Origin of the sequence: Streptomyces sp. YPW6, from assembly GCF_018866325.1 — a bacterium.
Classification (GTDB): Bacteria; Actinomycetota; Actinomycetes; order Streptomycetales; family Streptomycetaceae; genus Streptomyces.
This window is the reverse complement of sequence record NZ_CP076457.1, coordinates 5307751-5365421: the sequence shown is the minus strand read 5'-3', so window position 1 is coordinate 5365421 and position 57671 is coordinate 5307751. Positions and strand designations below refer to the sequence as shown.

The 57671-nt window shown below is 72.4% G+C and carries 44 protein-coding genes and 3 pseudogenes (2 of these 47 only partly in view); 30 read left to right on the top strand and 17 right to left on the bottom strand.

Translation table 11 applies throughout. The features are described from left to right. Both KME66_RS23645 and KME66_RS23640 read left to right on the top strand, forming a co-directional pair. A protein-coding gene (locus KME66_RS23645; protein ID WP_216325672.1) for a DUF2071 domain-containing protein crosses the window boundary here: on the top strand, nt 1-370 show its 3' portion. The gene continues 374 nt to the left of window position 1, outside the view; 370 of the gene's 744 nt are visible here — the last part of the coding sequence; the start codon falls outside the window, past its left edge; the stop codon is at nt 368-370. Between the two features lie 74 nt (nt 371-444). Next, nucleotides 445-1101, top strand: a complete 657-nt coding sequence (locus tag KME66_RS23640; protein ID WP_216325670.1) for a CatB-related O-acetyltransferase — start codon at nt 445-447, stop codon at nt 1099-1101. 70 nt (nt 1102-1171) lie between these two features. Here the strand turns inward: KME66_RS23640 and KME66_RS23635 are convergent, their stop codons facing one another. The 4 genes from KME66_RS23635 to KME66_RS23620 are packed head-to-tail and all read right to left on the bottom strand — an operon-like array spanning nt 1172 to nt 4718. Beyond that, nucleotides 1172-2125 carry an SUKH-3 domain-containing protein gene (locus KME66_RS23635; RefSeq protein ID WP_216325668.1) on the bottom strand — a complete coding sequence of 318 codons (954 nt, stop codon included), beginning with the start codon at nt 2123-2125 and terminating at the stop codon, nt 1172-1174. Then, on the bottom strand, nt 2122-2511 hold the full coding sequence (locus tag KME66_RS23630; protein WP_216325666.1) for a YwqJ-related putative deaminase: 390 nt from the start codon (nt 2509-2511) through the stop codon (nt 2122-2124). Before KME66_RS23630 ends, KME66_RS23635 begins: the two co-directional genes overlap by 4 nt. Next, complete coding sequence (locus KME66_RS23625) at nt 2504-2950, bottom strand: SUKH-3 domain-containing protein (RefSeq protein WP_253208458.1); 447 nt, start codon at nt 2948-2950, stop codon at nt 2504-2506. The genes KME66_RS23630 and KME66_RS23625 overlap by 8 nt, the downstream gene beginning before the upstream one ends. Nucleotides 2951-2990: 40 nt before the next feature. Beyond that, complete coding sequence (locus KME66_RS23620) at nt 2991-4718, bottom strand: YwqJ-related putative deaminase (RefSeq protein ID WP_216325660.1); 1728 nt, start codon at nt 4716-4718, stop codon at nt 2991-2993. Nucleotides 4719-4844: 126 nt separating this feature from the next. Between KME66_RS23620 and KME66_RS34125 the strand changes: the two are divergent. Beyond that, nucleotides 4845-5018: pseudogene (locus KME66_RS34125) on the top strand (antibiotic acetyltransferase); the annotation flags it as partial. Here the strand turns inward: KME66_RS34125 and KME66_RS23615 are convergent. Together KME66_RS23615 and KME66_RS23610 are read right to left on the bottom strand one after the other, a co-directional pair. After that, nucleotides 4948-5493 (bottom strand): GNAT family N-acetyltransferase, encoded by a 546-nt coding sequence (locus tag KME66_RS23615; RefSeq protein ID WP_216325657.1) that lies wholly within the window; start codon nt 5491-5493, stop codon nt 4948-4950. The pseudogene KME66_RS34125 and the gene KME66_RS23615 sit on opposite strands and share 71 nt — an antisense overlap. A 127-nt stretch (nt 5494-5620) precedes the next feature. Further along, nucleotides 5621-6241: a helix-turn-helix transcriptional regulator gene (locus KME66_RS23610; protein WP_216329581.1), complete on the bottom strand. Its 621-nt coding sequence runs from the start codon at nt 6239-6241 to the stop codon at nt 5621-5623. Nucleotides 6242-6579: 338 nt separating this feature from the next. On the opposite strand from KME66_RS23610, the gene KME66_RS23605 reads away from it, so the two are divergent. Further along, the gene (locus tag KME66_RS23605) at nt 6580-8031 is read left to right on the top strand and encodes an NCS2 family permease (protein WP_073216655.1); all 1452 of its coding nucleotides are present in this window, start codon (nt 6580-6582) and stop codon (nt 8029-8031) included. A 79-nt stretch (nt 8032-8110) separates the two neighbouring features. Here the strand turns inward: KME66_RS23605 and KME66_RS23600 are convergent, their stop codons facing one another. Both KME66_RS23600 and KME66_RS23595 read right to left on the bottom strand, forming a co-directional pair. Then, on the bottom strand, nt 8111-8458 hold the full coding sequence (locus KME66_RS23600; RefSeq protein WP_073216652.1) for a VOC family protein: 348 nt from the start codon (nt 8456-8458) through the stop codon (nt 8111-8113). 158 nt (nt 8459-8616) lie between these two features. Beyond that, on the bottom strand, nt 8617-9267 hold the full coding sequence (locus tag KME66_RS23595) for a DsbA family protein (RefSeq protein WP_073216649.1): 651 nt from the start codon (nt 9265-9267) through the stop codon (nt 8617-8619). 177 nt (nt 9268-9444) lie between these two features. Between KME66_RS23595 and pepN (KME66_RS23590) the strand changes: the two genes are divergently transcribed. From pepN (KME66_RS23590) to KME66_RS23580, 4 genes and pseudogenes are all read left to right on the top strand, one after another. After that, nucleotides 9445-12039: an aminopeptidase N gene (gene pepN / locus KME66_RS23590; RefSeq protein ID WP_216325654.1), complete on the top strand. Its 2595-nt coding sequence runs from the start codon at nt 9445-9447 to the stop codon at nt 12037-12039. Between the two features lie 456 nt (nt 12040-12495). After that, nucleotides 12496-12582 (top strand): annotated as a pseudogene (locus KME66_RS34585) (phage DNA packaging protein J); the annotation flags it as partial. Between the two features lie 76 nt (nt 12583-12658). Continuing rightward, nucleotides 12659-13726 carry a hypothetical protein gene (locus KME66_RS23585; protein WP_216325651.1) on the top strand — a complete coding sequence of 356 codons (1068 nt, stop codon included), beginning with the start codon at nt 12659-12661 and terminating at the stop codon, nt 13724-13726. 371 nt (nt 13727-14097) lie between these two features. Beyond that, nucleotides 14098-17406, top strand: a complete 3309-nt coding sequence (locus KME66_RS23580; RefSeq protein WP_216325648.1) for a S8 family serine peptidase — start codon at nt 14098-14100, stop codon at nt 17404-17406. On the opposite strand, the gene KME66_RS34580 is transcribed toward KME66_RS23580, so the two are convergent. Beyond that, complete coding sequence (locus KME66_RS34580) at nt 17396-17569, bottom strand: hypothetical protein (RefSeq protein WP_367303645.1); 174 nt, start codon at nt 17567-17569, stop codon at nt 17396-17398. The genes KME66_RS23580 and KME66_RS34580 overlap by 11 nt on opposite strands. An 89-nt stretch (nt 17570-17658) precedes the next feature. On the opposite strand from KME66_RS34580, the gene KME66_RS23570 reads away from it, so the two are divergent. Further along, on the top strand, nt 17659-18687 hold the full coding sequence (locus tag KME66_RS23570; RefSeq protein ID WP_073216639.1) for an aspartate-semialdehyde dehydrogenase: 1029 nt from the start codon (nt 17659-17661) through the stop codon (nt 18685-18687). A 71-nt stretch (nt 18688-18758) separates the two neighbouring features. On the opposite strand, the gene KME66_RS23565 is transcribed toward KME66_RS23570, so the two are convergent. Then, the gene (locus tag KME66_RS23565) at nt 18759-19259 is read right to left on the bottom strand and encodes a DUF1203 domain-containing protein (RefSeq protein ID WP_216325645.1); all 501 of its coding nucleotides are present in this window, start codon (nt 19257-19259) and stop codon (nt 18759-18761) included. A 125-nt stretch (nt 19260-19384) separates the two neighbouring features. Between KME66_RS23565 and pepN (KME66_RS23560) the strand changes: the two genes are divergently transcribed. Together pepN (KME66_RS23560) and KME66_RS23555 are read left to right on the top strand one after the other, a co-directional pair. After that, nucleotides 19385-21961, top strand: a complete 2577-nt coding sequence (gene pepN, locus KME66_RS23560) for an aminopeptidase N (protein WP_073216633.1) — start codon at nt 19385-19387, stop codon at nt 21959-21961. A gap of 283 nt (nt 21962-22244) precedes the next feature. After that, nucleotides 22245-22784 (top strand): hypothetical protein, encoded by a 540-nt coding sequence (locus KME66_RS23555; RefSeq protein ID WP_073216630.1) that lies wholly within the window; start codon nt 22245-22247, stop codon nt 22782-22784. Nucleotides 22785-22883: 99 nt separating this feature from the next. On the opposite strand, the gene alc is transcribed toward KME66_RS23555, so the two are convergent. The 4 genes from alc to malQ all read right to left on the bottom strand — a co-directional run bounded on the left by alc (nt 22884) and on the right by malQ (nt 27209). Next, nucleotides 22884-24038, bottom strand: coding sequence for an allantoicase (gene alc, locus KME66_RS23550; protein ID WP_216325642.1), 1155 nt, complete (start codon nt 24036-24038; stop codon nt 22884-22886). A 65-nt stretch (nt 24039-24103) separates the two neighbouring features. After that, nucleotides 24104-25012: a LysR family transcriptional regulator gene (locus KME66_RS23545; RefSeq protein ID WP_073216623.1), complete on the bottom strand. Its 909-nt coding sequence runs from the start codon at nt 25010-25012 to the stop codon at nt 24104-24106. A 152-nt stretch (nt 25013-25164) separates the two neighbouring features. Continuing rightward, nucleotides 25165-25377 carry a hypothetical protein gene (locus tag KME66_RS23540; protein WP_010070706.1) on the bottom strand — a complete coding sequence of 71 codons (213 nt, stop codon included), beginning with the start codon at nt 25375-25377 and terminating at the stop codon, nt 25165-25167. Between the two features lie 38 nt (nt 25378-25415). Beyond that, nucleotides 25416-27209 (bottom strand): 4-alpha-glucanotransferase, encoded by a 1794-nt coding sequence (gene malQ / locus KME66_RS23535; RefSeq protein ID WP_253208457.1) that lies wholly within the window; start codon nt 27207-27209, stop codon nt 25416-25418. Between the two features lie 249 nt (nt 27210-27458). Between malQ and KME66_RS34120 the strand changes: the two genes are divergently transcribed. Then, a complete protein-coding gene (locus KME66_RS34120; RefSeq protein WP_253208456.1) occupies nt 27459-27848 on the top strand; it encodes a hypothetical protein in 390 nt (129 codons plus the stop codon). 44 nt (nt 27849-27892) lie between these two features. Here the strand turns inward: KME66_RS34120 and KME66_RS23530 are convergent, their stop codons facing one another. Further along, a complete protein-coding gene (locus KME66_RS23530; RefSeq protein WP_073216617.1) occupies nt 27893-28204 on the bottom strand; it encodes a hypothetical protein in 312 nt (103 codons plus the stop codon). A gap of 309 nt (nt 28205-28513) precedes the next feature. Between KME66_RS23530 and KME66_RS23525 the strand changes: the two genes are divergently transcribed. Continuing rightward, nucleotides 28514-31504: a beta-N-acetylglucosaminidase domain-containing protein gene (locus tag KME66_RS23525; protein WP_216325639.1), complete on the top strand. Its 2991-nt coding sequence runs from the start codon at nt 28514-28516 to the stop codon at nt 31502-31504. A gap of 213 nt (nt 31505-31717) precedes the next feature. Here the strand turns inward: KME66_RS23525 and KME66_RS23520 are convergent, their stop codons facing one another. After that, nucleotides 31718-32254, bottom strand: a complete 537-nt coding sequence (locus KME66_RS23520; protein WP_006124472.1) for an HNH endonuclease — start codon at nt 32252-32254, stop codon at nt 31718-31720. 313 nt (nt 32255-32567) lie between these two features. On the opposite strand from KME66_RS23520, the gene KME66_RS23515 reads away from it, so the two are divergent. The 14 genes and pseudogenes from KME66_RS23515 to KME66_RS23450 all read left to right on the top strand — a co-directional run bounded on the left by KME66_RS23515 (nt 32568) and on the right by KME66_RS23450 (nt 52244). Next, on the top strand, nt 32568-33632 hold the full coding sequence (locus KME66_RS23515; RefSeq protein WP_216325636.1) for a mechanosensitive ion channel family protein: 1065 nt from the start codon (nt 32568-32570) through the stop codon (nt 33630-33632). Between the two features lie 234 nt (nt 33633-33866). Beyond that, a complete protein-coding gene (locus KME66_RS23510; protein ID WP_073216607.1) occupies nt 33867-35099 on the top strand; it encodes an ROK family transcriptional regulator in 1233 nt (410 codons plus the stop codon). Between the two features lie 64 nt (nt 35100-35163). Further along, a complete protein-coding gene (locus tag KME66_RS23505) occupies nt 35164-36495 on the top strand; it encodes an ABC transporter substrate-binding protein (protein WP_216325633.1) in 1332 nt (443 codons plus the stop codon). A gap of 6 nt (nt 36496-36501) precedes the next feature. Further along, nucleotides 36502-37443 carry a carbohydrate ABC transporter permease gene (locus KME66_RS23500; RefSeq protein ID WP_073216601.1) on the top strand — a complete coding sequence of 314 codons (942 nt, stop codon included), beginning with the start codon at nt 36502-36504 and terminating at the stop codon, nt 37441-37443. A 3-nt stretch (nt 37444-37446) separates the two neighbouring features. Continuing rightward, nucleotides 37447-38358 carry a carbohydrate ABC transporter permease gene (locus tag KME66_RS23495; RefSeq protein WP_216325630.1) on the top strand — a complete coding sequence of 304 codons (912 nt, stop codon included), beginning with the start codon at nt 37447-37449 and terminating at the stop codon, nt 38356-38358. Between the two features lies 1 nt (nt 38359). Beyond that, the gene (locus KME66_RS23490; protein ID WP_073216596.1) at nt 38360-39625 is read left to right on the top strand and encodes a 6-phospho-beta-glucosidase; all 1266 of its coding nucleotides are present in this window, start codon (nt 38360-38362) and stop codon (nt 39623-39625) included. Next, nucleotides 39616-40590 carry an N-acetylglucosamine kinase gene (locus KME66_RS23485; protein ID WP_216325627.1) on the top strand — a complete coding sequence of 325 codons (975 nt, stop codon included), beginning with the start codon at nt 39616-39618 and terminating at the stop codon, nt 40588-40590. Before KME66_RS23490 ends, KME66_RS23485 begins: the two co-directional genes overlap by 10 nt. Before the next feature lie 289 nt (nt 40591-40879). Continuing rightward, complete coding sequence (locus KME66_RS23480; RefSeq protein ID WP_216325624.1) at nt 40880-42265, top strand: hypothetical protein; 1386 nt, start codon at nt 40880-40882, stop codon at nt 42263-42265. A gap of 11 nt (nt 42266-42276) precedes the next feature. Continuing rightward, a complete protein-coding gene (locus KME66_RS23475; RefSeq protein ID WP_073216587.1) occupies nt 42277-43311 on the top strand; it encodes a glutamate ABC transporter substrate-binding protein in 1035 nt (344 codons plus the stop codon). A 123-nt stretch (nt 43312-43434) separates the two neighbouring features. Beyond that, nucleotides 43435-44787, top strand: a complete 1353-nt coding sequence (locus KME66_RS23470) for a hypothetical protein (RefSeq protein ID WP_216325621.1) — start codon at nt 43435-43437, stop codon at nt 44785-44787. Further along, nucleotides 44784-47694: pseudogene (locus tag KME66_RS23465) on the top strand (tetratricopeptide repeat protein). Before KME66_RS23470 ends, KME66_RS23465 begins: the two are co-directional and overlap by 4 nt. 2 nt (nt 47695-47696) lie before the next feature. Then, nucleotides 47697-49253, top strand: a complete 1557-nt coding sequence (locus KME66_RS23460; RefSeq protein WP_216325618.1) for a PP2C family serine/threonine-protein phosphatase — start codon at nt 47697-47699, stop codon at nt 49251-49253. Nucleotides 49254-49272: 19 nt separating this feature from the next. Next, nucleotides 49273-50634 (top strand): VWA domain-containing protein, encoded by a 1362-nt coding sequence (locus KME66_RS23455; protein ID WP_073216577.1) that lies wholly within the window; start codon nt 49273-49275, stop codon nt 50632-50634. Nucleotides 50635-50720: 86 nt separating this feature from the next. Then, a complete protein-coding gene (locus tag KME66_RS23450) occupies nt 50721-52244 on the top strand; it encodes an FHA domain-containing protein (RefSeq protein WP_216325614.1) in 1524 nt (507 codons plus the stop codon). A 49-nt stretch (nt 52245-52293) separates the two neighbouring features. Here the strand turns inward: KME66_RS23450 and KME66_RS23445 are convergent, their stop codons facing one another. Further along, on the bottom strand, nt 52294-53298 hold the full coding sequence (locus KME66_RS23445; RefSeq protein WP_216325610.1) for a methyltransferase domain-containing protein: 1005 nt from the start codon (nt 53296-53298) through the stop codon (nt 52294-52296). 133 nt (nt 53299-53431) lie between these two features. On the opposite strand from KME66_RS23445, the gene KME66_RS23440 reads away from it, so the two are divergent. The 3 genes from KME66_RS23440 to KME66_RS23430 form a co-directional block, all read left to right on the top strand. Further along, a complete protein-coding gene (locus KME66_RS23440; protein WP_003969111.1) occupies nt 53432-53836 on the top strand; it encodes a globin in 405 nt (134 codons plus the stop codon). A gap of 154 nt (nt 53837-53990) precedes the next feature. Next, a complete protein-coding gene (locus KME66_RS23435) occupies nt 53991-57446 on the top strand; it encodes an FtsX-like permease family protein (protein WP_216325608.1) in 3456 nt (1151 codons plus the stop codon). A gap of 1 nt (nt 57447) precedes the next feature. Next, nucleotides 57448-57671: the start of an ABC transporter permease gene (locus tag KME66_RS23430; RefSeq protein WP_216325605.1), read on the top strand. The gene runs 2644 nt beyond the window's last position; 224 of the gene's 2868 nt are visible here — the first part of the coding sequence; its start codon is at nt 57448-57450; the stop codon falls past the right edge of the window.

Here is a 57671-nt window from a genome sequence, read left to right as displayed (position 1 = left end):
CGTACGGGTGGCCTTCGCGGCCCGGGACGGCGAGGTGGAGGTGGACGCCACGGTGGAACCGGCCGAGGACCTGCGCGGCAGCGGCCTGTTCGCGGACCTGGCGGAGGCGTCGGAGTTCTTCCGCCGGGGCAGCCGGGGCCTCTCCCCCAACGCGGGCGGCACGCACCTGGACGTCCTCGAACTGTCCACGGACGCCTGGAAGGTGACGGCGGGACGCCCGCGCCACGTCCGCTCCTCCTTCTTCGAGGACCTGGACCGCTTCCCGCCGGGCAGCGCGGTGCTGGACAGCGCGCTGGTGATGCGGGGCGTGGCGGCCGACTGGTCGCGAGGGGAGCCGTTCCGGGTGGGGGGCCGGGGCGGGGTGGCGTAGCGCGGTGACGTCGCGAGGGGCGGTCGGGCCGAAATTATCGGCGGATCAGCGGGCCCGGATGCCACGATGAGGTCATGAGTTCTGCCCCCGCGCCCGTCCCGGCGGACCCCACCGTCCTGCACCCGATGCCCGGCCAGCCGCGCGTGGTCCAGCTGAAACCGCTGGTCACCTCGGAGCTGATCGAGGTCGGTGACCACTCGTACTACGACGACCCCGAGCATGCCACGGAGTTCGAGACCCGCAACGTGCTGTACCACTACGGTCCGGAGCGCCTGGTGATCGGCAAGTTCTGCGCGCTGGCGACGGGGGTGCGGTTCATCATGAACGGCTCCAACCACCGGATGGACGGCCCGTCCACGTTCCCCTTCCCCACGCTCGGCGGCTCCTGGACCGACCACTTCGACCTGCTGACGGGCCTCCCCGACCGGGGTGACACGGTGATCGGCAACGACGTCTGGATCGGCTACGAGGCGGTGATCATGCCGGGCGTCCGCATCGGTCACGGCGCGATCGTCAGCGCCCGGTCCGTGGTCGTCTCGGACGTCCCGGACTACGGCATCGTCGGCGGCAACCCGGCCCGCCTGATCCGTACCCGCTACGAGGAGGCGGACATCGCACGCCTGCTGGCGGTGGCCTGGTGGGACTGGCCGGCGGAACACCTCACGCGCCACATCCGGACGGTGATGTCGGGCACGGTGGCGGAGCTGGAGGCGGCGGCGCCGGGGCAGTAGTGGAGGAGAGCGGATGGGCGAGATTCCCCACCCCTTGGCAATCGGTCAGCGCGTACAAGTGCTCGGCTCACTACCGATCGGTGTCCGCCTGCCGGGTGTATCGCCCCAGATCCTCGGCACAGAGGCGAACGGCTGCGCCGGCTCGGCCCACCGAGGCTCCCATACCTGCAGACAACGAGAGCTCCATCTCCGTTGGCGTCGCGGCGTAGTGCCCCGTACGCACAGAGCAGGCGACAGACGACAGCGGGGCGGTGGTGAGCGGCGGCCCGCCAACGCTCACCTTCAGTTCACTGCCCAGTTCGGTGGCCCCTTCGGACTCGATCAGCGCCGCTGCCGCAGCCACCAGAGGTTCTGCAGCGTCCTCCAGCGACCCCCCGGGCAACGGGATGGCTCGGTCCAGGGTCTCCGTGCCGATGCCCCGCAGCGCAGTGACCGTGAGGCGCAGTTCGCGGGCGCTGTAGACCTGCCGGTGGTGCAAGACATACACGGCCACCAGCGCGGTCCGGACAGCATCGAGCAGCGGAGTTCCTCCGGACGTCGACGGTGCCGTCCATACCCACCGGCGAGCAGTGATCCGGTGAGGTGCGTCACCTCCCGACAGCGCTGTGAGCCCCTCACGCACGGTGTCTCCGAGCAGCCAGCGACCGCCGTGGTCGATCGAGAAGAGACGCCCCTGCTCATCGACCGCAAGCAGCGCGTCCGTGTCCGTGCGGCCGAGCGGAAACAGCCGGGAGCCCAGGGACTCGCCGAGCAACGAGAACGATCTCAAGGCGCTTCGCGCCTCGGTGGGGTCGACAACGCATCCGGTGGCCGCCACGGCACGCCCCGGCCCCGTCGGGGATATACGCAGTCCGTAGAACGCGCGCAAGGCCTGTTCCGCTGCCGGAAACAGTACCCAGGCAGCTCCATCAGCCACCGGCTCGACGAGCGCGATCGTCTTGAGAGCGGCTGACATCGCGTCGTCCCTGACGTCACGGCCGTCGTGCCATCCGGCGGCCGTCAGTGCGTCGCGGTTCGCTGTCATGTATCCATCGTGGTGACGCGGAGACGGTCGAGCAGCGCCGAGCACGAGCGGCACACCTGCGCCGGTGCACCGTGCTCGGGGTCTCCGTGGCCTCGGATCTTCTGTGCGACAAGGACGGCGCTCTCGAGGTGAACCGCGCCGTCGTCGAGGGTGCTCGTTCCACCATCGACGCGTTGGCGATCCAGGCTCCACAGTTGGTCCGAGATCAACGCGGACTCGGCGCAGTAGCCCATGAAGGATTCGCGTTGCGCTACGGGAAGCGCGTCGAAGAATTCTCGCACAGCCGGGTGCAGATCGGGCTGCTCGTCACCACCGAGGCTGGTGTGACTGAAGATCTCCCCGTGAGCAAGCAGCGACGCGGCAACGCCTGGAATCAAGTCAGACAAAGTAATCCTCCGCATCATCCATTTTGCTGGACATAAGACTTATCAAGGCTTCGTACTTTTCACTGCCCAGATAGTAGGAACCAGTGTGATGAGAGAAGAAGAATCGACCGGATTCATCCATGAGAATGGTGGATCCGTCATAGGTGTCATACCCGACTGGGAACAGCTTGACGCCCAGGTCTCCGGCCAGCTCGGCAATCTCCTCGGCATCCCCCTTGAACACAAGGTGCGGGGTGAAGATCGCGAAGTTCTCCGGGGCGGTGTCGATGACCGCTCGGAGGGAGATGTGCTCACGGATAAAGGCGAGCGCTGCCGCGGAGGGTTCGATGTCCACTCCGTAGGCGCGGTAACGATCGGTCACATTCGCGACAGCCTCCGCCGCCTCTCGCACAGCATCCCGCCCTGGGTACCACCCGGCCTCCGTCAGCCACGCGTCCACTTCTTCATTCGTTGAAAGTATTGGCATCTTCGTTCTCGTCCTAGGTGTGCGCAGTGACGCCGATCAGCGGAAGAATCCTGGAGCAGGATCGACAAGGCTCTTTGTAGTCACCGTGGTCCTTGAATCCCGTGGGAGAGTCCTGCTCTCCGATCTGAAGAGAGTAGACACGCGCGCCTTTCATGACCCTTCGAATGTCCTCTTCCGTGCTTATCGCAGCCCTGTCTCTTTCTTCTATGCCATGGAGCCGATCTGACACAAGCGCGATCTCGGCACACTTTCCATGCCCCGCTCCCGGGTTCTCATTGTCCGCTCGGATCTCCCTCTCCACTCGGTCGACCACACTTTGGAGCGCGGGATGGGTTTCCAAGAGCGTCTGTCCGTGCCGCTTCGTGGAGCTGGAGTGACTCGTCAGGGTTCCTTCATGCAGCAGCCCTCCCGCGCAGGATTTCACCAGCCGGTCCTTGCCGGGCGGGTTGTGCCCCGCCTCCTGGTCACGGGCATTGTCCGCCAGGCGACGCGTCTCACGCACCAGGGCGGCCCGTTGCTGCTCCTCACTGAGGTGACTGACATCGAGCGCGTCGCGCCGATGGTGTTTCATCTTGCCGGCGCTTCTGCCGTGCCAGGCGGGCTGCGGACTGATCGGCCTCCCATGGGATTCGCCGCCGGGTGTGCCGCCCCCTCCACCGTTGCGACCACCGCCCCCGGCTCCCCCGCGGCCGGCACCGTCGTCCCTGCCGGAACCGGACTGGATCTTCTTGATCCCGTCGCGAACGTCCTGGTCGGTTTCTTTGTGAATCTTCGAGCTCTTGGAGATCGAGTTGGGCAACGTATTCCCGACATGGTCTCCAAGGTCTTTCAGCGCCTTGCCGAGTCTGTCGGTCACGCCGTCGATGGTGGTGTCGAGGACCGCGGTCAGCGAGTCCTTTCCCTTGGCCCGGCCGTGGTGCCCCTTGGCCTTCGTGAGCTTTCCGCCGGTCTTCTCACGCATGGATATCTGGACACCGGCCAGACTCATGCCCGTACGGGCGTGCGCGTCGTAGTCGATGACCGGACCGGCTCCGGGCCCAGGGCCAGGGCCGGTTGCTCCCGCTGCGGAGTTGAGCCGGAGCCCCCCAACGCCCGCACGTACCGCCTGGTCGACATCAACCCCGTCCTGTGCCCCGGCCACATTCAGCGCGGCCTGGATGGCCAGGTCCGCAACGACATCCTCGATCGCGGCGACCGCGGGCTCCGTGAGAGTGGCCACGATCTCCGCGACGGCAGCTTCTGCCATCTCCTTGAGGATCCTCTTGAACGCGATACGAGTGGCCGCGATCTTCGCCCCCGCCAGAAGGGTTGACAGGCCGGCTGTCACAGGAGCGAAGGCGAGTGTGATACCCACGGTGGCGCAGAGGTCGGCTAACTCCCCGACAGCCGCGATCTTCCGGGCCACAATCAGGTCCGCGACCCGATCAAGCGCACCCGCAATGAGCCGGGCGGCCTTCGCGAGGTCCTTGTGCTTGCTCTGCACTTTCGACCAGTGCGTATCAAGAGCGGCCAGTGATTCGCTCTGTCCGCTGAGGAGTAGCTGTTGGATATGCCGGTGCGCGGCGACTCCGTCGTCCTCCGCATCCTCCGCGAATTCCCTCAGAGCATCCGCCATGTCGCGGTACGCGTCTTCGTCGACATTGGGCCAGCCGACACCGACTACGTCGAGCATGGTGTCAACGCCGTCCGGAATGGTGTAACCCACGATCAGCAACCCCCGTTGGCCGTGCGCCTCATTCATGCAGCGCAAGAATCATTCTGACACGGGGTCAACCTGCGGTTCGAGCCGCGACCTGCACATTCGGCCAGTCGCGCGTGGTGCGGCAGAAGACCTCGGCAGCCCCGGGCTTCGGGAGGCCGGTGACCGGTCGTCGGCGGCAACCCGGCCCGCCTGATCCGTACCCGCTACGAGGAGGCGGACATCGCACGCCTGCTGGCGGTGGCCTGGTGGGACTGGCCGGCGGAACACCTCACGCGCCACATCCGGACGGTGATGTCGGGCACGGTGGCGGAACTGGAGGCGGCGAGCCCTGGAACGTGAGCTTGAACCCGTCGTGGCTGCGGGTGAAGCCGAGTCCGGCGTAGAAGCGGTGCGCCTGGTCGCGCTGCTTGCCGCTCGTCAACTGGACCAGCCCGCAGCCCCGCGCACGGGCCCGCGCGATCGCCCGCTCCATCAGGATCCGGCCCAGCCCGCCGCCCCGCCGGTCGCCACGAATCCGGACGGCCTCGATCAGGGCCCGCTCGGCACCTCCTTGACCGAGCCCGGGAATGTACGTCGCCTGCAGACACCCGACAACCATCCCGCCGACCTGCTCGTCGGCATCCTCGACCAGGACCAGCACCTCGTTGCGCGGGTCCGCGTCGATCGCCGCGAAGGCCTGCTCGTATGCCTCCGTGACCGTGACGTCCGCCGGGTCCACCACCCGCTCCTCATCGGCGAGCAGAGCCAGTACTGCGGGCAGGTCTGCGCGGGTCGCGGGACGCAGGGCGCGTACGGGGGCGGGCTCGGCAGGCATGCCGCCGACCCTAACCGGTGAAGCCGGGCGGGAAGATGCCTGCCACCCGTGCACGAAGGATCTACCGGATCACGCCGCGAGACGCGGGTGCCCCCACGGACAGATCACGACCGGATACGGCCCGCGCCTACGACGACCCCGGCACCCGGCTCCAGAAGTGGTCGACGATGTTCTCGAGGTAGCGGCGGCCGTCCTCGCCGGATGCGGTGGTGCCGCCCGCCCGGCTCAGGGTGGCCGTCATCAGGGCCTGGTAGTCCTGTTCCATGGCCTGCAGCGGGGCCTTCAGGTCGCGGCGGTCCATGGAGACCAGCTTGGCGATGGCACGGATGTGGGCCTGCCAGCGGGTGGAGACCGCCTCGGTGAGGAGGCGGGCCAGCTCCTCCTCCAGCCTGGTGATCGCGATGAAGTCGCGCGGGGGCAGGCGGAGGACCTCGCCGAGCTTGGCGGACTGCCGTTTGTCGCCGGTCCACCGGCCGGCCTCCTCCATGCGCAGGTACGCGTCGAGGGTCAGGCCCGTGGCGCGTGCGACGTCCTCCGCCGAGACGCCCCGCGCGATGCGGTGTTCGAGCAAGGTGCCCGGGTGGCCCATCAGTTCACTGGGCCGGCACCACAACGCGCCTGCCAGGGCCGTCAGTTCACCCGCGTCCGGGACGTGGGTCCCGCGTTCCCAGGCGATCACGTGCTCGGGGGTGATGTGCGAGGTGCCGAAGGACGCGCGCATGCCGTAGGCGACATGACCGGGGGCCATCCCGAGCTTCTCGCGCAGGGCGCGCGCTGCCCGCGCGTTGAAGGGGAGTGGTGGGTGCACACACGGAGAGTAGGGGAGCTGTCACCGCCACTTCCATACCCTCTGTCGGCTGCCTGCCGGTTTGAGGGAAAAGGTCACCGTCGATTCCGTAGGAACGCACAGGAGCGAAAAGGTACCAACTACACGCTCTACGCGGGTAGTTGCGCTCCCCCGGGCGCCGCGTATGATCCGCTCGCAAGGTGCCGCATGTGCGTTCGCACAGTGCCTGCCACGCGCTTCGGGCAGCGCCGGCGCCCACCCGTCCCCCTGATTCGTCCGCCTGCCCAGGAGACTTTGTCATGCACGCCAGTCCGACCAGCCCACCACCGGCCGACGCGAAGCCCGCAGCATCGGGGAGCGCCGTCGACCGGTTCTTCCGCATCAGTGAACGCGGCTCGACCTACCTGCGGGAGATACGTGGTGGATTCGCCACGTTCTTCACGATGGCATACATCCTCGTGCTCAACCCGATCATCCTCGGCAGCGCCGAGGACAAGTTCGGTGAGCAGCTGGACAGCGTGCAGTTGGTGACCGCCACCGCTCTGGTCGCCGCGGTGATGACGCTGATCATGGGCGTGGGCGGCAACCTGCCCCTCGCCCTGGCGGCGGGCCTGGGGATCAACGCCGTCGTGGCCTTCCAGATCGCGCCCCTGATGAGCTGGGCGGACGCGATGGGGCTCATCGTGCTGGAGGGGGTCTTGATCTGCGTCCTGGTGATGACCGGGTTGCGTGAGGCGATCATGCACGCCATCCCGCAACCCCTGAAGCAGGCGATCAGCGTCGGCATCGGTCTGTTCATCGCCTTCATCGGCTTCGTGGACGCCGGGTTCGTCACCCGCATCCCCGACGCCGCGAACTCCACCGTGCCCGTGCAGCTCGGCACCGGCACGCTCACCGGCTGGCCCATGCTCGTCTTCTGCCTCGGCGTGCTCCTGACGATCGTCCTGGTCGCCCGGAAGGTGAAGGGCGCGATCCTCCTCAGCATCGTCCTGATGACCGCCCTCGCCATCGTGATCAACGAGATCGCCGACATCAGGGCCTGGGGCCTGACGTCGCCCTCGATCCCCGGCAACCCCGTCGCCGCGCCCGACTTCGGGCTGCTGTTCCAGTTCGATCTGCTCGGATCGTTCGGTCAGGTCAGTGTGCTGACGGTCGTCCTGCTCGTCTTCACCCTGATCCTGTCCGACTTCTTCGACACGATGGGCACCGTCGTGGGTGTGACGGCGGAGGCCGGCCTTCTCGACGAGCGGGGCCAGGTGCCCGGTCTCGGGCGCGTCCTGCTCATCGACGGTGCTGCCGCCGTCGTCGGTGGCGCCACGTCCTCGTCGTCGGCCACCACCTACATCGAGTCGGCGGCGGGTGTCGGCGAAGGGGCCCGCACCGGCTTCGCGAACCTGGTCACCGGTGGGCTGTTCGCGCTCGCCCTCTTCCTGACGCCCGTGCTGACCATCGTGCCGATGCAGGCGGCCGCGCCCGCCCTCGTCGTGGTCGGGTTCCTCATGATGACCCAGGTCAAGCACATCGACTGGGACCGCTACGACGTCGCCATCCCGGCCTTCCTCACCATCGTCGTCATGCCGTTCACCTACTCGATCACCAACGGCATCGGCGCCGGTTTCGTCGCCTACGTGGTCATCAAGGCGTGCCTGGGCAAGGCGCGCGAGGTCCACTGGCTGCTGTGGGGCACCGCGGCGCTCTTCCTCGTCTACTTCCTCATCGATCCGCTGGAGCAGGTGCTCGGGATGAAGTGACGAAGCAGCGGGACCCCGGGGCGGGCGGGTGGTTCCCCGGGGGCGGTCGCCCCCGGGGATTCCCGGACTCCGGGGCCGGTCAGTGACTGCCCGCGTCCGCCAGACAGAACTCGTTGCCCTCCGGGTCCTTCAGGACCGTCCAGGTCATCCCCTGCATCGACTGCTCGCCGAGGACCGTCGCACCCAGCTTCGCCAGGCGCTCCACATCGGCCGGGCGGTCGGGTGAGGAGAAGTCGATGTGCACCCGGTTCTTGCCGGGCTTGGGCTCGGGCACCCGCTGGAAGCCGAGGACCAGCGGGGTGGCAGCGAGGACGACGAACCCGTCGTAGTCCTGGGTGTCCTCGAGGCCGAGCGCCTCGGCCCACCAGGCGGCCAGGGCCTGGGGGTCGGCGCAGTCGATCGTGATCATCTCCGGTGCGATTCGCATGCCTCACACCGTACGAGGCACCACTGACAGCCAATAGGAGCATCAACAGCCCGTCCCGCGACCGCGCGCCCCCGCGGGGGCCACTGGCCCCGGACGGGCACGCGCGGTCGCGGGACACCCGCGGGGGCGGGACACCCGCGGTCGCCGGCCGGCCCGCGTCAGTCGAAGATCGGGCCCTGCGTCCGGGTCCGCTTGATCTCGTAGAAGCCGGGAATGGACGCGACCAGCAGCGTGCCGTCCCAGAGCTTCGCCGCCTCCTCGCCCTTGGGGGCCGGGGTGACCACCGGGCCGAAGAAGGCGATCTGCTCGCCGTCCGCGCCGGGGACCGCGATGACCGGGGTGCCGACCTCCTGGCCCACCTTCTCGATGCCTTCCTTGTGGGAGGCGCGCAGCTCGGTGTCGTACGTGTCCCGGTCGGCGTACTCGGCAAGGTCCCCGGGCAGGCCGACGTCCTTCAGCGCGGCAGCCACGGCCTCGCGGGTGGGGCCTTCGCCGTTGTTGTGGAAGCGGGTGCCGAGCGCGGTGTAGAGGGGGCCGACCACATCGTCGCCGTGGAGCTGCTGGGCGGCGATGACGACCCGGACCGGGCCCCAGGCCTGGTTCTCCAGCATGTCCCGGTACTCCTCCGGCAGCTCGTCCAGCTTGTCCTCGTTGAGGACGGCCAGGCTCATCACGTGCCAGCGGACCTCGACGTCGCGGACCTTCTCCACCTCCAGCATCCAGCGCGAGGTCATCCACGCCCAGGGGCAGAGCGGGTCGAACCAGAAATCGACCGGGGTCTTGCCGTTCGCCGGGGTGTTCTCTGACATGTCTCTCCTCCGAGGGGGGTGTTGCACGGCAGGGCGTGTCACACGGACGTCGTGTTCACCATCGAACGGGAACGCCTCCCGGGGGCGACCCATTCCCTGCCTGCCGCCGCGCGAGGACGCATGCAAGGATCAATGGGTTCGAACACGACACAACACGCGCGTCACGAAGGAGTGCCCGTGCCCGGTGAAAACCTGTCCCGCGACGAGGCCCAGAAGAGGGCCGAGCTGCTGACCGTCGACGGATACGAGGTCGCTCTCGACCTGCGGTCCGCCGTCGGGGAGCCCGAGGGGGCCGGCGGGGACGGCGGTCCGCTGACGTTCCGGTCGCTCACCACGATCCGGTTCCGCTCCGCCCTGGCCGGCGCCTCGACCTTCGCCGACCTGGTCGCGCCGGGTGTGGACGCCGTGACGCTGAACGGGAAGGCCCTGGACCCGGCTGCCGTGTTCGACGGGACGCGGGTGGCTCTGGACGGGCTCCTGGAGGGCGAGAACGTCGTCGTGGTCGACGCCCGCTGCGCGTACAGCCGGACCGGCGAGGGCATGCACCGCTTCGTCGACCCGGAGGACGGCGAGGTGTACCTCTACACCCAGTACGAGCCGGCCGACGCCCGCCGTGTCTTCGCCACCTTCGAACAGCCCGACCTGAAGGCTCCCTTCCGCTTCCAGGTCACCGCTCCCGAGGACTGGCGGGTCTGGTCCAACGGGGCCGAGGAGTCGCGGGAGGGCGGGGTGTGGCGGTTCGCGGAGACCCAGCCCATCTCCACCTACATCACCGCCGTCGTCGCCGGCCCGTACCACTACGTGAGCGACCACTACAGCCGTACGCTCGCCGACGGCAGCACGCTGGACATCCCGCTCGGCGCGATGTGCCGCAAGGGGCTCGCCAAGCACTTCGACGCGGACGACGTCTTCCTGATCACCAAGCAGGGCCTGGACTTCTTCCACGACCACTTCGACTTCCCCTACCCCTTCGGCAAGTACGACCAGGCGTTCGTGCCGGAGTACAACCTCGGGGCCATGGAGAACCCGGGCATGGTCACCTTCCGCGAGGAGTACATCTACCGCGGCAAGGTCACCTCGGCGGCCTACGAGCGGCGGGCCAACGTCATCCTGCACGAGATGGCGCACATGTGGTTCGGCGACCTGGTCACCATGGAGTGGTGGGACGACCTGTGGCTGAAGGAGTCCTTCGCGGACTTCATGGGCTCCTTCTCGATGGTCGAGTCGACCCGTTTCACCGACGGCTGGATCACCTTCGCCAACAACCGCAAGGCCTGGGCCTACCGCGCCGACCAGCTGCCCTCCACCCACCCCGTCACGGCCGACATCCGTGACCTGGAGGACGCGAAGCTGAACTTCGACGGGATCACGTACGCCAAGGGCGCCTCCGTGCTCAAGCAGCTCGTGGCCTACGTGGGGCGGGACGCGTTCCTGGAGGGCGCGCGGCGCTACTTCAAGCAGCACGCGTACGGCAACACCCGGCTCGGGGACCTGCTGTCGGTGCTCGCCGAGACGTCGGGCCGGGACATGACGGCCTGGTCGCGCTCCTGGCTCCAGACCGCGGGCGTCAACACGCTCACCCCGGTGCCGACGTACGACGCGGCGGACGTCCTCACCGAGCTGACCGTCGTCCAGGAGGCCGCCGCCTCCCATCCCGAGCTGCGTCCGCACCGCATCGCGGTCGGCCTGTACCGGCGTACCCCCGAGGGCGAGCTGACGCGGTACGCGCGCACCGAGGTGGACGTGGCCGGGGAGCGGACCGTGGTGGAAGGACTGGCCGGCTCCGAGCGGCCCGATCTGATCCTGGTCAACGACGACGACCTCACGTACTGCAAGGTCCGCTTCGACGAGGGGTCGCTGGCCACGCTCCGCGATCACCTGGGCGAGATCACGGACCCGCTGGCCCGCGCCCTGTGCTGGTCGGCCCTGTGGGGGCTGACCCGGGACGCCCTGTTGCCGGCCCGTGACTTCGTCGCGCTGGTGCTGGCGTTCGCCGGCCGCGAGAGCGACATCGGCGTGCTCCAGATGCTGCACGCCTGGTCGCGGTCGGCTCTGGTCAACTACGCCGCGCCCGACTGGCGTGAGGAAGGCGGCCGGGCGCTGGCCGAGGGCGCGCTGCGCGAGCTGCGGGCCGCCGAGCCGGGCAGCCAGCACCAGCTGGCCTGGGCCCGCTTCTTCGCAGCGGTCGCCTCGTCCGAGGAGGACTTCCGGCTGCTGGGCGGGCTGCTGGACGGCACGGCCCGGATCGACGGTCTCGACGTCGAGCAGGAGCTGCGCTGGGCCTTCCTCGCCCCGCTGGCCTCGCACGGGGTGGCGAACGAGGCGGCGATCGACGCCGAACTGGCCCGTGACGACACGGCGTCCGGCAAGCGTCACCACGTACGGTGCCTGGCCTCACGGCCCTCGGAGGCGGTGAAGGCGCAGGCGTGGGCGGCGGTGGTGGAGTCGGACAAGCTGTCCAACGCCTTGGTCGAGGCGACCATCGCGGGCTTCGGGCAGCCTTCGCAGCGGGAGTTGCTGGCTCCGTACGCCAAGCGCTACTTCGAGGTGATCGAGCGGATCTGGGCGGAGCGGTCCATCCAGATCGGCATGCACGTGGTGCTGGGGATGTTCCCCGGTCTCCAGGACAGCCCCGCGACCCTCGCCGCGACCGACGCCTGGCTCACCGAGCACGAGGACGCGGCCCCGGCGCTGCGGCGGCTGGTGCTGGAGGCCCGGGACGATCTCGCGCGGGCCCTGCGCGGGCAGGAGTGCGACCGCGCCGCTTCCTGAGTACGGGAACGCGCGGGCGGGCCACGGCCTGAGCGCGGAACGCGCGGCCGGAGTGCGGCCTGCGTGCGGAAGTTCCGGCCGGGCGGCCTGAGCGCGGGAACGCGCGGCCGGAGTGCAACCCGGGCCGCGTGAGCACGAGGGCGTGACCGAAGGGCACTCCGGCCCGGTGGACGTGCCTGTACGGGCGGGACCGAGGAGCGCTCGGGACGGGCGTGCGTCGCCCGGGAGGGCGGGACCGAGGGAGCGCTCGGGCCGGGCGAGCGTCGCCCCGGAGGGCGGGACCGAGGGAGCGCTCGGGCCGGGCGAGCGTCGCCCCGGGGGGCGGGACCGAGGGAGCGCTCGGGCCGGGCGAGCGTGGCGGTACGGGGTCTCACGGGGAGGTACCCGGGCCGGGCAGGGTGGCGACTGCGGGGGCGTGATCGAGGGGCGCCCGGGTACGGCGTGCGTGCGGCGTGAAAGCGGCGCTCGTACATCCGCCCGGGACGCCCCTCCCCCATTCCCGGCGCGAAGGCCCATTTCGGTCGTCGAACGTCCGTACTTTAGGACGGCGTTGTCCGGGAATGTCGACGGGCGTGTAACAGGGGTTAGGGCCGCCCGCACGGGCGGGAAACCCCGGGACATGACCCAGAACACCCCGCTCTCCGCCCGTCTCCCGCGCCTCCCCCTGCACCCCGGCGACGTGACGCAGCTTGTGCTGTCCGCCGCCCAGTTGAGGGCGCGGGGCGTCTCCGCCGCGCAGACGTCGGCGCAGTGCATGCCGGGCGGCGCCTGGCAGCACCTGCTGCCGGGGGTCTACCTGCTGCACCCGGGCCCGCCCACCGGCCGGGAGCGGCTGCACGGGGCGCTGCTGTACGCGGGGCGCCCGCCGGCCTCCGCGCGGCGCGGCGGGGCGGGCCCGTCGGAGACGGGGTACGGGGAGGCGATGGTCACCGGGGTCGCCGCGCTCGCGCTGCACGGCTTCGCCTGGGCCGGGGAGCTGGGGGCGCTGCACCGGATCGACGTGCTGGTCCCCCGCACCCGGCGGCTGCGGTCCACCCGGTTCGTGGAGGTGCTGCGGACCGCCTCGATGCCGGACCCGGTGCGGGTGGGCGGGCTGCCCGTCGCCCCGGCGGAGCGGGCCGTCGCGGACGCGGTGGCGGGCACGGCCGACGCCGCGGAGGTCCGGCGGCTGCTGACCGAGGCGGTACGCGACGGGCACTGCGAACCAGCTGCCCTGGTCGCCGAGTTGAGCGAGGCCAAACTGCTGGGGCGGCCCGCCGTGGTGGCCGCGGTGGACGCGCTGCTGGCCGAAGGGCGGGCGGTGGCGGAGGCGCGGCTGTACGCGATGGTGCGCGAGTACGGGCTGCCGGACCCGGTGTGGAACGTGGAGCTGCGGCTGCCGGGCGGGCCGCGCCTGGGCGGGGTCGACGCCTACTGGCCCGATCACGCGGTGGCCGTGGAGCTGGACTCCCGGGCGCCGCGGCACGGCGTGCCCGGCCGGAGGGGCGGCCGGGTCCAGGCCGACCCGGAGTGGGCTGCGTGCGCCGCGAAGAGGGAGCAGTTGGAGCGGCTCGGGGTCACCGTCGTCCACCTCACGCCGAGGAAGCTGCGCGAGGCGTCGGCCCAGCAGGCGACGGTGGTGCGGACGGCACTGATGGCGGCGGCGGACCGGGAGCCGGCCGCCTATGTGATGGTGCTGCCTCGCTGAACGCGGGGCGGCTGCGGCCCCGTCGAGCACGGGCGGCGGCCCCGTCGAGCCCGGGGCAACGGCCCCGTACAGCGAGGGCGGCGGCCCCGTACAGCGAGGGCGGCGGCCCCGTACAGCGAGGTGGGGCGGCTGAGGGCAGGGCGTCGGCGCCGAGGAGGCGGTCCGGCACTGGTCCGGACCACGGGTGCCGAACTGGCGGCCTCGGTGGACACTTTCAGCTCATTCGTCCCTGGTGGCGCATTGCCCCCAGTGGCGGATCTGTGCCATGTCGCAAACTCGTCTCCGTCAACTCTCCACAAACCTCTGTCATTTACGACAGGGTGAGCGGTCATCCGGTACCGAATTCCGGACTCTCTCTTTCACTTACAGGGATGCTGATGACCAAGGAATCCCCCAGTTCCATACCGGGCGCCAGACGAGCGGCCCGCATAGCGGCCGCGGCGGGCCTCGCGGCCGCTCTCACCGCGTCCGGCGCCGCTCCGGCCTTCGCCGCCGACGACCCGGCTCCGGCGCCCGTCAAACCGGCCGCCACCAGCGACCGGGGCGACAAGCTCGGCAAGGCCGACGCCGATGTCCTGGCGAAGGCCGAGGCCAAGGGCGAGAAGAACATCACCATGATGGTCGCCACCACCCCCGGGGCGACCGAGCAGGTCAGCAAGCAGCTGGACTCCGTCAAGGGCTCCGTGCTCGGCCAGACCTACGACAAGCTCGGCTACGTCCGGGCGACGGTCCCGACGAAGAGCGCCGAGTCCACCATCAAGGCGGCCTCCAAGCTCTCGTCCGTCCTCGGCATCGATCTCAAGCAGGAGATCAAGCTGGACGACCCGACGCCCCAGGCCGACCGGGCCGCCGGCGCCAAGCAGCCGAAGGCCACGGGCAGCTACGCGGGGCCGGACAGGAAGACCCCGGCGAAGAACCCGTACAACCCGTCGTTCGAGACCGGTGCGGTCGACTTCGTCAAGAAGAACCCGAAGGCCGACGGCCGCGGGATCACCATCGGCATCCTGGACTCCGGCGTCGACCTCGGCCACCCGGCCCTGCGGAAGACCACCACCGGCGAGCGCAAGATCGTCGACTGGGTCACCGCCACCGACCCGGTCAGCGACGGCGACGGCACCTGGCTGCGGATGACCGAGTCCGTCAGCGGCCCGGCGTTCACGTCCGGCGGCAAGACGTACGCGGCCCCCGCGGGCAGCTACAAGTTCGCCACGTTCGCCGAGTCGGCCACCACCGGCGGCGACATGGCGGGCGACCTCAACCGCGACGGTGACACCACCGACGTCTGGGGCGTGCTGTACGACCCGGTCACCGGCACCACGCGGGTCGACCTGAACAGCAACGCGGACTTCTCCGACGACAAGGTGCTCAAGCCGTACAAGGAGAAGTTCCAGGTCTCCTACTTCGGTGAGGACGACCCGCGGACCCCGGTCGTCGAGCGCATCCCGTTCGTCGTCGAGACCCGCAAGAACGTCGTCTACAACGCGGCGGGCGCCAAGGCCGACTTCGTCAACATCGGAGTCATCGAGGGCTCGCACGGCACGCACGTCGCGGGCATCACCGCGGCCAACGGGCTGTTCGGCGGCGAGATGAACGGCGCCGCCCCCGGCGCCAAGATCGTCTCCTCGCGCGCCTGCACCTGGTCCGGCGGCTGCACGAACATCGCGCTGACCGAGGGCATGATCGACCTCGTCGTCAACCGCGGCGTCGACATCGTCAACATGTCGATCGGCGGCCTGCCGCCGCTGAACGACGGCAACAACGCCCGCGCCGAGCTGTACAAGCGGCTCATCGACATCTACGGCGTGCAGCTGGTCATCTCGGCCGGCAACAGCGGCCCGGGGCTCAACACCATCGGCGACCCGTCGCTCGCCGACCACGTGATCTCGGTCGGCGCGTCGATCTCCAAGGAGACCTGGGCGGCCAACTACGGCTCCCGCGTCACCAAGAAGTACGACATGCTGCCCTTCTCCTCGCGCGGCCCGCGTGAGGACGGCGGCTTCACGCCGATCATCTCGGCGCCGGGTGCGTCCATCAACACCACCCAGACCTGGGCGCCGGGCGGTCCGGTCAAGGAGGCGGGTTACGGCCTGCCGGCCGGCTACTCCATGCTCCAGGGCACCTCGATGGCCTCCCCGCAGGCCGCCGGTGCTGCCGCGCTGCTGCTGTCGAAGGCGAAGCAGAAGGGCATCGAGCTTCCCCCGGCCGACCTGCGGACCGCGCTGACCAGCACCGCGCGCCACATCAAGGACGTGCCCGCGCACGCCCAGGGCTCCGGTCTGATCAACATCGTCAAGGCCTGGAAGCAGATCGCCAAGCAGGGCAAGCCCGCGCACGAGTTCTCGGTGAAGGCCCCGGTCGACACCGCGATCGACTTCGCGCTCAAGGACCCGGGCTTCGGTACCGGCCTCTACGACCGCGAGGGCGGCCTGAAGGTCGGCGAGACCAAGGTCTACGACGTCGTCGTCACCCGCACCACGGGCCCGGACCGCGATGTCCAGCACAAGCTGACGTGGAAGAACAACGACGGCACCTTCCGGCTCAGCAGCCCGAAGTACGTCTCGCTGCCGCTCGGCACGCCGGTCAAGGTCAAGGTCAAGGCCAAGGCGAAGACCGCCGGGGTGCACAGCGCCATCCTCCGGGTCGACGACAAGAAGACCTCCGGCGTCGACCACCAGATCATGACCACGGTCGTCGTCGCCCACGACCTGAAGCAGCCCGGCTACGCCTACAAGACGTCCGGCTCGGTGCAGCGCAACGGCACCACGTCGTACTTCGTGAACGTGCCGGAGGGCGCGAAGACCCTGGAGATCGCCCTCAGCGCGCTGCGCTCGGGCAGCCAGACCCGGTTCATCGCCCTGCACCCGTACGGGACGCCGGTCGACCCGACCTCCACGATCTACTGCTACCCGAACTACGAGAACCCGTCCAACACCTGCCGCCCGGACACGCGCTCCTACAAGGACCCGCAGCCCGGCGTGTGGGAGATCGAGGTCGAGTCGCGCCGTACGTCGCCGCTGCTGGACAACCCGTACAAGCTGGACGTCTCGCTGCTCGGCGCGGTCTTCGACCCGGCGGTGCGCACCATCGCCGAGGCGAAGATCGGCGCTCCGGCCGCGGTCGACTGGACGGTCACCAACACCGCCGCCGACCTCCAGGGCAAGCTCCAGGGCGGTTCGCTGGGCTCGGCCAAGGTGGCGAAGCCGTCGATCTCCACCGGTGAGACCCGTGAGACCACGGTGACCATCGGGGCGGGCGTCGAGAAGCTCGACTTCGCCATCGGCGGTACGTCGGACGCCAACGCCGACCTCGACCTGTACGTCTTCCGGGGCGCCACGCAGGTCGGCAGCGCCACCTCGGCCGGTTCCGAGGAGGCGGTCAGCCTGGTGAAGCCCGCCGCGGGCACGTACACCGTCGTCGTCGAGGGCTACTCGGTCCCGGCCGGGTCGACCACGTACGACTACCGCGACGTGTACTACGCGGCGTCGCTCGGCACGATCAAGGTCGACTCGTCCAAGGCGGTGAACCTGGCCAACGGCGCGTCCGCCCAGGTCGGCGCCGAGGTCGTGGTCGCCGGGGCGGCTCCCGAGGGCCGCCAGTTCTTCGGCGAGGTCCAGCTGGTCAACGCGCGCGGCACCGCCGCGGGCACCGGCAGCGTCGTGATCGAGAAGGTCACGCCGTAACGACCTGCGGTACGGCGGCGGGGCGGGCGCTCTCACGAGCACCCGCCCCGCCGTGCGTGTTCCTCGTCACAGCCGGCCCGGACCGCCGCAGATGTTTCCCCACGCAGACACGGGCGTTGCAGAATCTGCGGCCCTCGCGGGCAGAGTCCGCAGGTCGGACAATGGATTGGACAAGGCAGGCCCGGACATACGCATCATGGAGCGGTATACGGACCGCACAGACGCACAGGTGTACAGAACAGAGGAGTCCTCGTGAAGGTCGGAATCGTCGGCGCCACCGGTCAGGTCGGCACAGTCATGCTCAGGATCCTGGCCGAGCGGAACTTCCCGGTCGACGAGCTGCGGCTGTTCGCCTCCGCCCGGTCCGCAGGCTCCACGATCGCCTTCCGGGACGCGGACGTCACCGTCGAGGACGCCTCCACGGCCGACTACACCGGCCTGGACATCGTGCTGTTCTCCGCCGGCGGCGCGACCTCGAAGGCGCTGGCCGAGAAGGTCGCCTCCCAGGGCGCCGTGGTGATCGACAACTCCTCCGCCTGGCGCAAGGACCCCGAGGTCCCCCTCGTCGTCTCCGAGGTCAACCCGCACGCGGCCAAGGTCCGCCCCAAGGGGATCATCGCCAACCCGAACTGCACCACGATGGCCGCGATGCCGGTGCTGCGTCCGCTGCACGCCGAGGCCGGTCTCGAAGCGCTGACCGTCGCGACCTACCAGGCCGTCTCCGGCTCCGGGCTCGCCGGTGTCTCCGAGCTGCACGGCCAGGCGTCCAAGGTCGTCGCCGACGCCGAGAAGCTGGTCCACGACGGCGAGGCCGTGGACTTCCCCGAGCCCGGCGTCTACCAGCGTCCGATCGCCTTCAACGTGCTGCCGCTGGCGGGCTCGATCGTGGACGACGGTTCGTTCGAGACGGACGAGGAGCAGAAGCTCCGCAACGAGTCCCGCAAGATCCTGGAGATCCCGGAGCTGAAGGTCTCCGGCACCTGCGTCCGGGTCCCGGTCTTCTCCGGCCACTCGCTCCAGATCAACGCCCGCTTCGCCCGCCCGATCGGTGTCGAGCGCGCCCACGAGCTGCTGAAGGACGCCGAGGGCGTCGAGCTGTCCGAGATCCCGACGCCGCTCCAGGCGGCGGGCAAGGACGCCAGCTACGTCGGCCGCATCCGGGTCGACGAGACGGTGGACAACGGCCTCGCGCTGTTCGTCTCCAACGACAACCTCCGCAAGGGCGCGGCGCTGAACGCCGTGCAGATCGCGGAGCTGGTGGCGGCCGAGCTCAAGGGCTGACCGCGGCCGTTCGCGTACCGACGAGGGGGCGGCCACCGGTGTACACCGGTGGCCGCCCCGTGCGTACCGGCTCAGCCCCGGCGCACCTCGAAGTGGAAGCACCCGTGCTCCACGGCCCGCACGTGCGCCAGCGCCACCTCCGGGTCGGCGAACGCCTCGTCCAGAGCGGCGTCGAACCCCTTCTCCGCCTCGGCCGGGATCTCCAGGAGCCGCCCGCCGACGATCAGGCCCCGTGCGTCGTAGCGGCGCACCGCGCGGAGGGCGCCGGGGCGAGAGAACGGGTAGCCCTCGCGCTCCGGGTCCGGGCCCGCGCACGCCTCGGCGTGGATGAAGACCGGGCCCTGCTCGTCGTACGCCCCCGGGCTCGCTCCTGTCGCGGCGGCCCAGCGGCGCAGCGGGGCGTAGGAGACGAGGGCGATGAGCTCGCCGGGCTCGCTCCCGCGCAGGCAGCAGCGGAGGGGGTCGCCGCCGTCCACCACGGTGAACGGCAGACAGGGGCGGCCCGCGTCGTCGGCGGCGCGGAGTTCGTCGAGGGTCTCGGGGGCGATGGGACTGGGCTCGTATGCGGTCATGGTCCGAGCCTCTCCCCCGGAGCCGTCCGCGTCCGGCGGAAAACGGACATCGCGCTGGGAGCTCGGTACGTGGAAGGATGGCCGGAAACGCCGCATATCAATTCGCACACCTAGGAGATGACCGCGTGCCTGGCACGAATCTGACCCGCGAAGAGGCACAGGAGCGGGCGCGCCTGCTGACCGTGGACGCGTACGAGATCGATCTCGACCTCTCCGGAGCGCAGGAGGGCGGCACCTACCGGTCCGTGACCACCGTGCGCTTCGACTCCGCGGAGGCCGGTGCGGAGACCTTCATCGACCTGGTCGCCCCGGCCGTTCACGAGGCGGTGCTCAACGGTGAGGCGCTGGACGTCGCCGCCGTGTTCCGTGACTCCCGGATCGCTCTGGCCGGGCTGCGCGAGGGCGCCAACGAGCTGAAGGTCGTCGCCGACTGCTCGTACACCAACACCGGCGAGGGCCTGCACCGGTTCGTCGACCCGGTCGACGACCAGGCCTATCTGTACACGCAGTTCGAGGTCCCGGACGCCCGCCGGGTGTTCGCCTCGTTCGAGCAGCCGGACCTGAAGGCGACCTTCCGGTTCACCGTGAAGGCGCCCTCCGGCTGGACGGTCATCTCGAACTCGCCGACGCCGGAGCCGAAGGACGACGTCTGGGCGTTCGAGCCGACGCCCCGGATCTCGACGTACATCACGGCGCTCATCGCCGGCCCGTACCACTCGGTGCACAGCACGTACGAGAAGGACGGCCAGACCGTCCCGCTCGGCATCTACTGCCGCCCCTCGCTGGCGGAGTACCTGGACGCGGACGACATCTTCGCCGTGACCCGGCAGGGCTTCGACTGGTTCCAGGAGAAGTTCGACTACGCGTACCCGTTCGCCAAGTACGACCAGCTCTTCGTCCCGGAGTTCAACGCGGGCGCGATGGAGAACGCGGGCGCGGTCACCATCCGCGACCAGTACGTCTTCCGCTCCAAGGTGACGGACGCGGCGTACGAGGTGCGGGCCGAGACCATCCTGCACGAGCTGGCCCACATGTGGTTCGGCGACCTCGTGACGATGGAGTGGTGGAACGACCTCTGGCTGAACGAGTCGTTCGCCACGTACACCTCGATCGCCTGCCAGGCGGACGCGGCGGGCTCGAAGTGGCCGCACTCCTGGACCACGTTCGCCAACTCCATGAAGACCTGGGCGTACCGGCAGGACCAGCTGCCCTCGACGCACCCGATCATGGCGGACATCAGCGACCTGGACGACGTCCTCGTCAACTTCGACGGGATCACGTACGCCAAGGGCGCGTCCGTCCTCAAGCAGCTCGTGGCGTACGTCGGCAAGGACGCGTTCTTCCAGGGCGTGCAGGCGTACTTCAAGGCGCACGCCTTCGGCAACACCCGCCTGTCCGACCTGCTGGGCGCGCTGGAGAAGACCTCCGGGCGCGACCTGAAGACCTGGTCGAAGGCGTGGCTGGAGACGGCCGGGATCAACATCCTGCGCCCGGAGATCGAGACCGACGCGAACGGCGTCGTCACCTCGTTCACCGTGCTCCAGGAGGCTCCGGCGCTGCCCGCCGGCGCCAAGGGCGAGCCGACGCTGCGCCCGCACCGGATCGCCATCGGCGCCTACGACCTCGACGCGGACGGCAGGCTCGTGCGCACCGACCGGATCGAGCTGGACGTCGACGGCGAGCGCACCGACGTGCCCGCCCTGGTGGGCAGGGCCCGTCCGGCGGTCGTCCTGCTCAACGACGACGACCTGTCGTACGCGAAGGTCCGCCTGGACGCCGAGTCGCTGCGGGTCGTCACCGAGCACCTGGGCGACTTCGCCGAGTCGCTGCCCCGCGCCCTGAGCTGGGCCTCGGCGTGGGACATGACGCGCGACGGCGAGCTGGCGACCCGTGACTACCTCGCGCTGGTGCTCTCGGGCATCGGCAAGGAGTCGGACATCGGCGTCGTCCAGTCGCTGCACCGCCAGGTGAAGCTGGCGGTGGACCTGTACGCGGCCCCGGAGACCCGCGAGGGCGCGCTCAACCAGTGGACCGACGCGACGCTGGCGCACCTGCGCGCCTCGGAGCCGGGCAGCGACCACCAGCTGGCGTGGGCGCGCGCCTTCGCGGCCACGGCCCGCAACCCGCAGCAGCTGGACCTGCTCCAGTCGCTGCTGGACGGCACCGAGTCGATCGAGGGCCTGGCCGTCGACACCGAGCTGCGGTGGGCGTTCGTGCAGCGGCTGGCCGCGGCCGGGCTGCTGGACGAGGAGGAGATCGCCGCCGAGTACGAGCGGGACAGGACGGCGGCGGGCGAGCGGCACGCGGCCTCCGCGCGGGCGGCCCAGCCGTCCGAGGAGGCCAAGGCGCGGGCGTGGGCCGCGGTCGTGGAGTCCGGCGAGCTGCCCAACGCACTCCAGGAGGCGGTCATCAGCGGCTTCGTCCAGCCGGACCAGCGTGAGCTGCTGGCCCCGTACGCGGAGAAGTACTTCGCCTCGGTGAAGGACGTCTCGGACTCCCGCAGCCACGAGATGGCCCAGCAGATCATCGTGGGCCTCTACCCGGCCCTCCAGGTCTCGCAGGAGACGCTGGACGCCACCGACGCCTGGCTGGCCTCGGCCGAGCCGAGCGCGGCCCTGCGGCGGCTGATGTCGGAGTCGCGGTCCGGCGTGGAGCGCGCCCTGAAGGCCCAGGCGGCGGACGCGGCGGCGGCCACGGCCTGACCCGCGTTCCCGGAGGGGCGCCCCTTTCGCCGCGGCGGAGGGGGCGCCCCTCCGGCGTTCCTCCGCGGGCATGCGCCGTACGGCCACGCGCGTCCGCCGTATGCTCGCGCGTTCGCCGTACGTACGCGTGCATTTGCCGTACGCCTGCACGCATGCGCCATACGAACGCGCGCGTCCGCCGTACGCTCGCGCGATTGCCGTACGTCGGCGCGCGGGTGGGTCTCCCGTGGCCTACCGTCCGAAGGGTCGTCGCAGTCCTCGGAGGCAGGCCACGGGAGGGTCGATGCCCGGCTTCGCCGCGCTGCCGGTCGCGCTGGCCCTGTGCGCGGGGCTGGTGGCGGGCCCCTCCCCCGCGCCCGCCGCCGTGTCTCCCGCCGACTGCCGGGCCGGTCCGGCGGGCTGCTACGACCTCTACACGTACGGCTACACCCTGGGACTGCACCCGTTCACCGGGCCGGAGGCCGTACGGAGGCAGCTGACCGACCACTTCTGGCTGTTCCCGGTCAGCGGTGGCTGTGCGGGGCGGATCCGGGCCGGGGCGCGTTGCGAGCTGCTGGGCGGCAACCCGGTCGAGGTCGAGTACATCGGGGACGACTTCTTCCAGATCAACACGCTGCCGGGCCATCAGCTGGGCCGGGGCATGCACATCCGGTTCGCGTTCTCGCGGACCCTCGGCTTCCACACGATGACGGTCCGGGCCTGGCAGGACCGGCCCACCGACTGCACCGGCGAGGTCCTCTGCAACGGGGCGAACCGGGCGTTCGCCTGGGCGACCTGGCAGGTGCTGGCCAAGACACTGCGCTTCACGGCGTACGCGGCCTGAGCCGCCGGGTCACCGGGGTCGCTGGAGACCGCCCGGCGGGCGGGCGCCGATGCGCAACCGTCCGCCGGGCGGAGACTGGGGGCGGGGAGGCTCCACGGGTCAGGCGCCCGACTCCTCGTAGCGGCGGGTCAGCTCGGCCGCGCCGGACTCCGTGAGGGTGCCGTGCAGCCGCATCCGGGCCACACCGCCGTCGGGGAAGGCGTCGAGGCGGACGTGGGTGACGACGGCCTGGGCGCGCAGCACGAAACGGTGCAGGGTGTCGGGCTGGAGACGGGTGCGCGGCAGGATCTCGAACCACTCGCCGGTGTCGCCGTTGCGGCCCTGGAGGGCGACCCAGCCGGCGGAGTTGCCCTTGAGGTAGGCGGTGTCGATCTCGATGGCGCGGACCGCGCCCTGGGCGGGGAGGCGGAAGCGCACCCAGTCGTTGGTGTCGCGGACCCGGCGGCGGCGGTTCTCCCAGCCGTCGTCCATCTTGCGGGAGGTGCCCGGCAGGATGATCTGGGTGGGCGAGGAGTAGAAGCGGTCGGAGGCGTCCTCGTAGCAGCCGCCGTTGAGTACGGAGATCAGGTCGACCGTGCCGAGCGCGGCGAGCCAGGCCGGGTCCGGGACGACCTCGCCGTGCACGCGGAGGCGGGCGATGCCGCCGTCGGGGTGCTGGCAGAGGCGGATGTGGGTGTAACGGCGGCCGCTCGTGATCGCGAAGGCGTTGGCGGCGTGGCCGCGTACGGGGGTGGGCGGGAGGATCTCCTCCCACTTCACGTCGTCGGCGAGCAGCTGCTCGGGGCCCGGGGCGCCCTCGACGGAGGCGGCCTGCACGGATACGCGCTGCGGGTAGTTGCCGCGGAAGTGGGCGGTGTCCACGATGAGGCCGCGGATGATCCCGGGCGCGCCGAGGCGGACGATCGCCCAGTCGTGGTCCTCGGGATCCGGGAAGGGGTGTTCGGCGTCCGCGCCCCGGCGGCGGCGGGTCTCCCAGCCGTCCATGATCTTGCCCTTGTGCCCGAAGTGCTCGGGGTCGAAGACGGCGCGCTCGCGGATCAGCAGGTTCTCGCGCTCGGCGAAGAACTCGTCGTTGGCGGCGATCACGCCCGCGCCGAGGCGGCGGTCGGCGAGGTCGACCAGCTCGGTGAAGGGGAGGTCGCCGGCCTCGCGGTAGTCGGCGTACGGGTCGCCGCCGCCGTAGGGCGCGGCGTCATGGGCGTGGGGGTCGGTGTCGGGGTCCTGGAATGTGGTCTCGCTCGCGTCGAAGGTCATGCCTCTCACCTTGACGCCGACGGACCCGTCAGGTCCATCGAAAGTTTTCGCAGGTATTGTTCAGTTCAGCTGAACGAACGAGCGGCTTCGGTGAGTGCGGCGAGCACCCGCTCCACCGCCGGTCCGCTCTCCGCCCCGTGCCGGACGGCCGCCACCACGTGGCGGCGCGGCCGGTCCGCCTCCAGCACCCGCATCACCACGTCCTCGCGGCGCTCCCGGGCGGCCATCCGGGGGACCAGCGCCACGCCCATGCCCGCCTCGACCAGGGCCAGGATCGCGGTCCAGCCGGCGGCGCTGTGGCCCTGCTCGGGGACGAAGCCCGCCGCTTCGCAGGCGGCGGTGGTGATCTCGGACCAGGGTCCGGAGCCGCCGAAGATCCAGCGGTCGGCGGCGAGGTCCGCGAGACGCAGTCCGGGCGCGTCGGCCAGCGGGTGGCCGACGGGGAGCGCCACGTCGAGCGGGTCGGCCAGCAGCGGGAAGAGGCGGAAGCGGGGGTCGCGGGCGGTGGGCGCGTGGGCGGCCAGGGAGAGGGCCAGATCCACCTCGCCCGTGGTGAGCAGCTCGTACGCCTGGGCGGCCTCGGCCTCCCGGACGCGTACGTCGGGCCCCGGGCGCTCCCCGGCGCGCAGCAGCCGGACCGCGGGGACGACGAGGGCGGGCACGGCGGTGGAGAACGCGGCGACCCTGACCTCTCCGGCCTCGCCGCGCAGATAGCCGGTCAGTTCGGCCTCCGCCCGCTCCAGCTGGGCGAAGACCGCCTCGGCGTGGCGCAGGACGAGGTGGGCGGCGTCGGTGAGGCGGACCCGGCGGCCCTGGGCCTCCAGGAGGTCCACGCCGAGCTGCCTGGCCAGATTGGTGAGCTGCTGGGAGACCGCTGAGGGGGTCATCAGGAGTGCCTCGGCGGTCGCGGTGACCGTGCCCCGGTCGCGCAGGGTGCGCAGGATGCGGAGCTTCTTGACGTCCCACTCGGTCATGGGCGCAACCTACCGGGCGTTCGCGCTCCCCGGCGGGCCGGTCCGGGGCCGGGGCGGGGCCGTCGGCCGGCCGGCGCCGGACGCACGGGTGCGCCGCGCGGTGCATCTCACCGGCGGCGCACCCGTCGAACGTGTCGTGTACGTGAGCGGGGTCAGACCTGCTTCTTGGACTTGTCCAGGACCATCACCAGGGCCGTGATCACCACGAACAGGGCGATGGGCGCGACCACGTAGAGACCGATGGTCTCGATCGCGCTCAGGCGCGGAGCCGGGTCGTCACCGTCGTCGGGCGTGAGCGCGAGCGCCGGGGCCGACATGAGCAGCATCATCAGCGTCGTCCCGGCCGCAACGACGCCGGCGCGCATAGCGTTCTTCTTGTCCACGGTGCCAACGTAGCGAACGCCTAGGGACGGCGCTCGCCCGGGGGTGCCGTACGAGGCGTCCGAGGCCGGAGGACCTCCATCAGCGCGTGCAGCCGGGGCGAGGCGGTGATCTCCTCCAGGGTGACCGGATGGCCCTCGGGATCGGCGATCGGGAGCCGCCAGTTCGGGTACTGGTCCCAGGTGCCCGGAAGATTCTGCGGGCGGCGGTCACCCACGGTGTCGGGGAGCCAGACGCCGGTCATCCGGGCGGGGGTGCGCCGCAGGAAGCGGTGGACGGCCCGGACGGCGGCCTCCTCGTCGCCGTCCCCCTCGGGGAGCATCCGCAGCCGGGCCAGCAGGGCGAGCCACTCGGCGGTGTCGGTGAGGTCGGCGGTCAGTTCCTCCTCCAGGGAGCGGGTGAGCAGGCCGAGGCGGTGGCGCAGCGTCACGTGATCGCCGGTCAGCCGGGCCGCGGTGGACGGCAGGTCGTGGGTGGTGGCGGTGGCCAGGCAGTCCCGGCGCCACTTCTCGGGGGCGAGCGGCCGCCCGTCACCCTCCCAGTCGCGCTCGAACCAGAGCACCGAGGTGCCGAGCACCCCGCGCCGGGCGAGCGCCTCGCGGACCCCGGGCGCGACGGTGCCGAGGTCCTCGCCGACGACGACGGCCCCGGCCCGGTGGGCCTCCAGGACCAGGACGGCGAGCATCGCCTCGGCGTCGTGGGCGACGTAGGTCCCGTCGGTGGGCGGGCGGCCCTCGGGAACCCACCAGAGCCGGAAGAGTCCCATGACGTGGTCGATGCGCAGGGCCCCGGCGTGGGCCAGCAGCCCGCGCAGCAGGCCCCGGTAGGCGGCGTAGCCGGTGGCGGCCAGGACATCGGGGCGCCAGGGCGGCAGGCCCCAGTCCTGGCCGCGCGCGTTGAAGGCGTCGGGCGGCGCGCCGACGGACATGCCGTGGGCGAAGGCCTCCTGCTGGGCCCAGGTGTCGGCACCGGCCGGGTGCACGCCGACGGCGAGGTCGTGGACGATACCGACGTCCATCCCGGCGTCCTCGGCCGCCTGCTGGGCGGCGGCGAGCTGGGTGGCGGTCAGCCAGGCGAGGCGGCAGTGGAAGTCGACCCGGTCGAGCAGTTCGGACCGGGCGCGGGCGGTCCCGGGCGACCGCGGATCGCGCAGGGGCTCGGGCCAGGAGTGCCAGTCGGGGCCGTGGACCTCGGCGAGGGCGCACCACAGGGCGTGGTCCTCCAGCGCCTGTCCCTGAGCGGCCAGGAAGTCGCAGTAGTCGGCGCGGCGGCCGGGGGTGAGGGGCACCCGGACGATCAGCTCCAGGGCCTGGCGCTTCAGTTCCCAGACGGCGTCCCGGTCGATCAGGGCGCCCTTGTTCAGCACGGCCTCGCTGAGGGCGGCGGCGTCCTGCCGGAGGTCGTCCAGGGCGGCCCGGTCGCGGACGTGCCCGTACTCGGGGATCGACTCGATGTGCAGGTGGACCGGGTCGGGGAAGCGGCGCGAGGAGGGGCGGTACGGGGAGGGGTCGGTGGGCTTCCCGGGAACGGCCGCGTGCAACGGGTTGACCTGCACGAACCCGGAGCCGATGCTGCGCCCGGCCCAGGCGGCGAGGTCCGCCAGGTCCCCGAGGTCGCCCATGCCCCAGGAGCGGGCGGAGAGCAGGGAGTAGAGCTGCACGAGGAAGCCGTGGGTGCGCTCGGCCGGCTGGGGCACGCGGGGCGGGGCGACGACGAGGGTGGCGGTGGCCCGGCGGTGGTCCGGCGTACGGACGTGGATGCGGTGGACGCCGTGGGGCGGCGGGATCCACCAGGCCGGAAGGGGAGCGGCGGGCACGTCAGGAGACGGGGCACCCACGGCCGGGGCCGGGCGGGGAGCGGCGGCCGGGGAGGCGGCCGGGGCGTCGGCCGCACCGGCGGACGCGGCGGCGGGCGCACCAGCGGACGCGGCGCTTGCGGGCTGGGAGGAACGGGGGCGGCGACCGGGGCGTCTGCCGGGGCCTCGGACGGGGCGTCGGCGGCACCGGCGGACAGGTCACTCTCCGCCGGGGAGAAACGGGAGCGCCGGCGCCCTCCTCGCTCCGGGGTGCAGCCGCCCCTCGGCGGCCTCTCCAGGGGTGTCACGGGCGCGGCGGCGGCCCCGCCCTCCTCGGGCGCCATCGGCGCGGCGGGGGCCGCCGACCGGGCCCGCATGCTCAGCGGGGCGGGCGGGCGGCCCCCGGAACGTCCCGGGGGCCCGGACGCCTCCGGCTCGACCGTGACGGTCGAGCCGGAGGGAAGGCCCGCCAGAGCGGGCGGCAGGGGCTCGCCGGCCCAGACCACCACGGTCGGCGGCAGCAGGCGCGAGCGGGACTCCGCGGCGGCGAGACACGTCCGTACGTCCTCCGGAGTGCCGGCGTCGACGCCCAGCGCGGCGAGCACGGCGATGACCGTGTCGTCGGGGACGGACACCGTGACATCCGGCGACGGGGAGTAGGAGGTGGCGACACCGTGCAGTGCGGCGAGCCGGGACAAGCCCATTCAGACTCCTGGGAACTCCATGCCCCCTGCGGTGCCGGGTGCGGTCGGCTCGCTGGTCAGTGGGGCGACGGCGGCGAGCGGTGGCTCGCTCGTGAGAGGGGTGGCATCGGCGAGCGGCGGCTCGCTGGTCAGCGGCGCGGAATCGGCGAACGAGGATTCGCCGAGCAGCAGGGAGACATCGGCGAGCGGCGGCCCGCTGATCAGGTGGGCGACATCGGACAGGGGAAGTTCGCTGGTCAGCGGCCCGGAAGCGGGCTGGTTGGGCACCTGTTTGGAGAGGGCGGAGAGCAGAAGCTGCGCAGCTGCGGGCATGGTGGCCTCCTGGCCATGGAGAACAGGACACAGCAGACCTACCCAGGCCTCGCCTCGGCAGACGTGGACGTGATGCAGGCGTTATGACAACGAGTACAACGTGCCCTGGGTCACATCTCGTTCCCCCGTACGGCAGGTATGAGCCGCTTTCAGCCACTCCCGTCCGCCACACCAGCCCCACCGGGCACGAGGTGCCCCGTTTTCCGGCAATTCCGGCACAACGGCCAAGCGCATTGACACCCTTGCGCCCGGGTGGTGGGCTCGGAGCCCGCCATGGGCAGTGGGTACGTACGGAAAAGGGGACGCGACGTGCGGATCGGGCGCAGAAGGCAGGCGACGGCCGTGGCCGCCGCTGTGATCGGCGGACTCATCGGCTCCGTCTCCGTGGCCCCGTCGGCGACGGCCGCCCCCGCCGATCCCGGCCGGCCCGTCGTCGGCACCGCCGACCGTGCCGACAGCGCGCCGACGCCGTCCGTGTGGCCCCGCCCGCAGAGCATGAGGACCACGGGTCCCGCCGTGCCTCTCGGCTCCGAGGCCACGCTCGTCGCCGCGCCGGACGCCGACCCGTACGCCGTCGAACAGGCGCGCTCGCTGCTGCGCTCGGCGGGCGTCCGGACCCTGCACGAGAGCCTGCCCGGCCGCGGCCCCGTGATCCGTCTCGGCGGCACGGGCGCCGGCGAGGCATTGCGGGCGCTGCGTGCTCCCGAGCGGGCCGATCTGCCGTCGGGCGGCTACCGGCTCGCGGTCGGCGAGGTCGCCGGGCGGGCCACCGTCGCCCTGGACGGACTGGGCGGGGACGGCCTCTTCCACGCCGTCCAGACCCTGCGTCAGCTGGTCACCGGCGGATCGGTGGCCGGGGTGACGGTCCGGGACTGGCCGGGAACCGCCGTACGGGGCATGACCGAGGGGTTCTACGGGGAGCCGTGGACCCGCGAGGAGCGGCTCGCGCAGATCGCCTTCATGGGCCGCACGAAGCAGAACCGCTATCTCTACGCGGCGGGCGACGACCCCTACCGGCTGGCCCGCTGGCGCGAGCCCTACCCCGCGGAGCAGCGGGCCGGCTTCCGGGCGCTGGCCGAGCGGGCGCGCGCCGAGCACGTCACGCTGGGCTGGGCCGTCTCCCCCGGTCAGGCGATGTGCATGGCATCCGACCAGGACGTCCGGGCGCTCGCCAAGAAGATCGACGCGATGTGGGCGCTGGGCGTGCGGGTCTTCCAGCTCCAGTTCCAGGACGTCAGCTACAGCGAGTGGCACTGCGACCTGGACGCCGAGACCTTCGGCAGCGGCCCGAAGGCCGCGGCCCGCGCCCAGGCCCGGGTGGCGGGCGCCCTCGCCCGGCACCTGGCGGAACGGCACCCGGACGCGGCCCCGTTGTCCGTCCTGCCGACGGAGTTCTACCAGGACGGTGCCACCGACTACCGCACCGCGCTGGCGGCCGAGCTGGACGACCGGGTGCAGGTGGCCTGGACGGGGGTCGGGGTGGTCCCGAAGAAGATCACCGGCGGTGAGCTGGCCGGGGCCCGCGCCGCGTTCCGTCACCCCCTGGTGACGATGGACAACTACCCCGTCAACGACTACGCCCAGGACCGCATCTTCCTCGGCCCCTACACCGGCCGGGACCCCGCGGTGGCGAGCGGTTCGGCGGCGCTGCTGGCCAATGCGATGGAGCAGCCGTCCGCCTCCCGCATCCCGCTGTTCACCGCCGCCGACTTCGCCTGGAACCCGAGGGGCTACGACCCCGCCGCGTCGTGGCGGGCGGCGATCGACGAGTTGGCGGGCGGGGACGCCGCCGCCCGGGACGCGCTGCTGGCCCTGGCCGGGAACAGCGCGGGCTCGGTGCTCGGCGCGGAGGAGTCCGCCTACCTCCAGCCCCTGCTCGACGCCTTCTGGAGCACCCGTGCCGACGCCTCCCGCCGCGACCGGGCGGCGGACGGGCTGCGCGCGGCGTTCTCCGTGATGCGGCAGGCCCCCGAGCGGCTGAAGACCCCCGCGGAGGGCCGGCTGACCGACGAGGTGCGCCCCTGGACCGAGCAGCTGGCCCGGTACGGCCGGGCCGGTGAGCTGGCGGTGGACCTGCTCCAGGCCCAGGCCGCCGGGGACGGCGCCGCCGCCTGGCGCATCCAGCTGACCCTGGAGCCGCTGCGCGAGGAGATCAAGGCGAGCCGGGCCACGGTCGGCAAGGGGGTGCTGGACCCGTTCCTGGACAGGGCGGAGAAGGTGGCCGCCGGGTGGAACGGCACCGACCGCGCCTCGGGCCGCGTCACCAAGGACGCCCACAGCTACACGGTCCAGCTGGGCACGGTCCGCCCGGTGGAGGCCGTCACCGCGCTCGCCGAGCCCGGGGCGGCCCTGGCCGACGCCGTGGTGGAGGCCCGGGTGCCCGGTGAGGGGTGGCGGCCGCTCGGGCGGCTGTCACCGAGCGGCTTCACCCAGACCGCCGCGAAGGGGCTGCGCGCCGACGCCGTACGGGTGACCGTGCCGGAGGCCGCCCGGACCGCCCGGCCGCCGTATCTCAGCCCGACCGTGCCCGCCGCCCCCGCCGTCGTGGCGGGGACCCCGCAGGTGCGGGCGCTGGTGCCGTGGTTCGGCGACGAGCCCGCGGCCACGCTCGACCTGAAGCACGGCGAGACCGACGCGGAGATCGGCGGCGGACCCCAGCGGGTCGCGGCGCGGCTGGCGGGCCGGCGTCCGGCCGAGGTCACGGGCAAGCTCACCGCGAAGGCCCCGAAGGGCATCGAGGTGCGGGTCCCGAAGCGGACGACCGTGCCGCGCGGATCGCGTACGGAGGTGCCCGTGGACATCACCGTCCCGAAGGACACCCCGGCGGGCGAGTACGAGGTGCCGCTGGCCTTCGGCGGCCAGGAGTCGACGCTGACCGTGCGGGCCTTCCCGCGTACGGGCGGCCCGGATCTGGCGCGTACGGCGAAGGCCTCCTCGTCCGGTGACGAGACTCCGGACTTCCCCGCGTCGGCGGCCACCGACAACGATCCCGAGACCCGGTGGTCCTCGCCGGCCCAGGACGACGCCTGGTGGCAGACCGAGCTGGAGAAGCCGGTGCGGCTGGGCCAGGTGGTGCTGAGCTGGCAGGACGCGTACGCCTCCCGCTACCGCATACAGGTCTCCGCCGACGGCCGCGTCTGGCGCACCGCCGCGACCGTGGCGGAGGGCCGGGGCGGACGCGAGTCGGTCCGGATGGACGCGAAGGACACCCGGTTCATCCGGGTGCAGGGCGAGAGCCGGGCCACGCAGTACGGCTACTCGCTCTGGTCGGTGGAGGCGTACGCGGTGGCGGACGACTGAGCCGTACGGGGGAGGCGGCGGCCGGAGCCCGTACGGGGAGCCCGGAGCCGGAGCCCGTACGGGGAGCCCGGGGCCGGAGCCCGTACGCGGAGCCCAGGGCCGGATCCCCGATAGGAGGACCGGCGCGAGGGCCGTACGGGAGGGGCCGGGCACGGGAAGGGCCGGTGACAGCGGGGCCCAGGGGGGACCTGGGCCCTGCCCGGCGGACACCCCCTAGGCGGACACGCCGTCGATCCGGGCCATCACGTCGTCCGCGCCGAACGGCTGCAGATACGGCAGCCAGCGCGGGTCGCGGTGGCCGGTCCCGATGATCCGCCAGGCCAGGCCCGTCGGCGGGGCGGGCTGATGGCGCAGCCGCCAGCCCAGCTCGGGGAGGTGGCGGTCGGCCTTGACGTGGTTGCAGCGGCGGCAGGCCGCCACCACGTTGTCCCAGGCGTGCTGTCCGCCGCGGCTGCGCGGGATGACGTGGTCGACGCTGGTCGCGGCGGCCCCGCAGTACATGCAGCGCCCGCCGTCCCGGGCGAACAGCGCCCGCCGGGTGAGCGGGACGGGTCCCCGGTAGGGCACCCGGACGAAGCGCTTGAGCCGGACCACACTGGGTGCGGGCACGGCACGGGTGGCACTGTGCAGAAAGGCGCCGGACTCCTCGAGGCAGATGGCCTTGTTCTCGAGGACGAGGACGAGCGCGCGGCGGAGCGGTACGACGCCGAGCGGCTCGTACGACGCGTTGAGAACCAGGACGTGCGGCACGGTGGATGCCTCCTTGTACGCCGGCGGCGCGTGGCTCGCGCCGGGACGATCCGATCTCAGTCTCTCCTCATGCCTGGTCAAAGCGCCACCACGTGGGGGTAACGGGCCGGGAGGATTTTTCTCACTCCGGCGCCCCGCGCCCCGCTCCGCGACGCCGGACACGTAGCTCACCAGGGCGGCCGCCCGCGCTGTGCGATCGGCCACAGCACAGGTGTTCCCGATGAGATCCGGCTCTCCTGCGGCGACGGCAACGATCCACTCCCCCGGCTTCGTTAATGTTGTTGACCAGCCGTCGCCCCAGGAGGTCCCCGCCGTGTCGCTGTCCGTCCTCTTGGCCGCAGCCCCGTCACCCGATCCGGGTGGCTCGCTGGGCGAAGCCGCCGAACAGGCCGGGCACGCCGCGGGCTGGGTCGAGGAGAACTGGTCCACCTGGCTGAGCACCGGGCTGCGCATCCTGCTGATCCTCGCAGTGGCGATCACGCTGCGTTATCTGATCCGGCGCGCCCTGACCAACCTGATAGCCCGGATGAACCGCAGCGCCCAGGCCGTGGAGGGCACGGCGCTGGGCGGTCTGCTGGTGAACGCGGAGCGCAGACGCCAGCGTTCGGAGGCGATCGGCTCGGTGCTGCGCTCGGTGGCCTCGTTCCTGATCATGGGCACCGCCGCGCTGATGGTCCTCGGAGCTTTCAAGATCAACCTGGCGCCGCTGCTGGCCTCCGCCGGTGTCGCGGGGGTGGCGCTCGGATTCGGCGCCCGCAACCTGGTCACGGACTTCCTCTCCGGCGTCTTCATGATCCTGGAGGACCAGTACGGGGTCGGGGACAGCATCGACGCGGGCGTCGCCTCCGGCGAGGTCATCGAAGTGGGCCTGCGCGTCACCAAGCTGCGCGGCGAGAACGGCGCGATCTGGTACGTGCGCAACGGCGAGGTGAAGCGGATCGGCAACCTCAGCCAGGGCTGGTCCACGGCGGGGGTCGATGTCACGGTGCGCCCGACCGAGGACCTGGAGCAGGTCCGCAAGGCGATCACCGCGGCGGCCGAGACCATGACGAGGGAAGAGCCCTGGTCGGAGCAGCTGTGGGGCCCGGTCGAGGTGCTCGGCCTGGACGAGGTCCTGCTGGACTCGATGACGGTCCGGGTGACCGCGAAGACGATGCCGGGCAAGGCGGTCGGCGTGGAGCGGGAGCTGCGCTGGCGCGTCAAGCAGGCGCTGGACGACGCGGGTATCCGGATGGTCGGCACCCTGCCGGTCCAGGCGGACGGCGCGGGCCCCGACCCGACCGCCGGGGTCGCCGCCCCGTCCGCGTACGCCTCGGCGACCTCCCCGCAGTCGATAGCGGCCACCCCGATACCGCCGGCGAACCTGAACAAGCCGTAGGCGGCGCCCCCGCCGACGCCCCCGGCCGCGCCTGGACCCCCAGGAACGCGGCCGGGGGCGTCCGCGTCGCGGGTAACACTTTGGCTGCCGGACGGGCGGCACCCATTGACGCCCGGGTGACCCGCGCCCTACCGTCCTCTCAACCGAATAGGAAACTTTCCTAACAGAGTCACGGACGGACGTCACGACCGGCGTCGCGGACGTGCGTTCCTGACAGAGGGCGGTGCATCCACGATGGCCGGAACCACCCCGGGCTCACCCGGCGCGTCCGGCACTCCGGGCACCCCGCGTGTGCTGCGGGCCATGAATGACCGGGCCGCCCTCGATCTGCTGCTGGAGCACGGCCCGCTCTCCCGGACCCGGGTCGGCAAGCTGACCGGCCTCTCCAAGCCCACCGCCTCGCAGCTGCTGGCCCGCCTGGAGGCGGCCGGACTCGTCGTCGCCACCGGCACCAGCGAGGGACGCCCCGGGCCCAGCGCGCAGCTCTACACCGTGAACCCGCGCGCCGCCCATGTCGCCGGGCTCGACGTGAACGGGCAGCGCATCGTCGCCGCCGTCGCGGACGTGACCGGCGCGACCGTCGGGCAGTTCGAGCTGGCCACCCCGGGGCGGCGCGCCGACGGCGTCGTGCGGCAGGTCGCCGACGCGCTGGACGGGGCGGTCAAGGACGCCGGGCTGACCCGGGCGGACGTGCACCGGATCGTCATCGGCACCCCGGGCGCGTTCGACCCCGGAACCGGCCGGCTGCGGTACGCCTCGCATCTGCCCGGCTGGCACTCCCCCACCCTGCTGGACGAACTGGCCGCGTTCCTGCCGATGCCGGTCGAGTACGAGAACGACGTGAACCTCGTCGCCGTCGCCGAGCAGCGCCTCGGCGCGGCCCGCGGCCACGAGGACTTCGTCCTGCTGTGGAACGAGGAGGGCCTCGGCGCCGCCCTCGTCATCAACGGCCGGCTGCACCGCGGCTTCACCGGCGGCGCGGGCGAGGTCGGCTTCCTGCCGGTGCCCGGCACTCCGCTGGTCCGCCAGGTCGTCAAGGCCAACAGCGGCGGCTTCCAGGAGCTGGCGGGCGCCCAGGCGGTGCCCCGGCTCGCGAAGGCGCTGGGCATCGACACCCCGCAGCAGCCGTACGCGCGGGTCGCCGCCGAACTGCTGGCGCGGGCGGCCGGCGCGTACGAGGAGGACGAGGCTCTCACCGAGCTGCTGCGCCAGTACGCCCAGCGGCTCGCCACCGGCCTCGCCTCCGTCACCGCCGTCCTGGACCCCGGGCTGATCGTGCTCTCCGGCGGGGCGGTCGCCGCGGGCGGCGAGACCCTGCGCTCCCTGATCCAGGCCGAACTGGCCGAACTGGCCGCCTCCCGGCCGCGTCTGGTGGTCGGCGAGATCGACCGCACCCCCGTCCTGCGCGGCGCCCTGGAGCGGGCGCTCGCCGACACCCGCGACGAGGTGTTCGACACCTCGCGCTGAACCACCCCCTCCGCGTCCCCGTCCCCGTCGTCTGCCTCTCTTCCCCGCCCCTGGGAGTTTTGTCATGCGCACCAGCCGTCTCACCACCACCGCTGTCGCCGTCGCCGCGATATCGGTGCTCGCCACCGCGTGTACCGGCCAGTCCGAGGCCGGCGCCTCCGACGACCCGAACGCGAAGACCACCATCAACTTCTGGCACGGCTGGAGCGCGCCGGCCGAGGTGAAGGCGGTCCAGGACAACATCGACCGGTTCGAGAAGGCCCACCCGAACATCACGGTGAAGGTCTCCGGCAACATCAACGACGACAAGCTCAACCAGGCTCTGCGCGCGGGCGGTTCGGACGGGCCGGACGTGGTCTCGTCCTTCACCACGGCCAACGTCGGCAAGTTCTGCTCGTCCGGCGCCTTCACCGATCTGAAGCCGTTCATCGAGAAGTCGAAGCTGGACCTGGAGAAGACCTTCCCGAAGGTCCTGCTGGACTACACCCAGTTCGAGGGCAAGCGCTGCGCCCTGCCGCTGCTCACCGACGCCTACGGCCTCTACTACAACAAGGACGCGTTCAAGAAGGCCGGGATCGCCGCGCCGCCGAAGACGCTGTCCGAGCTGGCCGATGTGGCGAAGAAGCTGACGGTGGAGAAGGGCGACACCTACCAGCAGCTCGGCTTCATGCCGAACTTCCACGGCTACGAGACCGTCGTCAGCCACTACATGCCCTCGTGGGACCACGCCTACTTCGACGAGAACGGCAAGTCCAACATCGCCCAGGACCCGGCGTTCGCCGAGATGTTCACGTACCAGAAGAAGCTGGTGGACAGCCTCGGCGGCTACACCAGGCTGGAGAAGTACCGGGGCACCTTCGGTGACGAGTGGGGCGCGAAGCACCCCTTCCACACCGGCCAGGTGGCCATGCAGCTGGACGGCGAGTGGCGGCTCGGGATGGCCGAGGACGCCGGTGTGGACTTCGAGATCGGCGTGGCGCCGATGCCCGTCGCGGACGACGAGGCGGACAGCTACGGCAAGGGCTATCTCTCCGGCACCATCGTGGGCATCGCCCCGGCGAGCAAGAAGCAGAACGCCGCCTGGGAGCTGGTCGAGTTCATGACCAGCGACACCGAGGCGGTCGTCAACTTCTCCAACGGCATCCGGAACGTGCCCTCCACCCTGGAGGCGCTCAAGTCGCCCGACCTGAAGTTCGACCCCCGCTTCCAGACCTTCCTGGACATCGCCCAGCACCCGGAGTCCAGCACCTCCGACGGGGCCGTCAACGGGGCCACGTACCAGCTGACCCTGCAGGACTTCGGCTACCAGTACGAGAAGGGCGCGGTGAAGGACCTCCAGGCGGGTCTGGAGAAGACCGCGCGGCAGATCGACACCGACATCGCCAAGGCCAAGTAGCGTCCGATGACGACGCACCCCCTCCGGGCCAAGCGCCGCAGGTCGGCGCTGCGCAACGCGGCCTTCATGTCGCCGTGGCTGATCGGGTTCTCGCTCTTCTTCGCCTACCCGATGGTCTCGACGGTCTACTTCTCCTTCACCTCGTACGACGGGTTCGGCGCCCCCGCCTTCAACGGGCTGACGAACTGGACGTACGTCTTCCGCGACTACCCGATGTTCTGGCCGTCGCTGTGGAACACGCTCTGGCTGGTGCTCGTCGTGGTCACCTGCCGGGTCGTGTTCGGGCTCGGCATCGGGCTGCTGATCACGAAGATCAAGACGGGCGCCGGGGTCTTCCGGACCCTGTTCTACCTGCCGTACCTGGCCCCGCCGGTCGCCGCGACGCTCGCCTTCGTCTTCCTCCTCAACCCCGGCACCGGACCGGTCAACGCGATCCTCGGGGACTTCGGGCTGCCGACGCCCGGCTGGTTCAACGACGCCTCCTGGTCCAAGCCGGCGCTCACCCTGCTCGCGGTGTGGGGCATCGGGGACCTGATGGTCATCTTCATGGCCTCGCTGCTGGACGTGCCGGGCGAGCAGTACGAGGCGGCGGAGCTGGACGGCGCGTCCGCCTGGCAGAAGTTCCGCTTCGTGACCCTGCCGAACATCTCGCCCATCGTGCTGTTCGCCGTGGTGACGGGCGTCATCCAGGCCATGCAGTACTACACGCAGCCGCTGGTCGCCGGGAAGGTCGCCTCCGGGGTCATCGGCGGCTCCGGCCAGTCCTTCGAACCCGGCTATCCCGACAAGTCGACACTGACGCTTCCGCAGCTCGTCTACAACCTGGGCTTCCAGCGCTTCGACTACGGCGCCGCCTGTGCCGTCGCCCTCGTCCTGTTCGCCCTGGCCATGGCCTTCACGGCCCTGCTGATGCGGGGCCGCAACAACCTGATCCAGGCCGGTGACTGAGCCATGACCCACCTCCTCGACACGACCGCGCCCGCGCCTTCCCCGGCACCCGTCCGCGGCCCGCGGACGGCCGCCGCCCGCACCGCGCGCCGCAAGGCGCTGCTGCACTGGATCGCCGTGCACTCCCTCGGGATCGCCGCCGCGCTCTTCTTCGTGCTGCCGTTCGTCTTCGTGGTGCTGACCTCGCTGATGAGCGATCAGCAGGCACTGACCCGCGACCTCGTCCCGGACACCTGGGAGTGGGGCAACTACGAACGGGTCTTCAACACCCCGGGCTTTCTGACCTGGTGGCGCAACACCCTGCTGTACGCGGGCCTCGGCACCGTCCTGACCGTGGTGTCGTCGATCCCGGTGGCGTACGCGCTGGCGAAGTTCCGCTTCCGGGGCCGCAAGCTGTCGCTGATGCTCGTCATCTCGATGATGATGCTGCCGCCGCAGGTCGTCATCATCCCGATGTACCTGTTCTGGGCGAAGCAGATGGACCTGTCCGGCACCTTGTGGCCGCTGATCATCCCGATGGCCTTCGGCGACGCGTTCTCCATCTTCCTGCTGCGGCAGTTCCTCCTGACCATCCCGAACGAGTACCTGGACGCCGCGAAGGTCGACGGCTGCGGCGAGTTCCGCACCCTGGTGAAGGTCGTCCTGCCGATGGCCAGGCCGGGGATCGCGGCCATCGCCCTCTTCCAGTTCTTCGCCGCCTGGAACGACTACTTCGGACCACAGATCTACGCCTCGGAGAACCCGGCCGCCTGGACGCTCAGTTACGGCCTCGAATCCTTCAAGGGCGCGCACCACACCGACTGGAACCTGACCATGGCCGCGACCGTTCTGGTCATGGCCCCCGTGATCGCCGTCTTCTTCTTCGCCCAGAAGGCATTCGTCGAGGGCGTCACACTGACCGGAGTAAAGGGCTGACATGAAGCTCGCAGTAGTGGGTGGCGGGTCCACCTACACCCCTGAACTGATCGACGGATTCGCGCGGCTGCGGGACACGCTGCCGATCGAGGAGCTGGTGCTCGTCGACCCGGCGGCCGACCGCCTGGAGCTGGTCTCGGGCCTCGCCCGGCGGATCTTCGCCAAGCAGGACCACGCGGGGAGGATCACGACGACCACCGACATCGACGCGGGCGTCGCCGACGCCGACGCGGTCCTGCTCCAGCTGCGCGTCGGCGGACAGGCCGCGCGCGACCAGGACGAGACCTGGCCGCTGGAGTGCGGCTGCGTCGGGCAGGAGACCACCGGCGCCGGCGGTCTCGCCAAGGCGCTGCGCACCGTGCCGGTCGTCCTGGACATCGCCGAGCGGGTCCGCCGCACCAACCCGGACGCCTGGATCATCGACTTCACCAACCCGGTCGGGATCGTCACCCGCGCCCTCCTGCAGGCCGGGCACAAGGCGGTCGGCCTGTGCAACGTGGCGATCGGCTTCCAGCGGAAGTTCGCCCGGCTGCTGGACGTCGAGCCGGGACAGGTGCACCTCGACCACGTCGGGCTCAACCACCTGAGCTGGGAGCTGGGAGTACGCCTCGGCGGCCCGGACGGCGAGAACGTCCTGCCGAAGCTGCTCGCGGAGCACGGTGACGCCATCGCCGACGACCTCCACATGCCGCGGGAGCTGGTGGACCGGCTCGGCGTCGTCCCCTCCTACTACCTGCGCTACTTCTACGCCCACGACGAGGTGGTGCGGGAGCTGGGCACCAAGCCCTCGCGGGCCGCCGAGGTCGCGGCGATGGAGAAGGAACTCCTCGCGATGTACGGCGACCCGGCGCTCGACGAGAAGCCCGCACTGCTCGCCAAGCGCGGCGGCGCGTTCTACTCCGAGGCGGCCGTGGACCTGGCGGCCTCGCTGCTGGGCGACGGCGGCTCCCCGGTCCAGGTGGTCAACACGTACAACAACGGCACCCTGCCGTTCCTCCCGGACGACGCGGTGATCGAGGTACAGGCCCGGGTCGGCCGCGACGGCGCCACGCCGCTGGCCGTCCCGAAGCTGGACCCGCTGTACGCCGGTCTCATCGCCAACGTCACGGCGTACGAGGACCTCGCCCTGGAAGCCGCGCTGCGCGGGGGCCGGGACCGGGTCTTCAAGGCGCTGCTGGCCCACCCGCTGATCGGCCAGTTCGACTCCGCCGAGGGCCTCACCGACCGGCTGATCGCCCACAACCGGGAGCACCTGGCGTGGGCGTGAACGTGTCGGTCGTCGCCATCGACGCGGGCAACAGCAAGACCGATGTGGCGCTCATCGGCGAGGACGGCACGGTGCTGGCCACGGCGCGCGGCGGCGGTTTCCAGCCGCCGGCGATCGGGGTGGAGGCCGCGGTCGACGTGCTGGCCGAGGTGCTGGAGCGGGCGCTCGCGGAGCTGCCGGCCCCGCCCGTCCTCTCCGGTCATGTCTCGGCGTGTCTGGCCAACGCCGATCTCCCGGTCGAGGAAGCCGAGTTGGCCGCCGCTCTGGAATCCCGCGGCTGGGGGTCATCGGTGGAGGTGCGCAACGACACCTTCGCGATCCTGCGCGCCGGGGTGGACGAGCCCCGGGGCGTCGCGGTGGTGTGCGGGGCCGGGATCAACTGCGTGGGCATGACCCCGGACGGGCGGACCGCCCGCTTCCCCGCGATCGGGCGGATCTCCGGTGACTGGGGCGGCGGTTCGGGGCTCGCGGAGGAGGCGCTGTGGTTCGCCGCGCGCGCCGAGGACGGGCGCGGCGAACCGTCGGAGCTGGCCCGTACGCTGCCGGGCCACTTCGGGCTCGACTCGATGTACGGGCTGATCGAGGCGCTGCACCGGGGTGCGATCCCGCAGGCACGACGGCACGAGCTGACGCCGGTGCTGTTCACGACGGCGGAGGCCGGGGATCCGGTGGCGGCCGCGCTGGTGAAGCGGCAGGCGCACGAGGTGGTTGCGATGGCCTCGGTCGCGCTGGAGCGCCTCGATCTGCTGGAGGAGGAGGTTCCGGTGCTGCTCGGCGGAAGCGTGCTGGCCGCGCGCCACCCGCAGCTCAACGACCGGATCGCCGCGCTGCTGGCCGCCCGCGCCCCGAAGGCCGAGGTGCGCGTCGTCTCCGAGCCGCCGGTGCTGGGCGCGGCACTGCTGGGCCTGGATCGGACGGGGGCGGGTCCCGAGGTCCACCGGAGACTGCGCGCGCGGTACGCCTGAGCACCGGGACCGGCCGGAGACCGGTGGGACGTCCCCTCACGCGATGCGCGTGGGGGGACGCTTCCCGTTCGTTTCCCGTACGGGTGAACGGGCGGCTTAGGAGGGGCACGAGGGAACCGATCGGGCTTGTGGAACGTGTACCTGATGGGAAGTCCGTTCGCTTATGGGGATGTATCCGGGCACGTTGTGCCGCTTGCCTTGATCGGCCGCGTCCGCCCTGATCGAATGCGGGGACTGATGACGGGAACGGGGACGGGGACCTACTGTCAGTGACCGAGGGGGAGGTCGAGTGACACACCCGCCGAGCGGCGGCGCGCAGACGCTGGGTACGCCGGACCCGGTGTCCGGGCACGCCGGCGTGCCCGGACAGCGCACCACGTGGGCCACACGGGCGCGGCGCCTGCGTGCGGTGGCGACCACCGAGCCCGGCCGGCTCCAGATCGTCGGGGCCGTCCTGGCCCTGCTGGTCGTCGCGTTCGGCGCGGTGACCACGCTGGAGATGTCGCAGCGGGCCTCCTCGGCCGACGACGTGGTCAGCCGCAGCCAGCCGCTCAGCGCCGACGCGGCGGACATCTACCGCTTCCTGGCCGACGCGGACACGACGGCGGCCAGTGGGTTCCTCGCGGGGGCGCAGGAGCCCGTGGAGGTGCAGGAGCGGTATCGGAAGGACGTCGAGGAGGCGGCCCGGCTGCTGGTGAAGGCATCGGGGAACACCGACTCCGCGAGCGCGTCCAGAGATGAGATAGCCACCCTCAACAGGCTGCTCCCGGTCTACACGGGCCTGATCGAGCGTGCCCGCGCCAACAACCGCCAGGGTCTGCCGCTGGGCGGCGCCTACCTCCGGTACGCGAACCAGAAGATGTCCGGCGAGATGCTCCCCGCCGCCGAGCGCCTGTACGCGGCGCAGACGGACCGGCTGGAGAGCGACGCGGCCGACACCCGGCGGTGGCCGCTGTGGTCGATCGGCGCCGGGATCGTCGTGCTGGGCGCGCTGGGGTGGATGCAGCGGCGCACCTACCGCCGGACGAACCGGGTGCTGAACCTCGGGCTGCTGGCCGCGACGGCCGCCGCGTCGGTGGTGGTGCTCTGGCTGGCCGTGGGGCACACGGTGGCCCGCGCGGAGCTGCGGTCGGCGATGGTGCACGGCCAGGAGTCGCTGGACGCCCTCAACGACGCCCGGATCAACTCCCTGAAGGCGCGCGCCAACGAGAACCTCACTCTGGTGGCGCGCGGTGCGGTGCTGACGCCCGACGGTTCCGCCGACCAGTACGAGGCGGACTACGGCTCGGGGATGTCGGAGCTGAAGGCGCGGCTGGAGCAGGCCGAGCGGCTCGCGGACGACGCCGGCGGGAGCGCGCCGGTGGCCAGGGCGGCGGACGGCGTGGCGCAGTGGCAGGTGCGGCACCGCGAGGCCCGGGCCACGGACGACCAGGGCGACTACGACGGCGCGCTGGAGCAGATCATCGGGACCCGGAAGTCCACCGGGCAGTCCTTCCAGCAGGTGGACGCCGCGCTGGAGCAGGCGCTCGCCCATGAGCAGGGCGAGTTCACCTCGGCGGCGAAGGACGGGCGCGGGGCCCTGCGGGGCCTGCCGGCCGGGGCCGCGGCCCTGGCCGTGCTGGGGGCGATCGCCGTGATCGCCGGGGTCAACCGCAGGCTCTCGGAGTACCGGTGAGAGGGGCAGCGATGAGCAGGAGGAAGGTCCGGCCCGGACGTGGCGGCCTGCGCGGCTGGGGCGGGGTGGCGGGGATGGCGGTGGCGTGTGCGGTCACCGCCGCGGTCACCCTGCTGCCGCTGGCCCACCACGGTGGCAGGACGGCCGGGGCGGGCACGTCGGGCGGGGTCGCGACGGCCGACCGGGCCCGGGCCGAGGCGTGCACCGAGCCGGAGGCGAGCCTGCCCGCGTCCGGTGCCGACGGGCCGAACATCGACAGGATCAAGGAGCGCGGCAAGCTGATAGCGGGCGTCGACCAGAACAGCTTCCGCTGGGGCTACCGCAACCCCGAGAGCGGCGGTCTGGAGGGGTTCGACATCGATCTGGTGCGGGCCATCGCCGATGACCTGCTGGGCGACCCGGACGCGGTGATCTTCCGGGCCATCCCCACCAACCAGCGCATCGCCGCCCTGGAGAACGACCGGGTCGACGTCGTCGTGCGGACGATGACGATCAACTGCAAGCGGCTGGAGCAGGTCTCCTTCTCCACCGCCTACTTCCGGGCGGGGCAGCAGGTGCTCGCCCCGAAGGATTCGCCGATCACCGGCTACGACTCCTCCCTGAAGGGCAAGCGGGTCTGCTCGGCCGAGGGCTCCACCGCGTACGAGGCGCTGGAGAGGAAGTCGTTCGGGGCCCTCTACAAGGACGACTTCGACGGCACCGAGCGCGACCCGGACCGGCTGACCGTGCCCAACCAGCTGGACTGCCTGGTGCGGCTCCAGCTCGGTGAGGTCGACGCGGTCGTCACGGACAACGCCCTGGCGGCCGGGCAGGCGGCGCAGGACCCGGCGGTGGAGCTCAAGGGGACGGAGCCGTTCACCACGGAGTTCTACGGCGTCGCGGCGAAGAAGGGCGCCGACGACCTGGTGGCCCGGGTCAACCAGGTCCTCGTCGACTACCGGGCGGGCGGCGAGGACAGCGCCTGGATGCGGTCCTACGAGAAGTGGCTGGCGACCGGCCTGCCGGGGATCACCGCACCGCCCGCCCCCAAGTACCGCACCGGCTGATCCCGCGCCGCGGCACCGGGCACCACAGGGGCGTACGGGCCACGGCGAGCGGGCCGGAGCAGACCGAAGCAGACCGATCCCGCCGGACCCACCGGCCCGGCGGGGAGAGCGGAGAGGTGATCGATGGGCGTCGCGGGTTCCTTCCCCGGCTTCGCGGGGAGGCCCTCCGGACCGGTCATGGACCGGGAGGAGGCGGACCGTGCGCTGGCCCGGCTCGGGGCGGAGCACGAGGCCATCGAGACCTCGCTCCTGGCCCTCCAGGACCATGCCGGGCGCCGACTCCTGGAGGGCGCCGAGCTGACCGGCGTGACCCAGGAGCGCTGGGCCGCCACCGAGCAGTCGATCACCCTCCTGTGGGGGTACTTCGACGCGTACGCGGGGGCGCTGTCCGAGGCCCGCACGATCCGTGCGCGCCGCCGCCACCCGAACCGGGAGGACCTCGCGGCGCTGACCGAGCTGCTGCGCGGCGAGTCGGTCACGGTCGCCAACACGGGTGCGGTGCCGCCGCCTTCGGCCGCGGGCCCGGCCCGGCTCTCCGAGCGGTTCTCGCTCCAGGAGCTGGTCGCCCGGATGAACGAGCTGTATGCCCGGTCCCTGGACATGGTCGTCGCCTCCGACTCCGTCTGGTCGGCGCTGCCCGCCCGGATCGACCTGCTCGCGGCCGAGCTGCACCGCACGCGTTCGCTGGCGCACTCGGTGGGGGTGCGGCCCGGTGAGCATCCGGCCGGCGACGACCTGGCGCAGATCACCGAGGAGCTGACGACGCTGCGGGTGCAGGTGGTCTCGGACCCGCTGGCGTTCTGGCTGCCGGGGCCCGGCAGCGCCGCGCCCGGCGGCGGCCGCCCGGACACCTCGCGTTACGACCGGGCCGCCCGCGGCCTGGAGGACGTACGGCGCGAGATCGAGGCGGTGCTCACGGTCCGGCAGGACGCGGAGGCGCGCCTGGTGCGGCTGCGGGACGTGCTCTCGCGGGCCGACCGCACCCTGACGGAGGCGCGGGCGGCGCGCGGCGAGGTGCTGGCGAAGATCGCCGCCTCCGAGGTGCCCGCGGTCAGCGGCCCGCCGACCGCGCTCCAGGAGCGTCTGGCGGCCGCGTCGGAACACCGCAGGCACGCCCAGTGGCACCGGCTCTCACCGCTGCTGGAGTCCCTGGAGCAGGAGGCCGAGGACGAACTGCTGCGTGCCCGTGAGTCGTTGACCTCGGTGACCGCGCCGCTGGCAGTCCGCGCCGAGCTGCGCGGCCGGCTCGATGCGTACAAGGCGAAGGCGGCCCGGCACGGCCTGGCGGAGGATCCGCTGCTGATCGAGCGGTACGACGCGGCGCGCCGCATGCTGTGGAGCGCGCCGTGCGATCTGCGGGTCGCCGAGCAGGCCGTCCTGCGCTACCAGCACGCGGTCGCGGAGTCGCTGCCGCCGCGTCGGCCCGACGGACCGCACGACGGATGGAGCGCGGGCGAAGAGGGGGGATCACGATGAGTACGCAGTGCCAGCGCCCCGCGTGCGAGGGCGACTACGAGGACATGGGCGGCGGTGAGCTGTACTGCGACACCTGCGGTCTGGCTCCGGTCGTCTCGTCGACGGGCATGGTCTCCTCGCCGCCGACCGGGGTCGCCGGGGGCGGCCGGGCGAGCGGCCGGGACAGTTCCTCGCAGCGTTCCGGCTCCCGTGCCTCCGCCCGGTCCTCGTCCCGTTCGTCGACCTCGCGCCGTTCGGTCTCCGGCCGGCTGTCGCGTTCGCTGTCCGGGGCGTCCACCTCCCGGTCGGTCTCGGTGCGCTCCTCCGGCTCGACATCGGCGGCCTCGGCGCGGGGACGCCTCGGGGTCGGCCTGGTGGAGGTCCCGGACGTCCCCCGGCCCGATCCGCGCACGGCGGTGATGGAGCGGGCGGAGGTGCCCGAGCGCAAGCGGTTCTGCTCCCGTTCGGACTGCGGGGCCCCGGTGGGCCGTTCGCGCGAGGAGCGGCCGGGCCGCACGGAGGGGTTCTGCACCAAGTGCGGCCACCCGTACTCTTTCGTGCCGAAGCTGGCCGAGGGCGACATCGTGCACGGCCAGTACGAGGTCGTGGGCTGTCTGGCGCACGGCGGTCTCGGCTGGGTGTACCTCGCGGTGGACCGGGCCGTCTCGGACCGCTGGGTGGTGCTCAAGGGTCTGCTGGACACCGGCGACCAGGACGCGATGACCGCCGCGATCTCCGAGCGCCGCTTCCTCGCCGAGATCGAGCACTCCAACATCGTGCGGATCTACAACTTCGTCGAGCACCTGGACCAGCGCACCGGCTCCCTCGACGGCTACATCGTCATGGAGTACGTCGGCGGCAAGGCGCTCAAGGAGATCGCCAACGAGCGCCGTACGCCGGCCGGGAAGCGTGACCCGCTGCCGGTGGAGCAGGCCTGCGCGTACGGGATCGAGGCGCTGGAGGCGCTAGGGCACCTGCACAGCCGCAACCTGCTCTACTGCGACTTCAAGGTCGACAACGCGATCCAGACCGAGGACCAGCTCAAGCTGATCGACATGGGCGCGGTGCGCCGGATGGACGACGACGAGTCCGCGATCTACGGCACGATCGGCTACCAGGCCCCCGAGGTGGCGGAGCTCGGCCCATCGGTCGCCTCCGACCTGTACACGGTGGCCCGGACGCTGGCGGTCCTCACCTTCGACTTCCAGGGGTACACGAACGTCTTCGTGGACTCGCTGCCGGACCCGGACACCGTTGAGGTGTTCCGCGCCTACGAGTCGTTCTACCGGCTGCTGGTGCGGGCCACCGACCCGGACCCGGCCCGGCGGTTCGCCTCGGCGGCGGAGATGGCCGAGCAGCTGACGGGGGTGCTGCGGGAGGTGGTGGCGCTGCAGACCGGCCGGCCGCGGCCCGCCCTGTCGACCCTGTTCGGCGCGGAACTGCGCGTGGTCGACACGGAGCTGTTCGCCCCGCAGACGGACGACGTCTCACAGTTGGGCGGGCGGGACACCGGTTCCGCCCGGGGCGGGCTGCTGCGCCGCCGGAAGGGCCGCGGGGGCCCGCCGGCCGGCCTTCCCGCGCAGAGCGGCGCGGGGCGGGCCCCGGGCGGGCAGCCCCGCGGTGGTGCGGTGCCGGTCGCGCCGGGGCCGTGACGTCCGCGGTGGCCGCGGCGCTGCCGGTGGGTGCGCAGCCGTCCGGCCCGGTGGGGAGGCGCGCCGGGTGCGGCGGGGCCGCCCCGCTGGCCGTGCCGCCGACCCACGTCCGGGGCTCCGCGCCGGGCGGCGCGGCTCCGCTCCCGTACGCTCCCCGGCGCACGCCGCTGTTCCGGCGCCCCGGCCGCCCGACCGGGCCCCGGGCGGGGCTGCCGGACCGTATGCCGGCGGCGCCTCGGCCGGACCGTATGCCACGGGCGCCTCGGCCGGGCCGTACGTCCGGACCGAGCCGGCCGGGGCGTACGGCTCTGCCGGGGGTGCCCGGCTCGCCCCGTTCGACGCCTCGGTCACCGCGTTGGCGCTCCCGGTGCCCCGGGTCGACGCGATGGACCCGAACGCCGGTTTCCTCGCGGGGCTGACGGCCTCCGCCCCGGCCGAGCTGATCAGCGCCCTGCACACGGTGCCCGTCCCCTCGCTGGAGACCCGGCTGCGGGAGCTGCGGGCCCGGCTGGAGATGCGGGAGCCGGGTTCGGCCGCCCGTGCGCTGACCACCCTGGAGGGTGAACACGCGGACGACTGGCGGGTCGTCTGGTATCGGGGCGTCACCTCGCTGGTGACCGGTGACCACGAGACGGCGGCGCTCTCCTTCGACGCGGTCTACGACGCGTTCCCCGGGGAGACGGCGCCCAAGCTGGCACTCGGGATCTGCGCGGAGGTGCTGGGCCAGCTGGACAACGCCGCCGAGTACTACCGCCTGGTGTGGGCGACCGATCCGGGTTTCGTCAGCGCCGCGTTCGGCCTGGCCCGGGTGCAGATCGCCGCCGGGGAGCGGGAGGCGGCGGTGGGCACCCTGGAGTCGGTGCCGGAGGCCTCGATCCACTTCACGGCGGCACGGGTCGCCGCCGTCCGGGCGCGGCTGCGCGAGCGATCGCACCGGGAACCGCTGCTGGACGATCTGACGGCCGCCGGGGTCCAGGTGACCGCGCTGGACACCCTCGGTCTGGACCCGGTGCGGCACGAGCAGTTGTCGACGGAGGTACTGGGCAAGGCGCTGGACTGGGTACTCTCCGGTAGTCCCGGTGTCCCGGGACCTGGCGGACCGGGCGCCGGCCCGCCGGAGACACGCAAGCTGCTCGGCGCCGAACTGACCGAGCGGGGAGTGCGGTTCGGGCTGGAGCGCTCGTACCGGATGCTCGCCCGGCTCGCGCAGCGGGGCGACGAGAGGATCGAACTGGTGGAGCGGGCCAACCGTTTCCGCCCTCGGACGTGGGTGTGAAGATGTCTCAGAGCCACCAGCAGCCCGCACTGTCGAAGTGCCCCGGCTGCGAGGAGCCGCCGGCCGCGGGCGATCTGTTCTGCGGGGCGTGCGGCTACGACCTCTCGGCCGTGCCCGACCGCCCCCACGACCGGCCCACGATGGCCATCACCGTGCCCCCGGACACCGCAGAGGCGTCGGCCGTGCCGGGTGCCGAGGCCGTACGGTGGCCCGCGGCCGCGGAGACCGACAGCTCGGACGTGCCCGCGCCGGTGCACCGCCCCTCGGACCTGCCGGGGACGGACTCGGGCGGCAGGCCCCTGGCGGCGGAGCGGGAACAGACCCGGGAGCCGGGCCCGGCGGCCGAGCCCGGCGCGGCGGTCGGCCAGGGCTTCGCGGCGGCCGGCCAAGACGCGGCGTCCGGGAAGGAATTCGCGGCGGCCGGGCGCGGGCCGGAGCCCGTCGGCGGTCCGGAGCCCGCGGCCGCTCCGGGGACCTCGGCCGTTCCGGGGGCCGCGGCCGCTCCGGTGCGCCGGGACGACCCCGCGGAGCCGGGCGGAGTCGAGCACTCCGGTGACTTCGCGCCGGCCGCTCCCGATCCCCGTACGGCGGAGCACGCCGCGGCGGCCGCCGCTCCCGTCGCCGGGGGGAAGGTCTGTGTGGCCTGCCGCTCCGGCCGGGTGGACCCCGACGGCTACTGCGAGAACTGCGGGCACGCCCAGCCCCGCGAGCGCGACCACATGGAGCAGGAGCTCGGCTCGGTGGCCGCGGTGAGCGACCGGGGTCTGCGTCACCACCGCAACGAGGACTCCTTCGCGGTGTCCTCGACCGCGCTGCCGGACGGTTCGCCCGCCGTCGTCGCGATCGTCTGCGACGGCGTCTCCTCGGCGAGCCGGCCGGACGAGGCGTCGGCCGCCGCCGCGAACGCCGCCAACGAGTCGCTGCTGGAGTCCCTGGCGCGCGGTACGCATCCCCAGCAGGCGATGCACGAGGCGATCGTCGCCGCGTCCGACGCGGTCAACGCCCTGGCGCAGGAGCCGGCCGGGGCGATGGAGCACGACGCGCACCGCCACCAGAACGCCCCGGCCTGCACCCTGGTCGGCGCGGTCATGGCGGGCGAGCTGCTGATCGTCGGCTGGGTCGGCGACAGCCGGGCCTACTGGGTGCCCGAGGACCGCACCCAGCCCACGGCCCGGCTCACCGAGGACGACTCCTGGGCCGCGCAGATGGTGGCGGCCGGCCTGATGAACGAGGCGGAGGCGTACGCGGACGAACGCGCGCACGCCATCACCGGCTGGCTGGGCGCCGACGCGTACGAACTGGAGCCGCACACCGCCGCGTTCAAGCCGGACCGGTCCGGCCTGGTCGTCGTGTGCACGGACGGCCTGTGGAACTACGCCGAGTCCGCCGAGGAGATGGCCGCCGCGGTCCCGGCCGACGCCCAGGAACGTCCGCTGCGCGGCGCCCAGGTGCTCGTGGGACACGCGCTCGACGGCGGGGGCCACGACAACGTAACAGTGGCGCTTCTGCCGTTCGCCGTCCGGCCGCAGGGGGCAGGATCGGCCTGCGAAACCGTCTGACCCTCAAGGAGCCGACCAGATGGCCAACTTCTCCAAGTCGAAGGTGCCGCAGTTCTCCGTCGAGGTGTACCAGAACGCGTTCCTGCCCGAGGGCGGCCGTGAGGTCAACGCGATCGTCACCGTGACCTCGACCGGCGGCGGCACCACCGGCGGGGTGCCGCTGGCGGACGCGGCTCCCCCGCCCGCCGACGGAACGGGGCAGCAACCCGGCGCGGCCGTGGTCCTGATGGTCGACTGTTCGGGCTCGATGGACTACCCGCCGACGAAGATGCGCAACGCGCGCGACGCGACGGCGGCGGCGATCGACACCCTGCGCGAGGGGACCCGGTTCGCGGTGGTCGCCGGGACCCATGTGGCCAAGGACGTCTATCCGGGCCACGGGCGGCTCGCGGTCGCCGACGCGCGGACGAGGGCCCAGGCCAAGGAGGCGCTGCGGAAGCTGAGCGCGGGCGGCGGCACCGCGATCGGCACCTGGCTGCGGCTGGCCGACCGGCTGCTGAACTCCGCCGACGCCGCCATCCGGCACGGCATCCTGCTGACCGACGGCCGCAACGAGCACGAGTCGCCCGAGGACCTCGGGGCTGCACTGGACTCCTGCGCGGGCCGGTTCACGTGCGACGCCCGCGGGGTGGGCACCGACTGGGAGGTCAAGGAGGTCACCGGCATAGCCGCCGCCCTCCTCGGCACGGCCGACATCGTCGCCGAACCCTCCGGCCTGGCAGCGGACTTCACGCACATGATGGAGAACGCCATGGGCAAGGAGGTCGCGGACGTGGCGCTGCGGCTCTGGACCCCGGTGGGCGCGGAGATCCGGTTCGTGAAGCAGGTCGCGCCGACCGTCGCCGACCTGACCGGCCGGCGCACCGAGGCGAACGCGCGGGCCGGGGACTACCCGACCGGGTCCTGGGGCGACGAGTCCCGCGACTACCACGTCTGCGTCGTGGTGCCCGAGGCCGGGATCGGCCAGGAGATGCTGGCCGCCCGGGTCTCGCTGATCCTGCCCGACCCGTCGGGAGCGGGCAGCCCGCAGACGCTGTCGCAGGGGCTCGTACGAGCCGTGTGGACGGACGACATGGTGGCATCGACGTCGATCAATCCCCAGGTCGCACACTACACAGGCCAGGCGGAACTGGCACATGTCATTCAGCAGGGTCTGGAAGCACGCAAAGCGGGCGACCTGGGCGGCGCGACGGCGAAGCTGGGCCGTGCGGTGCAGCTGGCGTCGGCGTCCGGAAACCAGGACACTGCGAAGCTGCTTTCGAAGGTGGTCGACGTCGTCGATGCCGCGACAGGTACTGTGCGACTGAAGGCGAAGGTCGCGGAAGCGGACGAGATGACGCTCGAAACGCGCTCCACCAAGACCGTTCGCGTCAAGAAATAGCACCGAGCGATCACCTCGCGGTCAAGGCGCCGCGACCGACAGCATGCGGCCCCCGCGGCCGGAAGAGGAGAGGGGGAAGCGCCGACATGCCGACCTGCCCGAACGGACACCAGTCGGATTCCGAGGACTGGTGCGAGGTCTGCGGACACCGCATGACGCCCGGCGGCGCACCCGCGGGCGCGGTGCCCCCGCCGCCCCCTCCGCCGCCCGCGCCCGGTTACGGCTACCCGCAGCCGGACTCCGGCACCGGTGGCGGTCAGCCCACCATGCAGGCGGAGCTGTGCCCGCAGTGCCGTACGCCGCGTGAGGCGATGGCGCCGTTCTGCGAGGAGTGCCGCTGGAACTTCCTCACCAACACGGCGACCTCCTACACCCCGCTGGCCCCGCAGCACAGCATGCCCAGCGGCCCGCCGCCCGGTCTCAACCTGCCGCCCGGCTTCCAGGCGCAGGGCCCCGGCGGACAGCCCGGTCCCGGTGGTCCCGGCGGACAGCACGGGCCCGGTGGTCTTGGTGGTCCCGGTGGACCGCCCGGCCCCGGCGGCCCAGGCGGCCCCGGCGGACAGCACGGCCCCGGCGGACAGCACGGCCCCGGCGGTCAGCCGGGCCCGGGTGCGCAGGGCGGTCCCGGTGGCCCGGGCGCCCCGCAGCAGCGTGACGCGTTCGACTACCAGGGCTCGCGGCCCTCACAGATGAACCGTCCCGCCGAGCCGCTCACGCCCGAGCAGAACGGTCCGCAGGGAAGCGACGGCCCGCAGCGGAACGACGGCCAGGGCGGGCCCCCGCAGTCGTTCCAGCAGGGCGCGCCGCCGTCCTCGTTCCAGCAGCAGGGCCCGCCGTCGACGCGTTCGCCGTTCGAGCCCCGGCAGTCGGCCCCGTCTCCATTCGAGCCCCCGCAGTCCGCCCGGTCGCCGTTCGAGCCCCAGCAGGCCTCGCCCTTCGCGCCGCAGCACCAGTCGGCGCCGCCCGCGCCACCGCAGCCGTCGGGGCACACCGACGGCGAGGACGACTGGATGCTGCCGCCGCCCTCCCAGGCACAGCCGCCTCAGCCGCCCCAGCAGTTCCAGCAGCCGGGCCCCCATCAGGATCAGGGCCGACCGGGCCAGGGGCACGGCACCCCGGGACAGGACCGGCCGCACGGGCAGGACCAGGGGTACGACCAGGGTCAGCCGCACGGAGTGCCCGGCCAGGGCCGGCCGCAGCAGGCCGCCACCTGGACCGCCGTGATCGCCCCGGACCGTGCGTACTTCCTCGCGATGATGCAGCGCAGCGGCCCCGAGGCGACCGGGCTGAACCTGCCCGCGTACTCCCCGGAGCAGCGTCTTCCGCTCACCGGCAGCCAGGTCACCATCGGGCGCCGCCGGCAGAGCACCGGCGAGTCCCCCGACGTCGACCTGTCGGTGCCCCCGGAGGACCCGGGCGTCTCGCACCAGCACGCCGTGCTCGTGCAGCAGCCCGACGGCGGCTGGGCTGTCGTCGACCAGAACTCCACCAACGGCACCACGCTGAACGGCGCCGAGGAACCGATCCAGCCGTACGTCCCCGTGCCGCTCCAGGACGGTGACCAGGTGCACGTCGGGGCCTGGACGACGATCACGGTCCGCCGGGACTGAGACCGCCGGGCGGGCGGCGGTCTCAGTGCGCACCGCCGCCGCCCGCCGCTCACCTGTCGGCGGCGAGCGGCCAGGTGTAGGGGCCCTGCGGGTCGTCGAGCCAGGCCCACTGACGGCCCCGGCCGACCGTGATGCCGTACCTCTCCCGCTGCGGGCGCCCCTCGCGCTCCCAGAGGGAGAGGGCCTCGTGCGGGTCCAGGGTGCCCGCGGTCAGGGTCAGAAGGAACCGGAACAGGTCGTCCCCGGCCACCCGGCGCGGCAGTCCGCCGAGGTGCGGCAGCCTGTCGGGCAGCGGCAGCGCCCCACGCAGGGGCACGAAGTACGCCGGAGTGTGCAGGAAATGCCCCTCGGCGCGCGGGCCGTGCGCCGTCGCGCGGACCTCCAGCAGGACCAGGCCGGTGGCGAGCGGTGCGAGGATCAACGCCCCCGGGCGGCACTGCTCCGGCCAGCTCCGCGGCACGGAGGGCAGGGTGCAGGTCGCGATGATCCGGTCGTACGGAGCGCGCGACGGGCAGCCCAGGGCCCCGTCGCCCGTGATCACCGTCGGGTGGTAGCCGGCCGCCGCCAGGTGGCAGCGGGCCGAATCCGTGATCTCGGGGTCCAGATCGACGCTGGTCACAGCGGGGTCGCCGAGCCGGTGGGCGAGAAGCGCCGCGTTGTAGCCGGGTCCCGTGCCGATCTCCAGGACCGTGTCTCCGTCCGCCACGTCGAGGGCGTCGAGCATCAGGGCCATCAGGGACGGCTGGCTGGAGGACGAGACCAGTTCGCCGTCCTTGAGCATGGTGGCCAGCGCCCCGTCCGCGTACACCCCGTCCAGCCAGCGGGAACGCCGCCCGGGGTCGGGGTCCGCGGCCCCGAGGCGTTCGTAGCCCCCGATTCCGTGGACGTAGAAGAACGGTACGAACAGGTGGCGGGGCACCTCGGCGAAAGCGGTGCGCCAGGCGGGATCGGTGAGTCCGCCCCGCGCGACGATCTCCCGCACCAGGGCGTCCCTCGCCGCGTCGGCCTCGGCGTCGGGGGCGGACGGGGAGGGGCCCTGCCGGTGTGCACCCATGTCTCCACTGTCCTGCGCCGGGGGCGTGCGGGCGAGAGGGAGCGTGCGGCCGGTCCCGGTCAGCCCGCGGCCGGTCCCGGTCGTTGGTCCTAGGACCGCTGACCTCGGGCGGCGTGTCTGCGACCATGGACGGGTGACTGAGATTCCGCGCGACACGCTTCAGGAGCAGACCTTCTACGAGCAGGTCGGGGGCGAGGCGACCTTCCGGCGCCTGGTCCACCGCTTCTACGAAGGCGTGGCGGGCGACGAACTGCTGCGGCCGATGTATCCGGAGGAGGATCTGGGCCCGGCCGAGGAGCGCTTCGCGCTGTTCCTGATGCAGTACTGGGGCGGTCCCCGCACCTACAGCGACCACCGGGGCCACCCGCGGCTGCGGATGCGGCACGCGCCGTTCCGGGTGGACCGGGCGGCCCATGACGCCTGGCTCGCCCATATGCGGGTCGCGCTGGACGAGCTGGGGCTCGCGCCCGAGCACGAGCGGCAGCTGTGGGACTACCTCACGTACGCGGCCGCCTCGATGGTCAACACCGCGGACTGATCGCCTCCGGAATGCGGCGCTCCACCTCCGGATAACGATCACGATCGGATCAAGGTCCGCCGGTAAGCGGTTACCGAAACCCTGGCGCCTCTGAAAGCATCACCGGTACGCCGGGGGGCGTGCGCGTGCGGTGTTTCCGGGGCTGGGGGATCAGGTGACGGGTTTCGTCCTTCTACGGGTGCGGGCTCATCGTCTGCTGCTCTCCGCGGCCGTCCTCGCCGTCCTGCTGACCACCTCCGTCCTGGCCGCGCTCACCGCGTTCTCCGGTTCCGTGGGGGACGCGGCCCTGCGCCACACCCTCACCCACCGGTCGGCCCCTTCCGCCGCCCTGACCGTGTCCGCCTCGGTGGACCACGAGCAGCGCGCGGAGGCCGACGAGGCCGTCCGCGAGGCCTCCCGCGACGCGTTCGACGGGCTGCCCGTGACCGTGGGGAAGCTGGAGAGTTCAGGGTCGTACGCGCTGCCGCGACGCCTCCAGGATCCGGCCGCCCGGCGCGGCGAACCGGACCTCACCCACTTCGCCGCCCTCGACCCCGACCGGGTGCGGATCACGGACGGCCGGGCACCCGCCGCGTCCGACGGCACCGGGCCCGTGCAGGTCGCGCTGCCCGTCGTCGCCGCCGAGGCGCTGAAGCTGGAGCCGGGCGCGCGGGTCACCGTCACCGACCGGCTGCACGACGACAGGAAGCAGCGGGTCCTGGTCACCGGTGTCTACGAGGCCGCCGACCGGTCCGACCCGTACTGGCAGCTGGACCCCCTCGGCGGGCGCGGGGTGCGCAAGCTCGCCTTCACGACGTACGGCCCGCTGCTCACCGACCCCTCGGTCCTCGCCTCGGGCGCGCTCGGCGACGGGCAGACCTCCTGGCTGGCGGCCGCCGACTACGCCACGCTGACCACCGGTTCCATGGACGGGCTGCGGGACGCGTCGGCGGGCGCCCCGAAGGCGCTGGCGGCGGCGCCGGTGTTCGCCTCGGGCGTCACCGTGCGCATGTCGCTGCCGACCGTGCTCGACCAGCTCGACCGGGCGCTGCTGGTCTCCCGCTCCACGCTGATGATCGTCGCGGTGCAGCTGGTGCTGCTCGCCGCGTACGCCCTGCTGCTCGTGGCCCGGCTGCTGAACAGCGAGCGGGACGGCGAGCGCGAACTGCTGCGGGCCCGGGGCGGTTCGCGGAGCCGGATCACCTCGTTCGCCGCGATCGAGGCGCTCCTGCTGGCCGTGCCCGCCGCGGTGGCCGCCCCGTTGCTCGCGGGGCCGCTGACCGGACTGCTGGCCGAGCGCGGCGCCCTGTCCCGGATCGGTCTCGACGTCGGCGCGGCCGCGACCGGAACCGTGTGGCTGGTCTCCGCGGCCGTCGCGCTGGCCTGTGCCCTGGCGGTGGTGGCGCCGTCGCTGACGGCCGGCACGGGTGGGCGCCGGACCCGGGCCGCGTCGCTGCCGGGGCCGGTGCGGGCGGGCGCCGACCTCGGGCTGCTGCTGATCGCGGGGGTGGCGTACTGGCAACTGGACCGGCAGGCGGGCGGCGGTGCGCTCACCGGCGACCGGGCGGGCGACCTCGGCATCGACCCCTTGCTGGTCACCGCGCCCGCCCTGGCGCTGCTCGCCGGAACGGTCCTCACGCTGCGGCTGCTGCCGCCCGCCGCGAAGCTCGTCGAGCGGCGTGCGGCCAAGGGCCGGGGGCTGCCCGCGGCCCTGGCCGGCTGGCAGTTCAGCCGCCGTCCGCTGCGCGGCGCGGGTCCGGTGCTGCTGCTGGTCCTGTCGGTGGCGATGGGCATGCTGGCGATCGGGCAGAGCGCCTCGTGGAACCGTTCGCAGTCCGACCAGGCCGACTTCGGCTCCGGTGCCTCGGTCCGGCTGGTGGGCGGGCACGGCAGCGGTCCGGCGGCGGCCGGGATCTACGGCGGGCTGGACGGGGTGCGGCAGGCGGCGCCCGCCCACCGCACGACGGTGGAGGCCTCCGGGGGGCGCACGGCCGAGATCCTCGCCCTGGACACCGCCCACGCGGACGAGGACATGCTGATGCGCTCCGACCTCGCCGGCAGGAGCCCGCGCCAGGTGTTCGACGCCATCGCCCCGGATCCGGCCCCGCGCCCCGGGCTGGTCCTCCCGAAGGGCGCCACCCGGGTGACGATGGAGCTACGGATCACCACGGTGTCGGCGAAGGGCTCCGAGCCCGCTCCCGGGGCGTCGCCGCCGGTGGTCACGGTGCTCCTGGAGGACCGCTACGGCCTCCCCTACCGGTTCCTGGCCGGCCCGGTGCCCGTGGACGGCCGCCCGGTCCCGGTGTCGTTCCCGGTGTCGGGGGCGGGCGGTCTGGCCGTGACCGGCATGGAGGTGGACGACGAACCGCCGTACGGCCGGGCGGAGAAGCGCCGGGTCTCGGTGAGCGCCGTACGCGCGGTCACGGGCACGGGCGACGACCGAGCGTCCGGCTCGGGCTCCGGCTCCCCCGAGGGCTCCGGCTCCCCCGACGACCCCGAGAGCTCCGGCTCCCCCGACGCCCCCGAGAGCTCCGGCTCCCCCGACGACCCCGAGGGCTCCGAACCCTCCGAAGGCTCAGAAGCATCCGAAGCCCCCGAAGGCCCGGAACGCCCGGTGCCGGTCTCCGGAACGGTGCGCTGGGAGGCGTCGATGACGCTCACCGACCGCGGTGACAGCCGGCCCGGCACGACGCCGGTGCCCAACGAGTCGTCGGGGCTGCCGGACTTCACCTACGACACCGGCGTGAGCAGCGAGGACTCCTGGGAGCAGACCACCAGCACGCTGCGGATCTCCGCCGGCCGGCCGAAGGCCGGGCCGCTCAGGGCGGTCGCGACGGACGCCTATCTGAAGAGCGCGAACGCGCGGCTGGGTGACGAGATCGACCTGACCCTGGCCGGGAACACCGTCCGGGTGACCCTGGTGGAGTCGGTGCGCAGACTGCCGACCACCGGGGCCGCCGAGCTGTCCGGCGCCGCGGACCCGGCGCAGAGCGGGGGCGCGCTGCTGCTGGACCTCAAGGCCGTCACCGAGGTCCTGTCCCGGCGGACGACGGCCACGATCGAGGCGACCGAGTGGTGGCTGAGCGCCGCCCCCGGCGACGCCCCGAAGGTCGCCGCAGCCCTGCGCGCGCTGCCGGACACCGACCCCGGCCAGGTGCTGGTCCGGGCCGAGACCGCCCAGCGGCTGGTGGACGACCCGCTGGGCGCGGGGCCGCAGTCGGCGCTGCCTGCCGTCGCGGTGGTCGCCGCGGCGCTGGCGGCGGTCGGCTTCGCGGTCAGCGTCTCCGCCTCCCGGCGCGAACGGGCGGCGGAGCTCGGCGTGTTGCGGGCGCTCGGCGCCCCGCGTCGCCAGCTGGCCCGGATGATCGCCGCCGAACAGGGCGTGCTGATCGCTCTCGCCCTGCTGATCGGGCTCGGTATCGGCACGGTGCTGACCCGGGCCGTCGTCCCGCTCATCGTCCTGACCGGGCAGGCGGACCGGCCTGTTCCGCCGGTGCTGGTCGAGCTGCCCGCAGGGCAGGTCGCCGCACTGCTGGCCGGGGTCGCCGCGCTGCCGCTCGTGATCGTCGCGACGATGGCGCTGCGCCGCGGGGACCCGGCGGTCACACTGCGCCACCAGGGGGACCACTGACATGCGTGACGGCAAGCGGGCGGCGAGTGCCCCCTGGATACGGACCCGGCTGCGCAGCGCACCCGGCACGGCCCTGGCCCTCGCGGTGCTGGTGCTGGTGACGGCGTTCCTCGCCGCGGCGTTCCCCCGGGCCGTGGACGCGTACGAGACGAAGGGGCTGCGCCACGACATCCGGCTGGCCGACCCGGGACGCAGCGCCGTGGAGGTCATCCGGCCGCAGCCGGG

Bases quoted from the DNA above. Each gene is read 5' to 3' on its own strand.
- KME66_RS23605 (WP_073216655.1), top strand. From the start codon at position 6,580: ATGCACGCCAGTCCGACCAGCCCACCACCGGCCGACGCGAAGCCCGCA.
- KME66_RS23555 (WP_073216630.1), top strand. From the start codon at position 22,245: ATGCCCGGCTTCGCCGCGCTGCCGGTCGCGCTGGCCCTGTGCGCGGGG.
- alc (WP_216325642.1), bottom strand. From the start codon at position 24,038: ATGACCTTCGACGCGAGCGAGACCACATTCCAGGACCCCGACACCGAC.
- KME66_RS23495 (WP_216325630.1), top strand. From the start codon at position 37,447: ATGACCCACCTCCTCGACACGACCGCGCCCGCGCCTTCCCCGGCACCC.
- KME66_RS23600 (WP_073216652.1), bottom strand. From the start codon at position 8,458: ATGCGAATCGCACCGGAGATGATCACGATCGACTGCGCCGACCCCCAG.
- KME66_RS23500 (WP_073216601.1), top strand. From the start codon at position 36,502: ATGACGACGCACCCCCTCCGGGCCAAGCGCCGCAGGTCGGCGCTGCGC.
- KME66_RS23450 (WP_216325614.1), top strand. From the start codon at position 50,721: ATGCCGACCTGCCCGAACGGACACCAGTCGGATTCCGAGGACTGGTGC.
- KME66_RS23455 (WP_073216577.1), top strand. From the start codon at position 49,273: ATGGCCAACTTCTCCAAGTCGAAGGTGCCGCAGTTCTCCGTCGAGGTG.
- KME66_RS23460 (WP_216325618.1), top strand. From the start codon at position 47,697: ATGTCTCAGAGCCACCAGCAGCCCGCACTGTCGAAGTGCCCCGGCTGC.
- KME66_RS23640 (WP_216325670.1), top strand. From the start codon at position 445: ATGAGTTCTGCCCCCGCGCCCGTCCCGGCGGACCCCACCGTCCTGCAC.
- KME66_RS23610 (WP_216329581.1), bottom strand. From the start codon at position 6,241: ATGGCCCCCGGTCATGTCGCCTACGGCATGCGCGCGTCCTTCGGCACC.
- KME66_RS23445 (WP_216325610.1), bottom strand. From the start codon at position 53,298: ATGGGTGCACACCGGCAGGGCCCCTCCCCGTCCGCCCCCGACGCCGAG.
- KME66_RS23505 (WP_216325633.1), top strand. From the start codon at position 35,164: ATGCGCACCAGCCGTCTCACCACCACCGCTGTCGCCGTCGCCGCGATA.
- KME66_RS23615 (WP_216325657.1), bottom strand. From the start codon at position 5,493: ATGCCTGCCGAGCCCGCCCCCGTACGCGCCCTGCGTCCCGCGACCCGC.
- KME66_RS23580 (WP_216325648.1), top strand. From the start codon at position 14,098: ATGCTGATGACCAAGGAATCCCCCAGTTCCATACCGGGCGCCAGACGA.
- KME66_RS23585 (WP_216325651.1), top strand. From the start codon at position 12,659: ATGACCCAGAACACCCCGCTCTCCGCCCGTCTCCCGCGCCTCCCCCTG.
- KME66_RS23635 (WP_216325668.1), bottom strand. From the start codon at position 2,125: ATGACAGCGAACCGCGACGCACTGACGGCCGCCGGATGGCACGACGGC.
- KME66_RS23545 (WP_073216623.1), bottom strand. From the start codon at position 25,012: ATGACCGAGTGGGACGTCAAGAAGCTCCGCATCCTGCGCACCCTGCGC.
- KME66_RS23595 (WP_073216649.1), bottom strand. From the start codon at position 9,267: ATGTCAGAGAACACCCCGGCGAACGGCAAGACCCCGGTCGATTTCTGG.
- KME66_RS23510 (WP_073216607.1), top strand. From the start codon at position 33,867: ATGGCCGGAACCACCCCGGGCTCACCCGGCGCGTCCGGCACTCCGGGC.
- KME66_RS23475 (WP_073216587.1), top strand. From the start codon at position 42,277: ATGAGCAGGAGGAAGGTCCGGCCCGGACGTGGCGGCCTGCGCGGCTGG.
- KME66_RS23620 (WP_216325660.1), bottom strand. From the start codon at position 4,718: ATGAATGAGGCGCACGGCCAACGGGGGTTGCTGATCGTGGGTTACACC.
- KME66_RS23530 (WP_073216617.1), bottom strand. From the start codon at position 28,204: ATGCCCGCAGCTGCGCAGCTTCTGCTCTCCGCCCTCTCCAAACAGGTG.
- KME66_RS23565 (WP_216325645.1), bottom strand. From the start codon at position 19,259: ATGACCGCATACGAGCCCAGTCCCATCGCCCCCGAGACCCTCGACGAA.
- KME66_RS23540 (WP_010070706.1), bottom strand. From the start codon at position 25,377: ATGCGCGCCGGCGTCGTTGCGGCCGGGACGACGCTGATGATGCTGCTC.
- KME66_RS23470 (WP_216325621.1), top strand. From the start codon at position 43,435: ATGGGCGTCGCGGGTTCCTTCCCCGGCTTCGCGGGGAGGCCCTCCGGA.
- KME66_RS23490 (WP_073216596.1), top strand. From the start codon at position 38,360: ATGAAGCTCGCAGTAGTGGGTGGCGGGTCCACCTACACCCCTGAACTG.